Consider the following 56,398-nt stretch of genomic DNA (forward strand, 5'->3'; position numbering starts at 1 on the left):
AAGCAGTTGCCCTTCTCGCGGGTCTCGGCGCGCTCCAGCGCCGCCGCGAACGCGTCGGCGTCGGTCCAGTCAGTCATCCGCGACCACCCGAGACTGTCGGAGGTCGCGGCGAGCGAGCGCCCGCCGCATCTCGTTCGTGACTATCATGTACCCCTCGTCGAACCCCATGCCGGGCTTGGCCAGCACCTGCGCGGCGTCGGTGGCGAGCGCGACGTGGGCGCAGGTCCGGGCCGACTCTGCGGTCTCGTTGCACGTCCCGCCGAGGTACGCGCGGGTGTCGGTCCCCTCGCAGTACCGGACCGCCTCGCCGCTCCGGTGGACCCCGCCGAGGTCGGGCGTCTTGACCTGCACCACGTCGGCCGCGCCCGCGTCCACGAAGGCCTCCACGTCGGGGAGCGTATTGCACCACTCGTCGGCCACGAGGTCCACCGGGACGCCCGCGTCGGCGAGTCCGTCGCGGAGTTCGGCCATAGCGTGAATCTGCTCGGCCCGGCCGCCCGCGTCCATCGGCCCCTCGACTTGCAGGGGGTAGGGCGCGGCCGCCGCCCGGAGGTCCGCGAAGTAGTCGGCGACTTCCGGACGGTCGTAGGGCGGGCCGAACACCTCGCCGAGGACGCCGTACACGTCCACGTGGAATCGGGGCGAGTAGTCCGCGCCCGCCGGACCGATTTCGGCGGCGCGCGTAGAGAGCCAATCGAGGTACTCGACCAACCGCTCGCCCTCCTCGCCGACCTTCTCGACGCTGTTGAACAGGCCGTGAGGGAGGACGGGGACGCCCTTCAGCAGCATCTTCTCGGCGTTGTCCCGGCGGGCGTCGCCCGACTGGCCGAACACCGGGACCGGGTCGTCGGCCGGGTCGGTCCCGAGGGCGTCGGCCAGCGCGTCGGTCTTCGTCGCGCGGCGGGCCGTCGCGGCGGCGTCGAGGAGCGCCTGCGAGACCCCGTACCGGACGGCGGTGTGCAGGCGCTCGCCGTCGGGACCGTCGAGGTCCGCCAACAGGTCGGCGTTCTCCGCGAACGCCTCGGCGGGTCGGCCGACCAGCGCGTCTGCGACCGTCTCCTCGACGACCGGGACGAACTCCTCGGCGCGGAACAGCGGGTCGCGCCCGCCCGCCCCGGAGTACTGGACCGCGGCGCAGTCGCCGGTCGCAACCGTGCCGTCGTCGAGTTCGAGCAGGACGCTTATCGCCTCGCCCGCCTGTCGGACGCGGTCGAATCCGGGGGTGACCGGGTCGCCTCGGTAGGCGGCACCGTCGCGCTCGGCCCCGCGCTTGATGGCGCGCTGGTCGTCGAAGAAGAACCCCGACGCGCCGGGCACCGCCCGGACCCGCGCTATCGTCGTCACGCGCCCTCACCTCCCGGACGCCCGATGAGACGCCCCTCGCTGATGGCGTCCACGTCGTCGGCAACCATCTGGAACGAGCGGTCGCGGTTCTCCGCGCGCGCCCGCCGGTCGAGTCTGTCGGTGTGAACGTCCCGGAGGTCGGGGTCGAGCGCGAGGTCCCCGAACTGGAGGATGCGGACCCGACCGTCGTCGTCGCGGGCCGGGAGGACCGCGCTCTCGGCGCTCTCGCTCGGGGCGAAGGGAACGTCGAGTTTCCCCGTGTCGAAGGCCTTCACGACGCCCTGCGCGACGTCCTCGTCGCCCAGTTCGAGTATCGTGTCCATCAGCGACCGCGTGGACTTCTCGACGAACTCGCGTTCGCGCTCGACGCCGTCGAGCGCGATGTCCTGCTCGCGCATCATGTCGATGAGCTGTCTGGTGGTTCGCAGGCCCTCGGCGTTGGCCTCCTTGGTGGGGACGCCGCCGAACTCCTGCGGGGACTTGGTGATGACCTTGTCGGGTTCCGCGATGGCAGCGGTGGCCGCGCCGAGCGCGATGACGCCGCTGGCGCGGGCCTCGTCCGGCGGGAACCCGCCCATCCACTCGTGGAAGACGGTGGTGACGGTCACGTCGTCGGGGAGGTACTCCTCGCCGAGTTCGCGGAGCGCCCGCAGCGCCGCGATGTCCTGGACGAGGTTGCCGACCTGCCCGTAGCCGAGGGTGATGCTCCGGACCCCCTGCGTGGCCGCGAGCATCCCCTCGACCAGCATCACGGCGATGGCGATGCTCGGCGGGACGAGCGTCCCCGTCAGCGGCCCGAACGGTTCGCGGTTTATCGTGACGCCGCGCTCGGTGTAGGCCCCGGCGAGGCGGTCCACGTACTGCCAGTGTTCGATGGTCTGCGCGAGGTCGTGCTCCTTGGTGTAGGGGATGTTGTACGAGACGGGGCCGCCCTCGAAGCTCTGGAAGCCGCCGGCGAACGTGACGGCCGCGAGCAGGCGGGCGTCGGGCGTGCCGTGGCGCACCTCTATCGGCGCGTCCACGGACTCGATTAGGCTCCGACAGCCCTCGACGCCGTGGTTGACCGCGGGGAACCCGTTGAGGGTGTCCTCGCCGCTCTCGCGGGCCTCTTCGAGACCCTGCTGGGCCTTCTCGTACTCGTTGTCCCGGGTGTACGAGTCGATGGTCGTCGGGAGCAGGTCGGCGCGCCCGGCGTCTTCGAGGTGGCGCAGCAGCGTTATCTGGTCGTCGAGTCGCGGGACGCCAGCGCGAGGTTGGAGGAGCGGTCGGTCGGCGTCTTCGAGGACGCGGGCGAACTGCTTGCTCCGCGGGAGCGACTCGTGGTAGGCGACCGCCTCCTCGAAGTCGATTTCTTCCACCGACCAGCCGGCTCGAATCTGTTCGTCGATGCGTGAGAGGTCCTCTCCGGAGAGTCTCGTATCGCGTAACATGGTGAAAACGGGGGTTCAGGACGTGAGCCTCGCTCGTTCGGCCTCGGACTCCGCGATGTTCATGTCGGCCTTCAGCGCCGCGATGGCCTCCGCGGGCTTGGTCTCGGAGTCGAACACCCGGTCGAAACCCATCTCTCGGAAGCGGTCTCTGGTCCGGTCGAACTCCTCCTGACCGACCGAGAGGTTGCCGCCGATGTAGGTCAGGAGGTCGAGGTCCGCGGCTTCGATGGTTTCGTGGAAGCCGCGGCAGTCTTGCTCGGCGTGACCGTACAGCGAGGAGACGAGTACGGCGTCACCCTCGTGTGCCTCCGCCGCGCTGACGAACTCCGATTGGCTGGACTGGACGCCGAGGTTGACGACCTCGAAACCAGCCGCGGAGAGCGCCTGTTCGAGTATCGTGATGCCGACGGCGTGCGCGTCGGACCCGATAACGCCGAGGATGACTGTAGCAGACATCGAGTAGAACTTCAATGAACAATACTTAAAGATAATCATTGTTCATGATTAAATCCCTTTAAGGTCATTTGAGGGTGTATGTGTCCCTTCCATACAAACCACATTATTTATTGGGAAGGTTTTTGGTCCGGGTGGGCGATGGCCGGAACGATGCAAGCGCTCGACGACGTGCGCGTACTCGACCTGACGCAGGTTCTGGCCGGACCGTACTGCACCATGCTCCTCTCGGACCTCGGGGCCGACGTAGTGAAGATAGAGCGCCCCGGCGGCGACCTCATCCGCCCGAACCCGCCGTTCGTGAGCGACGACGACGCCTACGGCGGCTACTTCCAGAGCGTCAACCGCGGCAAGCGGAGTCTGGAGATGGACCTGACCGACGAGACCGACCGTGAAGACTTCCTCGGACTGGTCGAAGACGCGGACGTCGTCGTCGAGAACTTCCGGGCCGGGACGATGGAGGGGTTCGACCTCGCGTACGAGACCCTGCGCGAGCGCAACCCCGAACTCGTCTACGCCTCCATCCGCGGGTTCGGCGACCCCCGAACCGGCGAGACCCACCGACAGGGCCAACCCTCGTTCGACCTCATCGCGCAGGCGCTCGGCGGAGTCATGGAGATTACCGGACAGGAGGACGGCCCGCCGAGCAAGGTGGGACCGGGCATCGGCGACCTATTCACCGCGACGCTGAACGCGGTGGGCATCCTCGCGGCGCTGCGCCATCGCGACCGGACCGGTGAGGGCCAGTACGTCGATACCGCGATGTACGACGCCATGATTTCGATGTGCGAGCGCGCGGTCTACCAGCACTCCTACACCGGCGAGGTCCCGACCCGTCGAGGGAACTCCCACCCGACGCTGTTCCCCTACAACGCCTTCGAGGCCGAAGACGGCTACGTCGTCGTGGCCGCCTTCGGCGACAACCACTGGCGGGCGCTCTGCGAGGCGATGGACCGCCCGGACCTCGCGGTGGAGTATCCCGCGACCGCCGACCGACTGGAGAACCGGGAGTCGCTCCGCGCCGAAATCGCGGACTGGACTGCGACCCTCCCGGCCGACGACATCTGCGACCGCCTCGAAGGGTCGGTGCCCTGCGCGCCCGTGCAGGACGTGGCCGACGTGTTCGAGGACGACCACGTCCGCGCCCGCGACATGCTGGTCGAGGTCGAACAACCGGGTGCCGACGAGGAGGTGACCATCGCGGGGTCGCCCATCAAGTTGAGCGAGACGCCGCCGAAACCGGGCGAGCGCGCGCCATTGCTCGACGAACACCGCGAGGAACTGCTGGGCGAACGAGCGAGTCCGGCCGACGACGACTGAGACGCTATCGGAACGCGCTCGGCGTCTCCGACCGGGACAAACCGCTGAAAAGACCGGAAACAGCAGTACTCTCCCCTACTCGCTCCTCGTCTTGACTGCGGTCCCCGAGAGGTTGACCCAGAGCATGCCCTCGCCCATCTCCTCGTAGTCGAACGTCGCGCCGACCACAGCGTCGGCACCGCGTTCCTCCGCCTCGGCGCGGAGGTCCTCGATGGCCTCGGTCCGGCCCTTCTCGACCTTCTTCTCGTACGATTCGCTCCGACCGCCGACCACGTCCCTGATGCCGGCGGCGATGTCGCTCACGACGTTCGCGCCGAGTATCGCTTCCCCGGAGACGACGTCTAGGTACTCGGTCACTTCGCGGCCGTCGAGACTATCCGTCGTCGTGATGGTCACGTCTGCCATGGGTCTGCCTGCGTCCGGACGGCCCATAAATTCACGTTAGTCAATAGGTATCTCTCGACAAGGTGTCGAACGCGGCGGCGTCCCCGCGGACTGAGACCGTCCCTGCGAGTCGCTCGGACGAACGGTAAACTCTTTTTACGGCCCGTCCCACGTTCCGGGTATGGATTGGCCGCACGACCCCGACGGCGAGGAAGGGAGCGAAGGCGGACGCAAGTACGGCATGGCGATTCTCGCCAAGAAACTCGACGACGAGGAGGACTTCCCGCTCTCGAAGCGGGAGTTCGTCGAGGAACACGCCGACGAACCGGTTCGCATCAACTACAAGCGCGTCGTCAGCGTCGGCGACATCTTCGAACACGTCGAGGAAGAGGAGTTCGAGACAATCGTGGACTTCCACAAGGCCGTGGGCGCGGGGATGCGCCGCGGCGGATTCTGGGACTACCATCCGAAGGGCGAGAACCCCGAGAAGAAGAGCGCCTGAGTCCTGCTCTCGCTGTTTCTGCGTCGCCGCTCGACGGTCTCGGTTACTCGTTCGCGTCGTCGCGCCACTTCTGCTCGTGAGCGTCGGCGTTCGCGTCGTTGCGTTCCGCCTCACCGCGCTTTCCATCGCCGAACTCCGAGTCGTCTCGGGTCGCCTCGGCGGTTCCCGGCCCCGTGACCGCGAGGCGTTCGCCGTCGTCGCGTTCGACGCCCTCGTCGCTCAGCGTCCACGCCGACCCCGAGTCGGTGTAAGTCTCGGCGCGGACCTTCTCTTCGAGGAGGTTGACCGCGACGGCGTTCGCGCCCTCGGGGATGATGATGTCGGCACGCTTCTTCGTGGGCGCGACGAACTGCTCGTGCATCGGTTTGACCGTCGAGAGGTACTGGTCGATGACGCCCTCCAAGTCGCGCCCGCGGTCCACCACGTCGCGCTCGATTCGCCGGAGGATGCGCACGTCGGCGTCCGTCTCGACGTACACTTTGATGTCGAGCATCTCGTTCACGTCCTCGTCGTAGAGCGCGAAGATGCCCTCCAAGACGATGACGTCGGTCGGTTCGACCGTGTCGGTCTCCTCCTTCCGGTTGTGAATCGAGAAGTCGTACTGGGGCATCTCGATGGTCTGGCCCGACAGGAGGGCGTCCATGTGTTCGCGGAGCAACTCCCATTCGAACGCCGAGGGATGGTCGTAGTTGACCTCCTCGCGCTCCTCGAACGCCATGTGACTGAGGTCCTTATAGTAGTTGTCCATCGGGATGCGCGTCACGGCGTCTTCGACTTCCTCGGTAATCTCGCGGGCGACCGTCGTCTTCCCGGCCCCGGTGCCCCCCGCGATGCCGACGACGAACGACGGGATGGTCATTGGTGAGATGCAGGACTGACTCCCGTTTGAATCCCTCGGAATTGGTTTCTCCCTCTCGTCGCTAGAGGTGTCTGATTACCGCGAGATTTCCGCGCGCACGCTACGCCGGGGGACGCGTGCTGGCCACAGTCTCGTGCGATATGGAAAACCTGGCGGTGCTCCGCGGAACCGGGACCCCGGTCCAGCAGTCGCTCGCCGGAAGTAAGTGTACGGAAAAGCGCATTCACCCGCCGTGAGGCGGCCTGAAAGCGTAATTTAAAGGCGCGTCAGATTCGTGGCGCGCGGGCCTTTGGGGGCCTGATCGATGTCGAACTCTACCTCAGTTCCCTCTTCGAGGTCGGGGCCGCCGATGTCTTCCATGTGGAAGAACACGTCGTCGTCCGCGTCGTCCGTCGAGATGAAACCGTAGCCGCCGGTGTCGTTGAAGAAATCAACGTTTCCTTCTGCCATTGCAATTAGACATATGTTGGTTACGGGGATAAGTATTGTGATGTGCGTATAGTAATTCCGGCCGTGGATGGACGAGTATTTTCCGAAAACCCGGATATATCGAAGAAGTCCGACCGTACAGTCACTTCGTCCGGTAATCCCGGACGATTCCGCGACCGATTCGGTTCGTATCGAAACTCTCGGAACCCGTTGGCACCGCTCGGCGACCAGTTCGTTCTCACTTCTGGAACCTCTATCAGAAATAGGATAGCTTATAAGCCGCCGCCACAAATCTCCGCCCAACTGTGACGAACGCGCAGGTCACTCTGATTCAGATCGACAACTACGGACCGTGGACCGTGACGCCAGAACCGCGTCGGGAAGTGGACCTCCAGACCCTCCAGTCGCGTCTCTACGCCGACCTCTCCCAACTCGTCGGCAACCGCGAGGGGTACGTCTTCTTCACCCGATTCGACAACATGGTCGCCGTGACGAACGGGATGGACGAGACCGACCACGCCATGATACAGGAGTCGGTCGGGAACCGCTACCCGGTCACCGTCAGTTTCGGCGTCGGCGCGGACCCGAGTCCGGTCGAGGCGCTCTCCACGGCGACCGAACACATCCAAGACGCCGGAAGCGCACAGGAGGCCGACCGGACCGAGATTCTCCGTGGCACTTGTCTCGACCCGGACGAGCGGACGGACGACGACGTCCAGATAGCCCACTTCGACGTGAACGACGCCACCGGGAAGTACACCGACGAGATGAACGCGTTCGACTCGTTCATCCACATCGAACAGGGGTACGCCGAACTGATGCGGTACTTCCGGCGCGCCCACGGCGGTCTCTCGTTCTTCGTCGGCGGCGACAACGTCATCGCGGTCTCGCCAGACCTCGACGCGGCAGCCTACGAGGACACCGTCCGGCACGTCCAAGAGACCGTCGAGGTTGAACTGAAAGTCGGCGTCGGACAGGCGGCGACGCCCCAGTCCGCGGGAATGGCGGCCAAGCACGCGCTCGAAGACTGCCGCGACGACGGCGACCGCGTCGTCATCGACTGACCGGGCGAGCCATCGCGGTAGTCGTCTTTCGGCCAGCACTCGTCCTCCGGTACCGTGTCGACCGAGGGTAGGACCGGCGTTCGAGTCTCCGTTCGTTCTCGAAACCTACGCCTCGCTATTGGCCCGAACCGCTGCGTCTGTGGAAATGCTCGAAACCTCGCCGCATCGCGGTCGATGAAACGTCCTGTTACCGGGTTCCACTCCGACTAGTAGCACGCGGTGTCCCCGAGGTCGGGTTCGTCCCCTACGAGCGCGCAGTCCCCCGCATTTTCACCTGCTAACTATTACCATAGGTCGCTCGTAGGCTTAAAACTGCCGGGGATACTTTTTAGAGAACCAGTGTCAATCGTTCACACATGGAAGGCGAAGTGACCGTCCGGGACGTGATGTCCCGGGAGTACGTCGGGGTTAGCGAATCTGATACGGTCTTGGGCGCGGTCAGACTCATGCACGAGGAGGGCGTCGGGTGCGTCGTCGTCCTTCGGGGGAGCGAACCGGTCGGCATCGTGACCGAGTCTGACGTCATCGCGTTGGTCGCCGAGGAGGGCGACCCGGCCGAGACGGACGTATCGGCGGTGATGTCCGAACCGATAGTCTCGGTAGACGCCGACCTCGAACTCCCCGAAGCCGCGGGCACGATGTCGCGCGAAGACATCCGTCGTCTGCTGGTCACCAACGACGCCGAAGTCGTCGGCGTCCTCTCGGAACGCGACGTAATCTCGGCGTCGGCCTCGCTGTCGGGTGTCCCGTCGCTGCGCGAGGAGACCACCCTCGACGTGGGGACCCCTGCCGGTAGTGACAGGATGGGGAGAGAACCGACGAGCAACGAACCCGCCGACGCCGCGGCCGACGGCGACCACCGATACGAGTACTCCGACCGGAGCATCTGCGAGACGTGCGGAACGCTGAGTAGGGAACTCACCAACGTCAACGGTCAACTCATCTGCGTCAACTGCCGAAACGTGTAGCCTCAGAGTCGCTGTCGGTCATCGCCCCTCTCCTATCATTTCTGCCATTTAACGCGGAATGTGTGGTTGGGTACGCCCGTCTGACACGATAATTCAACTGTCACCCGCCTTCTATCTCGTATCCCCGTCTCTTCGGACTGTGAAAAAGCGCAAGACCCAAATAGGTCGGGCTTGCGAGATACGACATATGGTAGGTTGTGACAAGATGGCAAGAGAGGTGGTGGCACGTGCCACCTAGCACTGGGTTGGCGAACGCGGTCGTGACGGGACTAGTTACGGGCAGTATCGTCGCGCTCGGCGCTATCGGGTTGGCGCTGGTGTACAACATCGCGGAGGTCCCGAACTTCGCACACGGCGAACTCCTCATGCTCGGGGCGTACATGGCGCTGTTCGTCAACAAACCGGCGACGGTGCCGGTCTTCGAACTGCTGACGCAGGTGGACGCGCCCGCGAACTCACCGCGGTCGGATTCGCCGTCCTGTTCGTTCTCGCGGCCGGGTCGGCGCTCGCGTCCGTGTACTTACTCGGCGGAACGTCCGCGCTGAAGGGGTCGTGGTGGCCCGGCGACCCCAGTCCGGCGCTCGCGCTCGGCGTCCACGCGGTCGCGGCCGCGGCCCTCGGCGTCGTCGTGAGCCTCGGTTTCCCGTCCATCTGGGCCGGACTGTTGCTGTCGGCGCTGGTGCTGGCGTGGGTCGCTCCCTTCCTCGAGAAAGTCATCTTCCAGAAGTTCCGCGCGAAGGACGCCTCGCTCGCGACGATGCTCATCGTCACGCTGGGACTCTCGTTCGTGCTCCGGTTCGGCACGCAGGCGTTCTACGGCGGTGAAGTCCGGACCTACGTCGTCCCGCAGGTCGGCAGCGTGTTCGGCTACGACGTGGGCCTGTCGGCGGCGAAGTTCTTCGACCTGTACGTCACGGGAAGCGGTCTCACGATGCACGTCATCGACACCGGTCCGACTCCGGCCCAACCGATGTTCACCGCGGCCTACTCGTGGCTCGCGGTGGTCGCGCTCGTCGCGCTGACGCTCGGGGCCGCGTTCGCGGTCTACCGCTGGCGGAGCGGCGGGGACGAGGGGTACGGCACCGGCCACACCATTGGCCCGAAGATTAGCGCGGCCGTCGCGGGTATCGCGACGTTCGTCGCGCTGCTGTTCCTGCTGGCCGGCGGCGGGTCGGTTCCCGAATCGTCGTCGTTCTCGACCAGAATCCGCCTCTCGCTGATGCGAGCGTCGGTCATCTTCATCGCGGTCGGGATGATGGCGCTGCTCCACTTCCTGCTACAGGAGACCAAACTCGGCAAGGCGATGCGGGCGTCCAGCGACAACATCGACCTCGCCAAGATTACCGGCATCAACACCGACCGCGTGATGATGGCGACGTGGATAATCGCCGGGGCGTTCGCGGCGGTCGGCGGCGTGATGCTCGGGGTCCTGTTCAGCCAGTTGACGGTCAACATGGGGTTCTTCCTCCTGCTCCCGATGTTCGCCGGGGTCATCCTCGGCGGGCTTCAGTCGGTGTACGGCGCGATTCTCGGGAGCTACATCGTCGGCCTGTCGATGGACGTCGGCATCTACGCGATTCCGGGTATCGGTTCGACCTACCGAATCCCCATCGCGTTCGCCATCCTGTTCGTCGTCCTGCTGGTCAAACCCGAAGGAATCACGGGAGGCACCTAACATGGCACTGTCATCCAGCCTCGTCTCGCTCGGCATCATCGTGGGTATCTACGCGATACTCGCGCTCGGACTGAACATCAAGTTCGGCTACACGGGCCTGCTCGACATCGGGCACGTGGCGTTCTACCTGACCGGCGCGTACGTCACTGCGCTGTTGGTCCTGCCGCCGCCCAGCACGCAGCAGTTCGCCACGTACGTGCTCGGGTGGAACTGGCCGTGGCTCCCGGCCATCGCGGTCGGGACGCTCGCCGCCGGACTCCTCGGCATGCTGGTCGCGCTTCCGGCGATTCGGTTGCGGGAGGACTACCTCGCAATCGCGGTCCTCGGCATCTCGGTCATCCTGAAGCGCATCGTCCAGTCGGAGGGCTGGCTCGCGAACGGTCCGGGTTCGCTCCGCGGATTCAGCCAACCGTTCCGCACGTACTTCCCGCTGCCCGGCGACACGCTCGGGGCCGCCGCACTCCTCGGGTTCGTCGTCCTCGTCCTCTGGACGGTCGCGACGTATCTCCTCGCGCAGGTCGGCACCGAGCGCGGGACCGACGTCGCGGCCGACGGTGGAGAGGCCGAGGGTTCGCAGGCCGCGTCGGACGCGCGCTCCGACGGTGGCGTGACCCGGGACCGCACCATCTCGGGCACCCCCGGTATCGGCGGATGGGTCGTTGACGGTCTGCTCGCGCTGACGATGCTCGGCGTCGGCTACGTCGCGGCCCGACGCTCGCGGACCCGGACGAGCGACTCCGAACAGCGACTCCTGCTCGGTGCCGGCGCGCTGTTCGGTCTGGCCGCAGGCGCTGTCGCGTGGCAAGCGTTCGAGTGGTGGACGGCCTTCGGCGTGAACCTCGACTTCGTCTTCGGTCTCGTCGTCTTCGCCGCCGTCACCGCGGGTTTCTACGGCGCGAACCGGCGGTACGCTCCGCTCGCCGGTGCCGTCACCGCCACGGCGGCCTTCGGAGTCGCGTTCCTCGTGGGCGACTCGCCGATGGTCGCGTTCGTCTTCCTCGCGGCGGCGTCGCTGTTCACGTGGGTGTTCGGTGCCGTCGCGGTCGTCCGCCGATACAGCGACCTCTCGGGCCGCGACTTCGGCGTCGCGCTCGGTCTCGCGGTCGTGTTCGTCGCGTGTTTCGCTCCGCTCATCGTCCTCGGCGGCGGGTCGGGCGACGCGATGAGCAGCGTCGGACTGTTCGTCACGATGGGACTGCTCGCCGCGTTCCTCTACGGCGTCTACTACCTCGGGTCGAACTGGGACCGATTCGGTTCCGGCGTCGAGTTCGTCCGTATCGTCGGTGTCGGCGCGATATGGCTGTTCGTCATCCGGTACTTCGTGATGGCCAACATCGTCCCGTTCCAGCGCGCCGGGGCGAGCGCGGTCGTGCAGAACAGCGTTCAGAACCTGCTCTGGCTGTTGAAGTTCCAGGGCGGGACCGCCGCGTTCGACTACACCCGGTTCCTGCTGGTACTCACGCTGGCGTCGCTGGCGATGCTGTACTACCTCTCGGAGATTACGGTCGAGTCGCCGTTCGGCCGGGTGCTGAAGTCCATCCGGGAGGACGAGGACGTGGCGACCTCGCTCGGGAAGAACACGTTCGCCTACAAGGTCCAGAGCATGATGCTCGGGTCGGCGCTCGCCGGGTTCGCCGGCGGACTGACCGCCATCTACTTCCAGAGTCTGGTTCACACGATGTTCGCGCCGCGGGTGACGTTCATCGCGTTCCTCGCGCTCATCATCGGAGGAACCGCCAACAACAAGGGGATGATTCTGGGCGCGACCATCTACTGGGCGTTCCAGAAGGCGACCGCCGACATCGCCGCGTTCTTCCCGACAGCGGCGCGCTCGTCGGTGCAGGCGCTTCGACTCGCGTTCATCGGCGCGCTCCTCATCGTCATCCTCTACTACCGCCCCGAAGGGCTGTGGGGCGAGAAACGAACCGTCGCGGAGGTGGCAGAAGAATGAGCGAGACAGTCGAATCCGAACCCGAGACGCACGGAACTGGCGAAGCGATACTCGAAGTCGAAGGACTGCGAAAGACGTTCGGCGGCATCACCGCCGTGGACGGCGCGACCTTCGAAGTCGAGGAGGGCACCGTCACGGGTCTCATCGGTCCGAACGGTGCCGGGAAGACGACGACGTTCAACCTAATCAGCGGGTTCTACGAACCCGACAGCGGGGACATTCGGTATCGCGGCACCGACCTGCAGGACATCATGCGCCCGAGCGACACCGAGCAGGGTATCTGGATGGGTGCCTCGGGGATGACGTTCGGCGGCGTCGGCCTCGCGGCCGCGGCGACCGCCGGCGTCTCCACGCTCGGTCTCGGCGGCGCTGCGCTCGTGGGCGCTGGCGTCGGTGCCGGTCTCTATCAGGCCGAGGAGAAGGTCAAGAACGACTACCTCGACGTGAAGAACAAGCGTCCGTTCCGCGTCTCCCAAGAAGGTCTCTCCCGGACGTTCCAGCTCACGCGCGAGCTACAGGGCCTGACCGTGCTGGAGAACCTGATGCTCGCGCCACAGGACCAGCGCGGCGAGAGCCTCACCAACGCGTGGTTCCGGCGCGGTGCGGTCGCCGAGGAGGAAGCGGCGGTGCGCGAGCGCGCGGTGGAGATGCTGGAGTTCCTCGAAATCGACCACCTCACCAACGAGTACGCGGGCAACCTCTCGGGCGGCCAGCGCAAACTGCTGGAACTCGGACGAGTGTTGATGACCGACCCAGACCTCATCCTGCTGGACGAACCCGTCGCCGGGGTCAACCCCGCGTTGACCGACAAGTTACTGGAGCGAATCGAGAGTCTCCGCGAGCAGGGCTACACGTTCTGCATCGTCGAACACGACATGGAGGTCATCATGAACCTCTCGGACACCATCATCGTCATGGACCAAGGTAAGAAACTCATGCAAGGCACGCCCGAAGAGGTACAGAACGACCAGCGAGTTGTGGACGCCTATCTGGGGGGATAACCGATGGCACTACTCGAAGCCCGCGATATCGTGTCGGGGTACGGCGACGCCCAGATTCTCCACGGCGTCTCGATGGACGTCGCGGACGACGAAATCGTCTGCATCATCGGACCGAACGGCGCCGGGAAGTCCACGTTCATGAAGGCCGTGTTCGGTCTCATCGACTGCTGGGAGGGGTCGGTCACGTTCGACGGCGCGGCCATCACCGACCTCCGGCCGGACGAGATTACTCGCGAGGGGATGTGCTACGTCCCGCAGGTGGACAACGTGTTCCCGAATCTGACGGTGCGAGAGAACCTAGAGATGGGCGCGTACATCCTCGACGAACTGCCGGACGACGCCCTCGAAGAGGTGTTCGACCGGTTTCCGATTCTGGAGGAGCGACAGAACCAGAAGGCCGGAACCATGTCGGGCGGCCAGCAGCAGATGCTCGCCATGGGCCGCGGTCTGATGGTAGACCCGGACCTGATGCTGGTGGACGAACCCTCGGCGGGTCTCGCGCCGGACTTAGTGGACGAGGTGTTCCGGAAGATAATCGAGATAAACGAGTCGGGCACGGCCATCCTGATGGTCGAGCAGAACGCGCGGAAGGCCCTGCGGAACTCCGACCGGGGCTACGTGCTGGAGATGGGCGAGAACCGCTTCGAGGACACGGGCGACGCCCTCCTCGACAACGAGGAAGTGACCGAACTCTACCTCGGGGCCGGTGGCGGCGACGCCGGCGATACCGGCGAGACGGCGACCGACGACTAACAACCTCTCTTCTCGACCGCGGTTTCGGCGTTCCGTCTCGTAACCGGCGATAGGTCTCCACGTTCGGACACGACCAGGTAAGTATGGCTCAGCCCTCTCAGGTTAGTCGGACTGGCAGTTCCGGGACGGTCTCACTGACTCGTCCGCAACCGCGCGAGGCGTCCGGACGAGATTCGTTCCGTCATCCTACTTCAACCCTCGCGTCGGCGTTCGCCTCCCGCTCACCTACCGTCGCTGGACTCGCGGACCGAAAAATCAGCGTCGGTCGTCTAACCTCTCCTACGTCGTGGTCGTCGTGGACTGTCCGGAGTCGGAGAGTTTCCCTTCGAAGAACGACCGCGGAATCGTCTCCAGCACTTTGGTCGAACCGCTCTGGACTTGCATGATGGCGAACTGGTTGAGCGGTTCGAGTCGCTCGTTGAGGTTGACGGGACTCGACGCGCCCTGATAGTTGACGTCCGCGCCGTTGCCGAGCAGGTCCTTGGCCTTCTGGAACTCGTCGACCGTGACGACCTGCCCGCTGTCGCTTTCGGGCCGCGAGACCGACCGGATGTTCTTCGCGATGGCAGTTCCCGAGGCCTCGCCCGCGGCCTGAATCGCCAGCGCCTGCAGGAACAGGGCGTCGTAGGCGTGGGGCGCGAACAGCGTTCCCGCCTGTTCGCCCATCATCTCCTCGAACTTCGTGGCACCTTGGGTCTGCTCGGGGTTCGGCGATGCGAGGTACATCCCGTCGGTGATGGATTTCAGACTGTTGAAGAACTCCTTGGAGTTCAGGCCCTCGCTCAGGACCCACTCGCCGCCGTAGCCGCCGTTCGACCACTGCTTGAGGATGGTACGACCGTTGCCGGGGTAGCCGACGAACCCGACGGCGTCAGGATTCCCGTTGAACACCTTGTCGAGCGTCGAAGTGTAGTCGCTCGACCGCTTGCTGTAGCCGACCATCGCGGTCGTCTCGCCGTTAAACTGTGCGCTGGCTTTCTCGGCAAGTCCCTGTCCGTAGGGGTTGTCGACGTAGAGGAACGCGGCCTTGTCCGCCCCGATGTACTTGTCCTCGTTCATGATGCGGCCCATCACGATGCCCTGCTGGCCGTCGTTGGGCGCGGTCCGGCCGAAGTACTTCACGCTCTTGTCCTGATTGTACCCTATCTGGGCCAATGCGGGCGACGTGCTGGCGTTGCTGACCTGCATCACTTGGTCGGCCGCGACGTTCTGCGCCAACGGGACCGACACCCCGCTGGAGGCCGCGCCCACGAAGCCGATGATGCCCGCCTCGTTGACCAGCGAGTTGTACTTCTGAATCGCCCGCGCGGGCTTGGTCTCGCTGTCGGCGTTGTTCATGTTGATTTGTCGTCCGAGCGGTCCGCCCGCGTCGTTGACGTTCTGGGCCGCGAGATTCGCCGCCTTCTGCATCCCGCTCCCGTAGGCGCTGAGCGCACCCGTGATGGGGAGAATCGACCCCATCTGGATAGCGCCGCCCTGTGTGGCACCTGCGGACGTTGACAGTCCGGTCAACCCGGCCACCCCCGCGGCCGTCGCGCCCTTCAGATACACCCGTCGCGTCGTTCGGTAGTTCTCTGACATCTCCGACGTATCACACGACGCGGTACCAATAAACAATTGTGTATGCTTACCACGGTCCGTCGGGATAGTTCAATCGAGTCCGGCCAACGACGAAGAAGAGCTGGAAACGGTTCCGTAATTCGATGCCAAAACGAAGTGAAAGATGTCACCTCCGGTGGTGACGAGTACGCTACAGTTTGCCCTCGAACCACGACCGTTCGATGGTGTCGAGTTGCTTCCGCTTGCCCTGCTGAATCTGCATGATGGCGAACTTGTTGAGCGGTTCGAGCGACTCGTTCATGTCCACGGGACTCGACGCGCCCTGATAGTTGATATCCTCCCCGTCGTCGATGAGGTCTTTCGCCTTCTGGAACTGTCCGGCGTACACTTTCGTCCCCTCTCGGGACATCGACCGGATGTTCTTGGCGATGGCCTTACCGGACGCCTTCCCGGCCTTGTGCATGGCCAGCGCCTGGAGGAACAGTCCGTCGTAGGCGTGGGCCGCGAACAGCGTCCCGGACTTGTCGCCCATTCCCTCGTTGAACGCCGTCGTACTCTTCTTCGACGAATCTGGACTCGGCGACGCGAGATACATCCCGTCGGTGATGGACTTCAGACTGTTGAAGAACCCCTCGTCGTTCAGACCCTCGCTCAGGACCCACTCGCCGCCGTACCCGCCGTCGTCCCACTGCTTGAGGATGGTCTTCCCGTTGCCGGGGTAGCCGACGAACCCGATGGCGTCGGGGTCGTCCTCGAACAGTTTGTCGAGCGTCGAGGTGTAGTCGGAGGACTTCTTGTCGTACGGGACCACCGCGGTCGTCTCGCCGTCGAACGCCTCCTTCGCCTTCTTTGCCAATCCCTTGCCGTACGCGTTCGCGACGTGGAGGAACGCGGCCTTGTCCGCACCGATGTACTTGTCCTCGTTCATCGTACGGCCCATCACGAGACCCTGTTGGCCGTCGTTGGGCGCGGTCCGGCCGAAGTACTTGACCGTCTCGTCCTCGTTGTAGCCGATTTCGGCGAGCGCTGGCGTCGTGCTCGCGTGACTCACCTGCATCACGCCGTCGGCGGCGACGTTCTTGGCGAGGGGAACCGACACCCCGCTGGAGGCCGCGCCCACGAATCCGACGATGTTCTGCTCGTTGACCAGCGATTTGTACTTCTGCTGGGCCTTGCTCGGTTTGGTCTCGCTGTCCTTGTTGTGGACCTTCACCGTCCGACCGAGGGGGCCGCCCGCGTCGTTGACGTGTTCCTTCGCGAGGTTCACTGCCTTCTGCATGCCGCCTCCGTAGGCGCTCAGCGAACCCGTAATCGGGAGAATCGAACCCATGTGAATGGGACCGGCACCGCCCTCGCCGCTACCGCCGCCGGAGATGCTGCCGATGCACCCCGAGAGACCGGTGACGCCTGCAGCACCGAGCGCTGCCGTCGTCTTCAGATACGCGCGCCGCGACTTTTCCGTGCCTGTCATAGTCTACCAGAAGGTCTCAGACCGGGTATAAAAAAGTTTGCAACTTGTGAACTAAACACACCCTTTGGTGAAAGTTTACTCGGAGGCGAATTTTTATTTGTCAGCCAGCCCGACACATATATGACTCGGGCTATCGGAGTCACGTACATGCCGATAGAGACCCTGGACGACCTCGCCGTCCAAGGGACAACGCTCGGAGTGCGTATCGACATCAACAGCCCGCTGACCGACGACGGGGACCTCGCCGACGACGCCCGCCTGCGTGCCCACCTCGACACCCTCTCGGAACTCTTGGACCGGGGCGGCCGGGTGGCCGTCCTCGCCCATCAGGGGCGTCCCGGGGGAGACCAGTTCAGGGACCTCCGCCCGCACGCCGACCGCCTCGACGAACTACTCGACGCGCCCGTCGAGTACTCCGACGCCACCTTCTCGGCCGACGCCCGCCGCGCGGTCGAGAATCTGGGGGACGGTGAGGCCGTGGTGCTGGAGAACACCCGCTTCTACAGCGAGGAGTACATGCAGTTCCCGCCCGAACGCGCCGGGACGACCGAACTCGTGGACGGTCTCGTCCCCGTGCTAGACGCCTTCGTCAACGACGCCTTCGCCGCGGCACACCGCTCGCAACCCTCCATCGTCGGCTTCCCGACTCGGATTCCGAGCTACGCCGGCCGGGTGATGGAGCGGGAACTCGACGTTCTCGGCGACATCGAGAGCACGCCCGAACCGCGGACTTACGTCGTCGGCGGCGCGAAGGTCCCCGACTCGATGGCGGTGGTCGAGAGCGTCCTCGAACGGGGTCTCGCCGACGAAGTGCTGACGACCGGCGTCGTCGGCAACGTGTTCCTGCTGGCCGACGGGACCGACCTCGGTGACGCGAGCGCCGACTTCGTCTACGAACAGGGCTACTGGGACGAAATCGACCGCGCGGCCGACCTGCTCGAGGAGTACGGCGACCGCATCCGTCTCCCGGTGGACGTGGCGGTCGAACGCGACGGCGAACGCCACGAACTCTCGGTGGACTCGCTCCCCCCGAAGGAGGACGAGGCCGCGATGGACGTCGGCACGGAGACCATCGACGCTTACGCCGAGGTCGTCCGGAACTCGGGCACCGTCGTTCTCAACGGTCCCGCGGGGGTCTTCGAGGACGAGACCTTCGCTCGCGGCACCCGCGAACTCTTCGAGACCGCGACGGCGGCCGACTACAGCATCGTCGGCGGCGGCGACACGGCCGCGGCCATCCGGAAGTACGGTATCGACGGGTTCGACCACGTGAGTACGGGCGGGGGCGCGGCGCTCAACATGCTCACGGGCGAAGACCTGCCAGCGGTCGAAGCGCTACGCGACTGAATGGTCTCCGTCGAACTCGGGAGCACGGCTGACGCCGACGCGGTGGCCGACCGGTGGGTCGAACTGGCCGCCGAGCAGCGCGAGTTCGACTCGCACCTGTCGGCCGACGCGAACCGGTCGGCGATTCGAGAGGCCATCGCCCAGAGCGCGGTCGCCGACGAACTGCTGGTGGCCAGAACCGACGGCGGCGATATCGTCGGCTTCGTCACCTTCGGGACCGAGTCGAGCAACTACGAACAGGACGTGACTCGCGGCGTCGTCCAGAACATCTTCGTCGTGCCCGAGCGACGCGGCGAGGGAATCGGGTCGGAACTGCTTCGCGCGGCCGAACGACGACTCGCCGAGAGCGGCGCAGACGCCCTCGCGCTGGAGGTGATGGCCGCCAACGACGACGCCCGTCGGTTCTACCGACGCCACGGCTACGCTCCGCATCGAGTCGAGTTGGAAAAATCGGTCGAAAGCGATACGCTCACAAAGGAGTAGCGAGAACGACGCTGTACGCGCCAGGGGAGCTTGGGCGGTTCAAGCACCCGACTTGTAATCGGGAGTTCGTGGGTTCAAATCCCACCCCTGGCTTCGAATTTCCGGCTCGTCTTCTTCGTTGCGGTTCCCGTACAGGCGTCACGTCTCCGAAAAATCACAGCGTCGAGACGAAAAGCGGGTCGCGCTACGCGTAGAACTTCGTCAGTTGGTCGCCGAGGTCGATGGCGGTACTCGGTGTGTCGGGTCCCGACTCCTCCAACCACTCGACGGTGGCGTCCAGTTCGGGGGTCGGGGCGACCCGCTCGTCGTCGTAGGTCAGGACGCCGGCGTCGGCCAAGCGCGGTAAGTGGTTGTGGTGGAGCGCGATGCGTAGCCGTCGCCGGGTCGGTCGGTCCGAAGCGTCGGCCGGGCCGACGCCGCGGGCGAGGAGTCGCGTCGTCAGTTGCTGGCGGGAGACGGGACCGGTTTCGTCGAGGACGTCCACGATGGCGCGTCGGTACTCGTTACTCAGTAGGTCGAACGCGGTTTCGAAGTCCATTGGTGGAGTGGCTGGCACGCTACCGGAGGTACGTGCCGGTGATTAGTCCACTCTCACGGAGGCTTAAGAAACCTCTTGCCGGTTGCAGCAGTTTCGGGTTTTCGGGACACGGTCACTCTCCCCGTCTGATACTACGCACCGTGAAACGGTCGGGAGTCTGTCGTCGTTTTAAGTGATACACCGTCTTCCGTTCTGGCAGGCGGTGACCGACCGCCTCGACGCGGTTCCGACTGCCCGTCGGTCTCCGCGTCGAAACGCGAAGCGACCCTGCCCGACGACTCCCGAGACCTGTGACGCGACGGACCTCCGCCGGGCGCACTCTCCTCGCTCGGCGGCCCGCCGCACGTTTTCGCTCAGTTACTCGGTCCCGTTTTCGTACGACAGCGCCGCGACTCGACCGTCACCGTACATCGTCAGAATCTCGGGTGCCGGGTCGTCGTCCATGTCGGCCAGCGTCGGGTTGGTCCAGAGCGGCGTCTCACGCTCGTAGGACGCCAGTATCTCTCCCGAAGTCGGGTCCACGATGGAAACGCGCCCGTCGTTCGACGCCGCGACGAGTTCGTCGTCGCCGTCGTCGTCCACGTCGCCGAGGACCGGCGGCGGCGTCATCTGGGGGTTGACCGTGGTCAGACTCGTCGTCCACTCGACGTCGCCCGACGTCGCGTCGATGGCCCGGAGGTTCCCGTCGCGGGCGGTCGCGTACACCTCCGCGGTTCCGTCGCCGTCACCGTCCCCGACCGCATCGACCGCGGCGTACGCGCCGAAGGACTGTCGCCAGACCAGTTCTCCGTCGTCGCCGTCGAGGAGCGAGACGTTCCCGCCGGAGGTGGCCGTCACGAGTTCGGCCGGCGGGTCGTCGTCGGCCTGTCCGGTCGTGAACCACGTCACCGAGTCGCCAGCGCCGACCGAGCGATTCCACGCGATGCTCCCGTCGTTCTCGAGCATCACGAGTCGTCCGTTGCCGAGCGCGACCGCGAGTTCCGGTGCGCCGTCTCCGTCGAAGTCCTCGACGTACGGTTGTCCCCAGACGTAGTCGGCCGGAAGTTTCCGCGTCCAGACGGTCTCGGCGTCGGCCACGCCCTGCGAGTCGTTATCGGTCGAGTTGGCGTCCGGCCGGACGACGAAGACCGTCCCATGAACGTCCACGACGACGACTTCCGGTCGCGCGTCGCCCGTGAAATTCGCCACGACCGGCCGGGTGTAGCCGTAGGCCGAGAGGTTGCGTCGGAACTCGGTGTCGCCCGTCCGCGGGTCGAAGGCGGCCACCGTCTTCTCGGTCGACGTGGCGAGGACCTCCGTCACGCCGTCGCCGTCTATATCAGCCAACGTCGGGTCGGCGATGGAGTGGATGGTGCAGTTGGCCGGGGGAACCTCGTAGGCCCACCGGACGCCGCCACTCGTTCCGTTCAGCGCCACCAGTCCGCATCCCGCAGACTCGTTCGTCACGCCGTTTGCGTGGTCATGACGGTGGCCGTGGCTCTGCCCGCCGCCGGCCGTCTCGCCGCTGATTGGTGCGAAGACGAACGGTTGGTCGCCGACGGTGCCGCCGACCGCGACGTGGTGATTGCCGGTGATGTTCCTGCCGGTGTCGCTGACCCAGTTGGCGGTGAGCGTCGGGGTCGCTCCGGAGTCGGTCGTGTCGTCCTGCGCGACGAGCGAGACGGTCGCGCCGACGACCGCGACCGATGCGACGACTGCGAGCGCGACCAGAACCACATTGCGTTTCGCTGTAGGCATGATAGGGAAACCACCTGAACGAGGTGCTTCCCCGACACTCGGTGTGCGAGCGAGATAAGCGCCCGCATTCTAAGTCGAGCGCGGTCTCGAAAGTGGAGGGTCGTCCGCTCGACGTCGGCGTGACTCCCGAAGCCGAGGCGGGGTGACTCGACCGGCCGGGCTACTCGAACTTTCCGACGTTCGAGAAATCGTCGTCCTCGCAGGACGGGCACTGGTTCGGTTCGGTGATGAAGACGGTCCCGCAACCCTCGCACTCGTACAGGTCGGGGCTGTCGTCTCCGGCGCTCGCGTCACGTCCGGCGGTATCGGAAGCCGACGACCCCAGCAGGCGTTTGGCTCGGTCGACGGCTGCGGAGAGGAGTCGCTTCAATACGGGTGGATGCTGACCGGCGGTACAAAACGTTTGTTGCCGCCTACTGTAACTGACAAGTTACGGGTTTGAACAGTGTCGGCGGTCTTCGGGACTCGACGGAGTGGACGTCCGGCGGTCGCGGGGACGTTCGGTTACTCCTCCGGGCGCGGCAGCGCCACGAACGACAACTCGACGATGCTGAACGGGTCGTACACCGACTGGTGGCACTGGCAGTAGATTTCGTTGGCCGCGCCGAACTGCCGACTGTCGGCGAGCGCCTTGAATCCGGGGACGCAACAGAAGTGGGTACACTTGTTCATGTTGGCGAGGAACCCCTGTTCGGTGGCGGCCGCGAGCCACTGGTCGCCTTGGTCCACCATCTTCTCGATTCGCGTACTCCGGATTAGCTGGACCGGAATCGTGCCGCCGGGTGGCACGTCCTGCGAACGCCACGTCACGAGCGCGGGCTTACCGGCCCCGGCCTCGCCGATACCGTTCCCCCAGTCCACGTAGTTGCTGAAGTCCTCGACGTTGACCTTGTCGCCGGGTTCCACCTGCTCCTGTTGCCACTCGTACGGCGGCGACCCCGCGTACCGGAAGAAGTTGTCTTGGTCGGCGTCGGGTTTGACGCCGGGATAGGTCTGGACGCCGCAGTACTGGAACCACTCACTGGAGTAGGTAATACCGCCCAGTTCCATCTCGGCGACCGTCACCTCGCGACCCTGCTCGGTGACGGTCTCGGGTTCGGGCCACACTCCCTTGACGAATCCGTCGTCGTCTATCTCTATCGGAATCTGGGGCATCCCCCGCGGTGCGGGGCCGGCGACGTTCTCGACGCCGAAGTACTGGGTGATACCCCCGCCCGCCCCGGTCGGCGCAGTCGCCGCGTTGATGCTCGCTGCCGCCGCGGTGCCGACGCCCGTGAGCGCGGCGCTTCCCACGACGCCCTTCACGAACCGCCTGCGTCCCGACTCCTCGGGATACTTGTCGTCCTCTTCAGCCATACTGGACCCCTCTAACTGCGGTCGTATCGCTGTTAAACATGCTCCCCCACCTGTGTTTTCTGGCGTTCAGCGATAAAAGGGTTGTTGGGGTAGGCACTCGTTTCGACCGCGGCGACGTAGCGATTCGCGGTATAGCAGTCGGATTCACTGACAGTAGCCACTGTCTTTTTGGTGTTGCCGTGAGTCTCAACGCGTATGCCCCTGTCAGAAGAAGAACGCGAGCGCATCGAGCAGTTCGTCGCCACACCCCGCTACGAGCGCACCCCGGAGCAACTCTGTCCCGAAGAGGACGAAGAGTAACTACTCGTCTACCGCGAACTTCCCGTCCCGCTTCTCCACGAGATTTCGTTCTCTGAGCGTGCGAAGGATGCTGTACAGCGTAATCTTCTCGACGCCGAGGTCGGTCTGTAGTTCGTCTATCGACGCCGCGTCGGGGAGGAGGTAGAGGTACACCAGTTTCGCGCGCGGCGACTCCAGTTCCGTCGGCAGTTCTCTCGTCGATGTCGTCGGACGTTGAACGCTCATCTGAGTGTTCGATGCGAGTAGTTCGACGATAATAAATCCCTATTACAACAATCGTCGAAATCATCGAAGAGCCGTCCTCGTGCGGCAAATATTGTCGGTCCGTGTGCCGACGGAGGACCCAAAAGCCGCGACCGACGAGCAGGCCCCTCTCCTCGTCGTTCGAAGACCGTCGCCTCACGAGAGGACGGGAGTACGACTCGTCGGACGGTTCGCCGGTGTAGGCGGTGGGTTTATGTGAAATCGAACGGTACCGACCCACAATGAGTCCACCGCGGGACGACGGCCGGGACCCCGACGAACGCGCCTCACTGCGACCTGACGAGGCCACCAGTGCCAACGACGGGTCGGCGCTCTCGCCAGACGAACTCGACATCGAGGACGAGGAGCAGGTGGTCTCGCTGGACCAAGACAGATACGTCATCGGAACCGACGACCGGCCCGACGTTCCTGCGAACGATACCGGCACAGGTGCGGCGGACGACTCGGCTGCGGCGTCGGCCGAGTCCTCGGCGACGGAACGTCCAGCGGCAGACGACCAACACGGAAGCGCACCCGCGTCGGGCGGTAACGTGGACTCCGGCACGGTGAAGCAGTGGCTGGAGGACGACCTGCAGGGAGTCAGCGCCGAGTACGGCTTCCACGTCAGCGCGAAAGCCGACGACGCTATCTCCCATCAGCAGATGTTCTCCGACGACGTGGGCACCGTCTTCGACAGCCTCCTTCGATGGTACGCCCAGCAGTTGACCACCGAGACCGCGGTCGAAGACGTGTTGGGCATCCTGCTCACCGAATCGAACGTTCGAGTTCGCTACTCGCCGTCGTGTCTCCAGTCCATCCTCGAAGCCTACGACCTCGGCCCGGACGATACCATCGCGGACCTCTTCGAGGCGGTACAGGACGACCGCGGCATGGTGTTCCCGCCCGAGAACGTCTGAAACGACCCGAGACTGACGTCCACACCGTTTTCGTCCCAGACGATACTGACTTAGCTCCGCCGTTCTCGACCGAAATGCTGGAACCTACTTCGCGGACCCTCGGAAGCAAACCTACTCCGAGTTCGCTGGCGTCGGCGTTTCGGCAGTCGAGGAAGACGCCGCGAGCGACATCCCCGCGACGAGTAACGGTGTCCCGGCGAGGGCGACGACGACCGCGTACGTCGTCCCCAAGAGGGCGACGAACTGGCCGAACCGCGCGGTCGGCGAGACGAACGACGCGAACGGGAGTACCGAGAGCACGAGTCCGACCGTCGCGTCGCGACCGCGAGACGGCGGTTCCCGCGACCGAACGCGTATCCCGCGGGGAAGAGCGCAAACACGGGAATTAGTCCCGGAAGCCCGGTGAAAACCGAGCGAGTCACTCCGTGGCCGAACGCGAGGGCACCGGCGAGCGTCGCTCCGGCGGCGAGGAGGACTCCGAACGCGGCGCCCGCGACGAGTCGGCAGTAGGTCGCTCGGTCCCGGAGGGACTTCCGAGAGAGTGACGCGCCGAGCGCGGCGGCGATAAGACCCACGCCGAACGCGAATGGGGCCGCCCCGCCGAACAGCGAGAGACCGCCACCGAGGAGCGCGAGGCCTGCAACCAGCACGCCGAGGACGGCGAGGGTGAGACCGACGGTGTCGCCGACGAGCGGGCGTTCCGGCGGAACCGGGAGATTCCGGCCCCGAGGGCCGCGACGAGTAGACCGAACACCGAAGCGGGGAGGACCGCGTAGAGGAGGAGGTTCGTCCCCACGACCGGACCGAGCAGCGACCAGATAGCGAGCGCGCTCGACACCGGTTCGAGAGCGGTGTCGGCCGGGACGAACGTGACGAACCCGCCGTCGTCGAACTCCGTGAGCGTCGTCCGTCGGCCGTCGGCCGAAACGGTCGCGCCGGGCACCGTCCGACCGACGCGCATTCCGTCCGGAGCGACGACGACGAGGCGGTCCGCGCCGAGACCGTCGAGGTTCCGGTAGCCGTACGCCTCGGTGAACGCGCCCGAGCGCAGGACGCCCCCGACCGACCGCTCGGCGAAGTTGGGTTCGCGGTAGCGCGCGGTCAGGACGCCCGCCGACGAGACGCTCGCGCCGAGGAACTCGGTGTCCCACATCGCGCGGTCGGCCACGTCGGTCCGGAGACCGGCGTTTTCGCGCAGTCGCTCGACGCCCTCGGAGTCGGCGAGTCGGTTTCGGACGACCCACGTGGCGCTCCCGTTCCCGTGCACCGTGAGCGTCGCGGTGCTTCGTTCGACGGAGAGGGTGACGCCCTCCGAGGCGGCGGTCGCCTCGAACGACTCTCCGCAGGCGTCACAGAGCGGTCGAGGCGGCGGAGCAGCGGTCGACGGAACGACCGACCACGCCAGCGACGCGACGAGGAGACAACAGAGGGCGACGCGGATAGCGCGAACCATACGCTCGTCGTCACGTCGCGCCGACAAGTGCGTTTCCCCGGCGGTCCAATTATCATCTGCGAGAGGCGAGGGCGGGTTTTATAACCTCGGCTTCGATGTTCGAATCAGAGAGCGCCATGGAGGTTCAGGAGACCGACGTCGAATCCGACGACGGAACCGAACAGACCGACTCGCCGGAAGTCGAAGACGTCCCGACGAAACAGGTCGTGGAGTTCCGACTCGGCGAGGACTACTGCGCGGTAGATATCGACGAAGTGGACAGCATCGTAGAGATAAAGAAGGTGACGCGAATCCCCCGGACGCCCAACTCCATCGACGGCGTGATGGACCTCCGGGGCGAGACCACCGCCATCATCAACCCCCGGACGTTCCTCGGCATCGAGGGCGAACCGCCCGAGGGCGATGAACAGAACGTCCTCGTCCTCGACCGTCCGGACGACAAGCAGAAGATAGGCATCCGAGTGGACGAGGTGCTGGAGGTGACCGACCACCCCGAGAGCAAGATAGACACCGACGAGGACCTCTCGGACCTCGACACGCGGGGCATCGAGGAACAGATTTCGCGGGGCATCATCCGCAAGCAGAACGGCGACGGACTCGACCTCGTGGTCTGGTTAGACATCGACGCTATCATAGGACAGTTGAAATGACCCGGCACGTCAGTCCCGATTCGAGTCGCCTCGCACCGACCGACCGAGAACGGTGTGTCGTCGGGCGAGTTCGGACCAGCATCAGTCGTGATAATCGGAGGGGAGAATTTATTTCACCCCGTTTCAAACCAACCGGCAGGTGACTATCAGATGGCGAAAAACGTACTCATCGTAGACGATTCGGAATTTATGCGGAATCTACTGCGGGAGATTCTCGAAGAGGAGTTCGAAATCGCTGGCGAGGCCGAGAACGGCGTCGAGGCGGTCGAACTCTACGAGGAACACTCTCCCAACCTCGTGATGATGGACATCGTGATGCCGATTCGCGACGGCATCGAGGCCACCACCGAAATCAAGGAGGCCAACCCCGACTCGAACATCATCATGTGTACGAGTATCGGTCAGGAAGAGAAGATGAAGGCCGCTATCAAGGCGGGCGCGGACGGCTACATCACCAAACCCTTCCAGAAACCGAGCGTGATGGACGCAATCGAGGACGTAATCTCAGCATGACCAAAGCCGTCGTCGTCGATGACTCTCACTTCATGCGGACGGTCATCTCCGACATCCTCGAAGAGGGCGGCATCGATGTCGTCGCACAGGCCGGGGACGGCGAGGAGGGCGTCGAAGCCGTGACCGCCCACGACCCCGACGTGGTGACGATGGACGTCGAGATGCCCCGGATGGACGGCATCGAGGCCGTCGAGGAGATAATGGAGACGAACCCCGTCCCGATTCTGATGCTCTCGGCGCACACCGAGGACGGCGCAGACGCGACGTTCGAGGCGCTGGAGAAGGGCGCGGTGGACTTCCTCGCCAAGCCCGGCGGCGAAGTCTCAACGGAGATTTCGGCCCACGGCGACGCGCTGGTCGAGAAAGTCACGTCCGCGACGCGGGCGGACCCCGAGTCGGTCGACGACGTGAACACCCGGAGCAGTAGCACGCTCGAGACGGACCACGGCTACGTCGAGAGTCCGACGCTCGTCGTCGGGGCCTCGACGGGCGGCCCGCGAGTCGTCGAGCGCGTGCTGTCGAGTCTCCCGCTGGAGGCCGACCTCCGAGTGCTCGTCGTCCAGCACATGCCCGACGGCTTCACCGGCCGGTTCGCCGAGCGCCTCGACCGTCGGAGCGAGTACGACGTGCGCGAGGCCGAGGACGGGATGCGCATCGGCGGCGGCGAGGCGGTCGTGGCGAAGGGCGACTACCACATGGAGGTCGCGGGATACGGAAACGGTCGCCTCCGGATTCGCCTCCAGCAGGACGAGGCGCTCCACGGCGTGCGTCCGGCTATCGACGTGACGATGGAGACGGCCGCCGAGAAGATAGACGGGCCGCTGACCGGCGTCGTCCTCACCGGCATGGGTTCGGACGGCGCGGCGGGCATCGAAGCGATAAAGCGAGCGGGCGGTGCGACGGTCGCGCAGGACGAGGAGACCTGCTCGGTGTTCGGCATCCCGGCCCGCGCCATCGAGACCGGTTGCGTCGATAGCGTGCGCCCGGCCGACGAGGTGGGGAAGGCGATTCTGGACACGATTCGCGATAACGGGTGATAATACATGGACGACTACTTACAGGATTTCATACGCGAGAGTGAAGAGAACGTCACGGAGTTGAACAACTCCCTGCTCGAACTGGAGGACGACCCGTCCGACGAGGCCGCGATGGACTCAATCTTCCGGACGGCCCACACGCTGAAGGGCAACTTCGGCGCGATGGGCTTCCAAGACGAGAGCAACCTCGCACACGCCATCGAGGACCTGCTGGACGAGATTCGGCAGGGCCGGATGGAGGTCACGCCCGAGATTATGGACCTCGTGTTCGCGGGCGTGGACGAAATCGACCGCGCGCTCGGTCAGATAGAGGACGACGGCGAGTCCGACATCGACCCGGACGACACCATCGAGGAGATTCGGGGCGTCATCGAGCGCGGCGAGACGGTCTCGGACGACGCCGACGCGGAGTCCGCGACCCCGGATTCGGGCGACGACGCGAGTTCCGAATCGACCGGCGACGAGATTCCGGTGGACGAGTTCGAGGACCCCGCGGTGCTGGCCGACGCCGACGGCGACGTGTTCCACGTGGCCGTGGACATGGGCGACCCCCAGATGAAGGGCGTGGACGCGATGTTCGCGCTCGAAGGACTGGAACGGGACCTCGACCTCCTCGGGACGGTCCCCGGGGTCGAGGCCATCAACGACGGCGAGTACGACGACGGCTTCGACGCCTTCGTCGTCGGCGAGAGCGCTGGCGACGTGGAGGCCGTTGTCGGGTCGGTCGGCAAAATCGACGCCGGGACGGTGACCCCGCTCGACGCGGACGACATCGACGTCGAAAGTTCGACGGATGCGGGCGGCGACGAGACCGGTGCGGACGGCGAGGCGGCGACGGACGCCGCTGACGTGAGCGACGCGGACGTCAGCGATACCGACGACACCGACGCAGGCGCTGACGATGCTCCCGTCGACGCCACCGAGACCGACGCGGCCGACGAACCGACGGACGCAGACGACTTCACCGATGCCGACGTGGTCGAGACCGCCGATTCGGACGACCCCGACTCAGACGGCGGGTCCGACGACGCGTCCGCCGAGGAGATAGAGGAGATACAGTCGGTCCGCGTGGACGTGGACCAGTTGGACGACCTGCACGGGCAGGTCGAGCAGTTGGTCACCAGTCGCATCAAACTCCGGCGGTCGGTCGAACAGGCCCAACTCGACAGCGCGGAGGACCACCTCGACGAACTCGACAAGATAACGTCGAGTCTGCAGGACACCGTGATGGACATGCGGTTGGTCCCGCTGAAGAAGGTCGTCAACAAGTTCCCGCGACTGGTTCGGGACCTCGCGCGCGAGCAGGACAAGCAGATAGACTTCGAGATGGAGGGGACCGACATCGAGTTGGACCGCACCATCCTCGACGAGATAAGCGACCCGCTGATGCACCTCCTGCGAAACGCGGTGGACCACGGCATCGAACCGCCCGAGGAGCGCGAGGCGGCGGGCAAGCCTCGGGAGGGGACCATCCGACTCCGCGGCTTCCGCGAGCGCGACCGCGTGACCATCGAAGTCGAGGACGACGGTCACGGTATCGACCCCGACGGCATCCGGTCCAAGGCGGTCGAGAAGGGCGTCATGACCCGCGAGGAGGCCGAGAAGCTCGACACCGAGGAGGCCCAGAAACTCGTCTTCCACGCCGGGTTCTCGACCAACGACGAGGTGACCGACGTCAGCGGTCGAGGCGTCGGGATGGACGTGGTGCAGGACACCGTCTCGCGTCTCGACGGCGAGATTCGAGTCGATAGCGCGCCCGGCGAGGGCACGACCATCAGCCTCTCGCTGCCGGTCACCGTGGCCATCGTCAAGGTCCTGTTCGTCCAGTCGGGCGACGAGGAGTACGGCATCCCCATCAAGAACGTGGACGAGATTCGCCGGATGGAGGACGTCCAGACCGTCGAGGGCGAGGAAGTCGTCACCCACGACGACACGGTCTTCCCGCTCGTGCGACTCGGCGACGCGCTGAACGTCCCCGGCCAGACCAAGAACGGCGACGGGATGCTCGTCCGCATCAAGGAGTCCGAGCGAACTGTCGCCGTCCACTGTGACGCCGTGAGCCGTCAGGAAGAGGTCGTCGTCAAACCGTTCGAGGGAATCCTCTCGGGCATCCCCGGTCTGTCGGGTGCCGCGGTCCTCGGCGAAGGCGACGTGGTGACGATTCTAGACGTGGAGACGCTATGAGAGGAGACGAGCTATGAGCCGAGGTGACACTAGAAACTTGCAAGTGGACATACGAAAGCTGAACCTGTTCAACCAGATGGCCAAGGAGGGGGCGAACACGGTCGCCGACCACCTCACCCAGATGACGGGGATGGAGACCGAGATGGAGATTACCAAGATTAACTTCCTGGACATCGAGGACATCAAGACCCACGTCGGTCACAACAAGCAGGTCGGCACTCACATCGAACTCGTGGAACCGCCGTACGGCTACATCCTGTTCCTGTTCAGCGCGAGCAGTGCCAAGAAACTCGCGGCGGGGATGCTCGGTCAGGAGGCCGACTCCTCGTCGGGGTTCTCGGACATGGAACGGTCCGCAGTACAGGAAATCGGTAACATCATGACCAGCGGGTTCATCGACGGGTGGGCGAACGTGCTGAACACCACCATCGACATCTCGACGCCGAAGTTCACCTACGGTGCGGGTTCGAAGATGGTCGGCAACCTCGTGGGCACTCGCCCCGACGAGATGGCTTTGGTGTTCGACTCGCGCGTACACGCACGCGAGGCCGACGTGGAAGTGAAGGTGTACACGTTCCCCGAACTGGAGGAACTCGTCTCGCTGATGCAGAAGATAGAGATATAATGGTTGGCCAGATGAACGCGGAACCGAGGACGATTCCATGAACGTCGACGTCGAATCGCTGGGGTCGTTCAGCAGGACCGCCCAATCGGGTGCCGAACGCGCCGCCGAGAACCTGACCGGACTGACCGGTATCGAGACGGCGGTGGACGTGACGGAGGTGTCGCTAGCGTCCGCCGACGAACTCGACGGCGACGACGAACGCGTCGGCGTCGCCATCGACTTCGAGGGTGGTATCGACGGCACGACCTTGCTGACGTTCTCGGCCGACGGCGTCGAGACGATACTGGACACGCTCGTGCCCGACATCGGTACCGAGGAGGGCGCGGTAGAAGAGGTCGGCAACGTCGTCACCGGCGGTTTCATCGGCGGGTGGGCCGACCACCTCGAAACCATCATCGACATCTCGCCGCCGGAGTACGTCGAAGGCACGACCGCCGAACTGCTCGACGACGCGGAGTTCGACCGCGACAGAGCCTTCGTGTTCCGAAGTCGAGTCAGCGCGGTCGGCGAGGAGTTGGACGTCCAGTTCCACATGTTTCCCGACGACGACTCGATGCAGGAGATGCTCGCGGGCGGCGACGAGCAGATTCCCATCGAGAAACTCGCGACCCTCCGGCGGATGGCCGAGACCGGCGCGCGGACCGCCTCCGGGACCGTCTCGGCGATGACCGGCATCGACACCGGCGTCGATATCACCCAACTGAGTTTCGTCCCGGTCGAGGACGTGCCCGCGGAACTGCGCGACCAGAAGTACGTGGGCGTGGTCCTCCAGTTCGAGGGCGCGCTCGGGGGGTACGTGCTGATACTGTTCGACGAGGCGTCGGCCCGCGACGTCGTAGGAGCGCTCGTCTCGGACACGGAAGTCGGAGCGACGTTCGACGGCGAACAGCGGTCGGCGATGGAGGAGATTGGCAACGTGATGACGAGCAGTTTCATCGACGGGTGGGCGAACGTCCTCGACGCCACCATCGACATCTCACCGCCCCAGTTCGTTCACGACATGGGTCGGGCGGTCGCCCAGTCGGTCGTCGCGCGCCTCGGCCAGCGACAGGCGTTCGCGTTCCTGTTCGACGCGACGCTCCGGGCGGACGACCGGGAGTTCGACTGCGAAATCTACGCGCTGCCCGACGAGTCCGAACTCCACGCCGCGCTGGCGGAACTGGACCCGGACGCGACGGCAGAGCGTACCACGAGAGCAGGGTCACTATGAGTAAGCCAACCGAGTGCCGCTCGCTCACGGACGACGCGCCCGACCGCGTGCGAGTCGGCGTCGCCGAACTCGCCGTCGCCAGCGGCGACACCCGACTCACGACCAGCGGTCTGGGTTCCTGCGTCGGCGTCGCAGTGGCGGACCCGGCCGCGGGCGTCGCGGGACTGGCCCACGTCATGCTGCCGGACGCCACCGACGACGACCGGGCCAAGCCCGCCAAGTCGGTCGAACTCGGCGTCGAACGACTGCTCGACGCGGTCGAGACCGAGGGGGGGCGACCCCGACGCCGTGGAAGCGAAAATCGCCGGGGGAAGTCAGATGTTCGACTTCTCGGGCGTCAGCGAGGGCGTCGGCGAGCGGAACGTCGAACGGACGCGCGAGGCACTGGCCGACCGCGGCGTCTCGGTGGTCGCCGAAGACGTGGGCGGCGGTCACGGTCGGTCGCTGGAACTCGTTCCGGACACGTGGACGCTCAGAGTCACCAGCGCTCACCGGGGGGTCGAGGACCTGTGACGCCCGACGACGAGGCGTTCGAGGAGTTACTCGACTACGTGGAGTCCGAACTCGGGTTCGCCACGAGTTACTACGACGACGCGTATCTCGACCGCCGGGTCTCCTCGCGGATGCGCCGGTCGGACACCGACGACTACGCGGAGTACCACGACCTGCTCAGCGGGGACGAGCGCGAACAGGAGGCGCTGCTCGACGCCTTCTCGGTCAACGTCACGAGTTTCTTCCGGAACCCGGAGGTCTGGGAGGAGATGCGGTCGGTCATCCGGGCGCTCTCGGAGGAGCGCAGTCGAATCCGACTCTGGAGCGCGGCGTGTTCCGACGGCCGCGAACCGTACTCGATGTCGATGTTGGCCTTAGACGACCCGGAGGTGGACGACTCGCGTATCCGAATAACCGCGACCGACATCGACCGCGAGATACTCGCGGCGGCCCGACAGGGCGTCTACGAGAACACGCGCACGACCGACATCGGCGAGCAACTCGCGCCCCTCGACGAGTACGAGCGGTACGTCGAGCGCGACGGCGACCAGTTCGCCGTGGCCGACGCGGTCAAGGAGTTGGTGTCGTTCGAGCGCCACGACCTCATCAACGGCGACCCCAAGTCGAACTTCGACCTCGTCGTGTGCCGGAACCTCTTCATCTACATCGACACCGAACACAAACTCCCGATTCTGGAGACGGTGTCGAAGTCCCTGTCGGAGGGCGGGTATCTCGTCATCGGGAAGACCGAGACCCTTCCCGAACTGCTCAAACCGGCCTTCGAACCTATCGCCCGACGACTCCGTATATACAGGAAGATAGACAGCATTCCTGACAGGTCGTAGGTACCCCCGAACCGCATTTAGGCGCGCTCTACGTGGATTCTGGCCTCACAACGTCGGGAGTATCAGAGCTGATAACTCAGGGGGAAGATTAATGTGGCGGAAGTTCGCTGTTGACGACAATGAAACTTATCGGTCTCAGCGACCAGTTCGTTCACCTCCTCGGGACGGGCTTGGTCGGCATGGGAATCATGGATTTCATGGACGAAGAGGAGGGTGAGAGCGTCGAAGCCGACGGCGGCGGTGGCGGCGACGACGCCGAGGACGACCTCTTCGGCGACGGCATGGGCGGCGACGCGGGCGGTGAGATGGACGACTTCGGCGAGATGGACGACGGGATGGGGATGGACGGGGAGATGGACGACTGGGCCGACGGCGGTGGCGGCGACGACGAGTTCGCCATGGGCGGCGGGTCCGGTCCGACGCAGGAACTCGAAAACCGAATCGACGAACTCGAAAACGAGGTCGCGGAGATATCCTCGACGGTCGGCACGGTTCGGAGCGAGAACGAACAGATTAGCGCGAAAGTCGACGAGACAGAGGAGAACGTCCGCAAACTCCTCGAAATCTACGAGATGGTGACTCGGGGAGTCAACCCGTTCGTGGACGACGTGCAACAGGGCGGCATGGCCGGCGGCGACGCCCTCGACCAAGACGGCGGCGGCGGTAGTTTCGGTCTGTTCGACGAGGAGGAGGAACAAGAGGAAGAAGAAGACCTCGACTCCGACGTCGCCGACGCCGAGGCCGAGAGTTTCTTCGACGACGACTTCGACGAGGAGGAAGACGACTTCGAGGAGGAAGACGAGTTCGGCGAGGAAGACGACTTCGACGACGCCGCCGACGATCTCGGGTTCGACTCGCCCGAGGAAGCGCTGGACGACGAGGAGCCGACGATGGAGGCTCCAGAGGAAGACGACGCAGACGACGGCGACGGTGGACAGGCAGGCGGTTCGACCTTCGCGGAACTCAAAGAGGAGTACGAGTCGGGCGACGCCGACTGGGCCGAGGAGGGCGAGGAAGGCGCGCCCGAAGGCGGCCAACCCGACCCCGAACCCACGGTCGAAGTGGAGTCTACGGCCGACGAACCGTCCGACGGGGACTTCGAGTTCGAGGAACCGGCGGAGACCGAACCCGCACCCGAACCGACGGACCCGGCCACGTCCACCCCACAGAACTCGGGCCGAGGCGGCAAGCCGTACTTGGCCCAACTCCCGAACGGCTACGTCTCTGACCTAGTGGTGATGGAGTGGTTGGAGTTCCTCGTGAGCGAGTTCGGACCCGAGGACGCGGTTCGGACCATCGAGTACTACGGCGACATCGGATGGATTAGCGAGTCGGTCGAGGAAGAACTGCTGGCGTTCGTGGGCGGTTTCGCCGACGTGGAGTCGGTCGAGACCGAGGAGACCGGTCCCGCGACACTCGAAGTCGACGACCACGTCCAGAGCCTCACCTTCCTGAGCCAACTGACAGGCGACGCCGTCCAGCGCAAAATCGTCGAACACTGTTCGCAGATTAGAGGTGGGCGCGATGGGATTCAGCGTTAGCGGTGCGACGGTGATTCTGTTCCTCGGTATATTCATCAGCTTCGGAGTCGCCTATTCGGCCGCCAACGACGGCTTCGAGCGAGTGAACGGAGCGTTCGAGGACAACTCCGAGGACGAACTCACTCGTCAGAACACCGCCATCGCCATCGGCAACGCCTCGGTCGCGAACGAAGGCGGGCAGTCGTACCTGAACCTGACAGTCAACAACACCGGTTCGAGCACGCTGTCGGTGAACGACACCGACATTCTTATAGATGGAACCTACACGAACCACACGAGTGACAACATGGTGAGGCTGGAAGTCGGCGACGATAACGAGACGGACCTGTGGCTCCCCGGCGAGACACTTCACGCCAACGTCTCCGTCAACAACCCCGACCGGGTGAAAGTCGTGACCGGGCCGGGCGTGTCGGACTCCGAGGAGGTGAACTGAATGGCGAGCGTCTCCACGTCCCACCTCATCCTGTTCATCGCCAGTCTACTCATCGCCGCCAGCGTGGCGGGGACGTTCACGCAGGGCGTCCAGCGCCTCTCGTCGGCACTCGGCGACAGGAGTGTGGACGTGAGCAGTGACATCCGTAGCGACATCACGCTCATCAGCGACCCCGGCAGCGGTGCGGTGTACGACGACTCGGGAGACGGGAACGTCACGGTATTAGCCAAGAATACAGGGTCACGCGACCTCGAAGCGTCGAGTGACCAAATCGAGGTGTTGTTGAACGGACGGTATCAGACGAACGTCTCCGTGACAGTCGTGGACGGTTCGGCGTGGACCGTCGGAAACGTCCTCCGGATTACCATTCGTCTCGACCAGCCACTCGACACGGGCAGCGACCATCGCGTGAAGATAATCGTAAACGGTGACGAAGAGGTGCTTCAGTTCCGAACATGACACGAGACAATCTCTACTCGCTCGGCCTAGAAGACCACGACCGACTGAACCACGAACTCGGGGGCGGCGTCCCCCGCGGGTCCATCGTCCTCATCGAGGGCGACTACGGGGCCGGGAAGTCGGCTATCAGCCAGCGGTTCAGTTACGGACTCTGCGAGACGGGCCACTCGGTTACCCTGCTCTCGACCGAACTCACCATCGGCGGGTTCATCGACCAGATGCACTCGCTGTCGTACGGCGTCGAGGACCACCTGCTCGACGAGCGACTCCTCTTCCTCCACGCCGACGTGGACACCGGCGGCGGTCGCCTGACCGCGCCCGCCGAGGACGAGGAGGGCAACCGCAAGGAACTGCTCAACCGACTCATGAACGCCGAGGCGATGTGGCAGGCCGACGTCATCGTCATCGACACGTTCGACGCCATCCTCCGGAACGACCCCAAATTCGAGGCGCTGATTCGACAGAATGAGGAGCGCCAAGCCGCCCTCGAAATCATCTCGTTCTTCCGCGACTTGGTCTCGCAGGGGCAGGTCATCGTCCTCACAGTGGACCCCTCCACGGTGGACGAGGAAGCCATCGGCCCGTTCCGGGCCATCGCCGACGTGTTCATGGAACTCCAGATGGTCGAGGTCGGCAACGACGTGCGACGGAACATCTCCGTCAAGCGGTTCGCCGGGATGGGTGAACAGGTCGGTGACACCATCGGGTTCTCGGTCCGGGCCGACGCCGGAATCGTCATCGAGAGTCGGAGCGTCGCCTAACGACCCCTCACATTATGACCGAACACGGGACCGCACAGATTCAGGACGACCTTCGGGAAGTGGCCATGCGACGGCCACACCTGCGGGACTACCTGAAACGGTTCAAGCAGTTCACCGGGGAGTTCCCGCGGCTTATAGACGAACCGAACGACGAGTGGGAGACGGACAAGCCCAACGTCATCTACCCGGTCGGCGGTCCTATCTACTGCCACGTCTACGGCGACGTGGGTCAGGACACCGAGTACTACGCGGTCGAACCTGAACTCTCGGGGACCGAACAGGAGCTGTTCGGCAAGGTTCGCGGCGAGATTCTCGAAAAGAGCGTGAAGAAGCCCGCGCCTCAGGACGAGGGCGAGTACGACGACCGCATCGAGGAACTGCTCGACGACACGGTGCTGGTCAACGACGGCGATACTGGCGGTGGCGGTCGCGCCAACCTCCGGAACCTCTCGGCCGACCAGATTCTGAACTGGATAAAGAACGTCTCGTACAACGACTTCAAGCACAACGTCCGGACGTTCTCGACCGAAGACATCGTTCGGGTCGTCAAGGACTACACCAACATCGGCACCTACGAGGTGTCCGAGCAGACCTACGAGAACATCCGGTACCGGCTGAACCGCGACATCGTCGGGTTCGGCCCGCTGGAACCCATCATGCGCGACCCGGCCAACGAGGACATTCACGTCATCGGTCCGCACGAGACGTACGTGGACCACGGCACGTTCGGCATGCTCGGGACCAGCGTAGACTTCGGGACGCCCGACAGGTTCGACAACTGGCTGCGGAACATGGGCGAGCGAATCGGCGACCCCGTGAGCGACAGCGACCCAATCGTGGACTCCACTCTCCCCGACGGGTCGCGTATCAACATCATCTACTCCGACGACGTGAGCCTGAAGGGACCGAGCCTCACTATCCGTCAGGGCGAGGGGACGCCGCTGTCGGTGGCCCAGATTACCAAGTGGGGCACGCTGTCGCCGAAACTGGCGGCGTACCTCTGGCTCTGTCTGGAGAACGAGCAGACGGTGTTCGTGGTCGGAGAGACGGCGTCCGGGAAGACCACGACCCTGAACTGCATCATGTCGTTCATCCCCCGCGACTCGAAGATTTACACCGCGGAGGACACTGCGGAGGTCCTGCCGCCCCACGACACGTGGCAGCAGCTCTTGACCCGCGAGGGCGGCGGCGAGGACTCCACGGACGTGGACATGTTCGACCTCGTCGCGGCCGCGCTGCGTTCGCGCCCCGACTACATCGTCGTCGGGGAGGTTCGTGGCGAAGAGGGTCGGATGGCGTTCCAAGCGGCCCAGACCGGCCACCCCGTGATGCTGACGTTCCACGCGAGCGACATCGTCTCGATGATTCAGCGTTTCACCGGGGACCCCATCAACATCCCCGAGACGTTCATGGACAACGCCGACGTGGCGCTGTTCCAGAACCGGGTCAAGCAGGGCGACGACGTGCTCCGTCGCGTGACCTCCGTCCAAGAGATAGAGGGCTACTCGAAGGAGATGGGCGGCGTCGTCACCCGGCAGGCGTTCTACTGGGACCCCGTGGAAGACGAAATCGTCTTCCAAGGGATGAACAACTCCTTCGTCCTCGAAGAGCAGATTGCGACCCTGCTCGGGTACGAGAACACTCGCGACATCTACAACGAACTCGACTTCCGGGCCGAGATGATGGAGCGCATGATAGAGGAGAACATCCTCGGCTACCACGAGGTCAACGAGACCATCGAGGCGTTCCAGCGCGACGGCGTGGACGGGTTGCCGTTCAACATCCACCGTTCCATCGACTGACAGGCGGCTTTTGACGGCGACCCGTTCGGTTCGGTAGCCTCACTCTGCGATGTGGTCGACCAACTCGACGAGGAGATAGACCGGGATACCGTATATGAGACCGAGGGCGACGAACGCCATGACAACCAGTGCCGGGTTCGAGTTTCCGGACCCGCTTCGGAGGAACGTCGCTGCGACGAACCACAGAGTCAACACCTGAAAGAATTCTATCCTGTTCATGTGGCGTGTCTGTAATTGCGCACGCCCTTCAAGTTGTTTTCGTTACACGTGTCGGTATATTCCGCCGATTTCCCCCACTACGGCCTCCGAGACGGGGTACTCTCGCAGTTGGGCCACGCGCACCGAGTATCAGTACAGATATTCCGAGGGAAAAAGAGATGAAGGTGGGACGAAAACCCCGCGAACACCTGCCGCCCGACGACGACCATGGCGACGAACGAACAGTCCGGTGAGAACCCGAAGGACGCCAAAGACCTTCTGGCTAGCTTCGCGTCCTCGACCATCGAGTCCTACCAGCACATGGAGACGCCGGTCGCCCGGTACCTCGGACTCGTCGTCGCTCCCTCCGTCGTCTTCCTCGTGCTGACGGTGATGATATTCGTACTCACCGACTTCCCGCTGCTCATCAGCCTGCCGATTCCGCTGCTCGGCGTGCTGTCGCTCGTGGTCGCGGTCATCTACCCCAAGATTCTGCGCGACCAGAAGCGCAAGGAGATAGAGGACCGCCTCCACCTGTTCATCACGCACATGACCATCCTCTCGACCGCCAACATCGACCGCGTGCAGGTGTTCCGCACGCTCGGCGAGGAGGAGGAGTACGGCGCGCTGGCCGAGGAGATGCGCCGCATCACCCAGTTGGTGGACACGTGGAATCAGAGTCTCGACGACGCGCTGCGAATCCGGGCGAACAAGTCGCCGAGCAAGCCCTTCGCCGACTTCCTCGACAGACTCGCCTACACCATCAACGCTGGTCAGGAGATTCAGGACTTCCTGCTGTCCGAACAGGACGTGGTCATCCAGAACTACGTCACCATCTACGAGGGGTCGTTGGAGAACCTCGAAGTGATGAAGGACCTCTACCTCTCGATGGTGCTGTCCGTGACGTTCGCGCTCGTGTTCGCGACCGTCCTGCCGATTCTGACGGGGACGAACCCGACGATGACGGTCAGCGCCGTCGTCGTGATGTTCGCGTTCGTCCAGACCGGGTTCCTCGTCATGATTCGGAACACGGCACCGTACGACCCCGTCTGGTACCACCCGGACGGTCACACCACTGACGCCGAGTGGCGCATTCGCATCTCGGTCGCGGTCGGTCTCCTGTTGACCTTCCTCCTCATGGGTGGCTGTCTGCTGGTGTTGCTAGGCCGGACGAGTCTCGACCCGAACGCGATACCACTGCCGTTCTACGCGGCGATTCCGTCCACGCCGCTGTTGATACCCGGCATCGTCGCCCGCAAGGAGGAAGAGCGGATAAAGGAGCGCGACGAGGAGTTCACCAGTTTCATCCGGGCGCTGGGCGCGACCGAGAGCGCCAAACAGAGTACGACCACGAAGGTCTTAGAGAGCCTGCGGGGCAAGAACTTCGGGGCGCTCAGCGAGAACGTCAGCGACCTCTACAAACGGCTCAACATGCGCATCGAACCCGCGATGGCGTGGCGACACTTCACCGCCGACTCGCGGTCGTACCTCATCCAGAAGTTCAGCGAGATGTTCCTCGTCGGCAGACAGATGGGTGGCGACCCGAAGAAACTCGGCGAACTCATCTCCGCCAACATGAACGAGGTCATCCAGTTACGCGAGCGCCGCGCCCAGTCCACCGTGACTCTCATCGGCGTCCTCTACGGGATTACCGCGGCCTCCACCTTCGCGTTCTTCATCGGTCTGGAGATTGTGCAAGTGCTGGCGAGCATGTCCGTCGGTCTCAACAACAGCCAACTCGACATCACGACCATCATCCACACCAACGTGTACGACATCCCGACCATCGAGTACCTGCTCGTCATCATCATCCTGCTCAACTCCCTGCTGTCCTCGCTGATTATCCGCATCGCCGACGGCGGGCACAAGGTCAACTCCTACATGCACTTCGTCTTCCTGACGTGGGGGTCCAGTTCCATCGCGGTGTTCACTCGAATCGTGGTCGGGTCGTTCCTGAACGTCTAAGTCCGGTGGATGACCGAGAAGGCCGCGAGTCCGCCGACGGCCAGCGCGAACCAGTAACTCGCCACTCGATAGACCAGCGCCACGCTCGCGGCGAGGTCGGTCTGGAGCGCGGTCAGCGCGACCAGCAGGCCGACCAGCGCGAACTCGACGCCGCCGACGCCGCCCGGCGTCGGGACGATACCCGCGATGGAACTCGCCGGAACTACGAACAACACCAGCACCGGACTCAGGTGGACGCCGAGCGTCCGCCCTGCGAGGTAGAGCGGCGCAGCGAAGAACAGCCACCCAACGTAAGCAAATACGAGCGTGTAGGCGAGTTGTCGCCTGCTCGCCGCGATGCGGTCGACGAGGTCGTAGAACTCGTCGATGCGGTTCCGGATGCTTTCGGCGTCGATTCTATCGACGCGTCGGGCGATTGGCGAGGACACTTTCACGACGAGACCTTCGACGAAATTCCGGTGTCGGTAGGACCCGTAGATGGCCAGCGGGAGCAGAACGGCCATCCCGCCGAGTCCGGCGACGAGGACCTCGGCCTGCTTCGGAACTTCGCCCTGTATCAGGAGCGCGAGCGTCCCGAGACCCGCGAACGTGAAGAAGGGGAGCAGGTTCAGCAGGTCGGCGGTGACGACGCTGGCGAGACTGTCCTGATAGTTGGCCTCGGTGTCGGCCGCCAGTACGTAGGCGATGAAAGGACCGCCGCCGGCCTTCCCGAACGGCGTGGCGTAGTCGGCGAAGGTGGCCGCGAAGTAGGTCACGACGATTTTCCGGAAGGGGACGTCGATGCCGACCGTACAGAGGATGACGTCCCACGACTTGGCCCAGACGACGAGCGAGACCAGCGTCGAGACGAAGGCGAACCCAATCCAGACCGGTTTCGCGTTCCGAAAGGTGCGTAGGATTTCCGGCCACCCGATGACCCGACCGAAGAGGTAGAGGAGGACCGCCGCCACGGCGAACCCGGCGATAACTTTGATGGTGGTGCGCCGGTCGAACACCTCGCCGGAGGTTTCGGTGGACATCTACGCCACGAAACGCGCGAGAGACAGTTAGGTTTCTCGGCCCGACTCGCGTGACGCTCGTCCGGTTCTAGCTGGCCCGGACGGACCGAAAAAATATTTACCCTCACTGAGAATTGCTTTTCAAAGAGGAGCACGCCGAAACGGGCGTCTCTCGCCAATCCATGTCCGAAAAGGTCATCGCCGACTTCGTCGCACGCTTCACTCTCGACACGTTCGATTCGCCCGAACCCGTCAAGGGCCGAATCGTCCTCAGTCGGAAGCGTCTCGTGTTAGCCACCGACGAGTCGAAGACAACCGTGCCGCTCTCGGCCATCTTCGACATCAACGTCGGTCACGTTCCCGGCGAACTGGAGTCGTTCTTCCAAGACACCATCACCATCGCCTACCGCGAGGACGACCGCCGCAGAGTCGCCGTCGTGGAGGCCGGGAGCGAGGAGGTCTCTCGGTTCAAGACCGTGCTGTTCAAGGCAGAACTCAACGGGGCCGACGCGAGAATCAAGCACCCGACCCGAATCGGCGGTCGGGTGACCGACGCGTCGTTCCGGCCGGCGAAACTCAAGATACAGTCCGGCGCGGTTCAGTTCGCCGGGGACGAGTCGGTGACCGTGGAACTCGCCAACGTCACCTACTTCAAGAAAGAGAGTCGCGAGACGGGGCCGGTCCTGCTCGTCCGTCACGCCGACGAGGGTCAGTCGGTGACCTCGGAGTTCGCCATCGAGAGCGACCGTAAACTCAACCTACTGGGTCGCTATCTGCGACTCGAATACTCCGAGATAGCCAAAGAAGTCGAGGACGTGACGACCTCAGAAGCGGAGATGGAGGCGCTGGTCGCCATCTACTCGGGTGCCCGAAGCGGGGACCTCGCCGGAACGCTCGGCGTCGATTCGAGTCGGGTCACGATGCTGCTCAACGACCTCCGCGAGAAGGGTCTGGTCGACGAGGGCAAGAAGGGACTCTCGCTGACCGCGCAGGGGCAACTCCTCGTCAGCGACCGCATCGAGACGGTGAACACGTGACCTCCTCGTCATCTCCGGGTTTGGGGGATTTATTCCGAAGTATAAAACACTGCATTTCTCCTGTGGATTTTTATACCGCACCTTGGTAAATATAAACATAGTATGGGGAACGCCATCCGCGTCCTGTTGGTGGACGACGATTCGGCCATCGCGGACCTGACCGCGACGTACTTAGAGCGGGCGAGCGACCGCATCGAGACGGTCGTCGAGACGTCCCCGACCGACGCGCTGGCCCACGTAACCGAGGGCGCGGTGGACTGCGTGGTTAGCGACTACGAGATGCCCGAGATGGACGGCCTGACGTTCTTGGACGAGGTGCGCGAGACCGCTCCGTCGCTCCCCTTCATCCTGTTCACGGGAAAGGGGAGCGAGGAGATAGCGAGCGAAGCCATCTCCGCGGGCGTGACCGACTACCTCCAGAAGGAGACCGGAACCGACCAGTACGCGGTGCTGGCCAACCGGGTCGGCAACGCGGTCGCCCAGTACCGCGCCGAACGCGAGGCCGAGGAGGCCGACGAGCAGATTCGGCGCATCTTCGAGCGTATCACGGACGCGTTCTTCGCACTGGACGACGAGTGGCGGTTTCGCTACGTCAACGAGCGCGCCGCCGACTTCTTCGACTGCGACCCCGACGACGTCCTCGGCGAGGACATACGAGACGCGTTCTCGGTCGGTCTCGGCGACGAGTTCCGCGACGCCTACCGCGAGGCCCTCGAAACGCAGGAGCCGGTGACAATCGAAGCTGAGTCGGTGTTCCGTCCCGGTACGTGGCTGGAGGTGCGAATCTACCCCGCCGAGGACGGTCTGTCGGTGTACTTCCGGAACGTGACCGAGCGCCGTCAGGCCCAGTTGGAACTGCGCGACACCAAGCAGAAGATAGAGGCGCTCCACGACGTGGCCGCGAGGGCGGTGGCCTGCGAGACCGAACAGGCCATCTACGACCTCGCCATCGAGACGGCCGAGGAGATACTCGCCTTCGACCTCTGCACCGTGGACGCCCACGACGACGGCGTGCTCGTGACCAAGACAGTCTCGAAGGTCGTCTCCACGGACGGCTACTACGAGGAGACGCCCGTCGAGGCCGAGGGGAACCTCGCCGCCCGGGCGTACCGTGAAGGGGAGTCGTCGCTGGTCGGCGACCTGCGCGAGACCGACGTGGTGCCCGCCGAGAGCGAGTACCGCTCGGCGCTCAGTGTTCCCATCGGCGACTTCGCGGTCTTTCAAGCGGTCTCGAAGGAACCGAACGGGTTCGACGAGGACGACCGCGAACTGGCCGAACTCCTCGCGGCCCACATCTCGGAGGCGCTGACCCGCGTCCGGACCGAGACCGAACTTCGGGCCGAGCGCGACCGATTCGCCGCGCTGTTCGAGAACGTGCCCAACTCGGTCGTTCGCTACGAGATAGACGGCGTCGACGCCATCTGTAAGTCGGTGAACCCGGCGTTCGAGGACGTGTTCGGGTGGCCCGAGGACCTGATAATCGGCGACGAGGTGGACGACTACATCCTGCCCGCCGACCAGCACCATCAGGGGGAGTCGCTCAACGAACGGGTGAAACGCGGCGACAGAATCGAGGGCGAGGAGGTCAATCGCCGGACTCGCGACGGGTGTCGGGACTTTCTGCTCCACACGGCCCCGGCGGGCAACGGCGAGGCCGAGGCGTTCGCCATCTACGTCGATATCACCGAGCAGAAGGAACGCGAGCGCCAACTCGCGCGCCAGAACGAGCGACTGGAGGAGTTCGCCAGCGTGGTCTCCCACGACCTACGCAACCCACTCAACGTCGCTCTCGGCCGGTTCGACTTCCTCGCAGAGGAGTGTGAGAGCGAACACCTCGCGCCCATCGGTCGGTCGCTCGACCGGATGGACTCGCTGGTCGAGGACCTGCTCACGCTGGCCCGACAGGGACAGGTCGTGGACGCCACCGACCCCGTCTCGCTGTCGTCGGTCGCGGAGGCGGCGTGGGAGACCGTCGATACGAAGGATGCCGGTCTCCGTCTCACCGAAGACGTCGTGGTCGAGGCCGACGACGCGCGGTTCCGCGAACTACTGGAGAACGTCTTCCGCAACGCGGTGGAGCACGGGACCACCGGCAGTCCGCCGTCGGACTCCGACTCGGCGGAACGCACCGCCCGGGTCGAAGTCGGCCCCCTCGACGACCGCGACGGCTTCTACGTCGCCGACGACGGGCCGGGTGTCCCGGAGGACCTGCGCGACCGCGTCTTCGACCACGGGTTCACGACCGAGGACGAAGGGACCGGGTTCGGGCTCGCCATCGTGGAGTCCATCGCCGACGCCCACGGTTGGACGGTCGAAATCGCCGACGAGGACCGGCCCAACTCGACCGGCACCCGTTTCGAGTTCTCGCGAGTGTCGGTCCACGAAGACGAGTCTGCACAACGTTGATGGCGCTCCACATCTGAGAGTCAGATTGTGGCCGCTCACGACGACCACAACGAGGCCGGACGCGGCCGAACTTCGGACGTGGAAGGGTAGCTCAGTGGTAGAGTACCACCGGTTTCCCCGGTGGCAGCCTTACAGGCTTCGCGTGGTTCGACTCCCGCCCCTTCCGCTTTTGCGACGAACATCACGGCGAGCGCTTCGTGCGCTCGCTACTTCGTGAGTCGCAAACAGAGTTCGGAAGGGCGTCGAGCAGACGAGTCGCAGGCCCGGACCGGCGCTTTGCGCCGCACGCCCGGAACGTCTCGTCGGGTTCGACTCCCGCCCCTTCCGCTCACGCTACTTCTCTGCGAGACGGTTCGTCGTCGAGCGTCGGCAATGGCGGGAGCGGTGAGCAATTCCCCTGTTGGCTTCCTCGTGAACCGTACAGCAGATTTCCGAGTATCAGCGTTTCACTGTTCAACGCAGACGCGGACGCCGACCAGAAGCTAGCTACTGCTTGAGCCGAGGAGTCGCCGCGACCGCACAGCCACCGCCCTGCACCGCGACCGCGCCCCGTGCCTCCCCGCTTGCGAGCGCACGAACGCGCTCGCGGCGCGTCCCATGGTCGTGTCGGGGAACGCCTCCGGCGGACGGTCCACCCGTCGATTTTGGCTGTCTTCGAACGTCTGTACAGGTATTAGTGGTCGCTGGCGGGGTCGAATCGAGTGAAAACGAAAGCGCCCGCCTCGCCCGGAAACCCGGCCGCGTCGATTCCCCCGTTAGCGCGGCCCGATGGGTTCGCGCGGGAGCGGTTCGTCGTCCTTGATGTCGGCCGCGACCGAATCCATCGTCTCGACCGACAGCGGGGTGGTCTCTCGGACCGCCGCGAGATGTTCGAGGATGGCCTCCATGCGCTCGAAGTCCCGCTCCTCGGTCAGGTTGTTCGGGTGGAGCCACATGTGGAACACGCCGTCTTCGGTGCTTGCGCGGTCGATACCTCGCTTGGCCATGCTGACTATCGGGTCGTCGCCGACTCGTTCGGCGGCCGCCCGCGCGCGGCCCTCGAAGCAGAACAGGTAGAGCGACGCCGGGACGTTGACCAGTCCGTACTCGTCCTCCTCGGGCGTGACCAGCGTCGGCGATACCGCCTTGCTCGGCCAGCCCAGAAGCTTCGCCGCGGACCCCAGAACGCCGCGGTCGTACCACCGCCGGGGCTGTGTTCCCCGGTAGCACTTGACGCCGTAGGCCGCCAGCACGTCGCGGTGGCCCACGTAGTTCCGCGGAAAGACGACCGAATCGACCGAGAGACCCCGCTCCTCGGAGCGTTCGACGCACTCGCGCATCTCGGCCGACGCTACCTCCCGCGAGACCGACCGCATCTCGACGTGCGAGAAGGTGTGGCAGCCGACCTCGTGGTCGGCGTCGGCGTTCTCTATCGCGTCGACGAGTTTTGACCCGTACCACTGTTCGTCCCGTCCCTCCCACGTGCCGGGGTCGCGCTCGAACCAGTCGTCTGCGACCGGGTGGTCGGCGTGGTCGCCGTCGCAGGAGTCGAGCAGGAGGTGGCCGACGACCGCCCACGTCGCCGGAACATCGTAGTCGTCGAACAGTTCGAGCAGACGGAGCCACGACTCGCGGGCCGTGGCGACCCTGTCCGCTGGCATCCTCTCGCGGTCGTGGAACCCCCACGCGAGTTCGGCGTCGAGGGAGAGTACGACAGAACCCATCGTATCGTAGCTATCGGAGGGTCGGCGAGTAAATCGGACCGACCGTTCAGGAGCGTTCTGCACGGTAATCGGGGGTTTCTACTCGACGGTCACGCTCTTTGCGAGATTTCTCGGCTTGTCGATTGCTCGTTCGAGCAGGTCTGCCGCGTGGTACGACACCAACTGCAACTGGACGTTCGCCAACACGCCCGCGACGTCGGGGTGGGTATCGGGAATCGTCAGCACCTCGTCGGCGTACTGGTGGACCGAGTCCTGTCCGTCGCTGGCGACCGCGACCACGGGTGCGCCCCGTGCCTCGGCCTCCTTGACGTTACCGAGGGTCTTCTCGTCGTTACGTCCGGTGAACACCGCGAACACCGGCGTGTCGGACGTGACGAGCGCGAGCGGTCCGTGTTTGAGTTCGCCCGCGGCGAACCCCTCGGCGTGTTCGTAGGATATCTCCTTGAACTTCAGCGCGCCCTCCAGCGCGACCGGTCGGACCGACCCCCGGCCGATGAAGAAGTACGCGTCGCTGTCGCGGTACTGCTCGGCGACTCGCCGGGCGCTGCTGTAGTCGAGAATCTGCTGGACGTGGCCCGGCAGGTCCGCGAGGGCACCGAGTCGCTCGCGGGTATCGTCGGTCCACGTTCCGGTCACGTCGCGGACGAGACGCTCGGCGAGCAGCGCGAGCGAGACGACCTGCGAGGAGAACGTCTTGGTCGCCGCGACGCCGATTTCGGGTCCGGCCCGGATGAACAGCGCGTCGTCGCACTCGCGGGCCGCGGTCGAACCCACGACGTTCGTCACCGCGAGCGTGGTCGCACCCGAGGCGTTGGCCTGCCGGAGGGCGGACAGAGTGTCGGCGGTCTCGCCGCTCTGCGTGACGCCGACGACCAGCGTGTTCTCGTCCACGGGTGGCTGACCGGTCGCGTACTCGCTGGCGAGGAACGTCTGGGCGGGGACGCCGCCCGCCGAGAGGTACTGCGCGCCGACCAGCCCGGCGTGGTACGAGGTGCCGCAGGCGACGAACTGGACCCGGTCCACGTCCGCGAAGGTCCCGGCGGGGAAGTCTTCGAGGTCGATGTCGCCGGTGGCGGGGTCGGCCCGCCCGCGGAGGGTCTGACGGAGCGCGGCGGGTTGCTCGTGAATCTCCTTGAGCATGTAGTGGTCGTATCCGCCCTTCCCGGCGTCTTCCGGGTCCCAATCGACCGTCTGGACCGACCGCTCTACCGTCTCGCCCTCGGCGGCCGTGATGCGGTGGTCGTCGGACTCCACGACGACGACGTCACCGTCGTCGAGATATATCACGTCGTCGGTGAAGTCGAGGAACGCGGGCACGTCGCTGGCGAGGAAGTACTCGCCGTCGCTCACGCCCAGCACCAGCGGCGACCCCCGTCGCGTGGCGTACACCGCGTGGTCGCGCTCGGTTATCATCGCCACGGCGTAACTTCCCGACAGTTCGTCGAGCGTCGCTCGGAACGCGGTCTCGGGGTCGGCACCCCTCGCGAGTTCCTCCTCCACGAGGTGCGGGATGACCTCGGTGTCGGTGTCGCTCTCGAACTCGTGACCGCGGGCCTGTAGCTCGGACTTGAGTTCGTCGTAGTTCTCGATGATACCGTTGTGGACCACGGCCACGTCGCCCGTGCAGTCGGTGTGGGGGTGAGCGTTGGCGTCGCTCGGCGGGCCGTGAGTGCTCCATCGGGTGTGCCCGATGCCGAGACCGCCGTCCGGTACCTCGTCGGCGAGCGCCTCCTTCAGGTGCGAAATCTCGCCCTCGCGCTTGAACACCTCGGGACCGCCACCGTTCTTGATGGCGACTCCGGCCGAATCGTACCCCCGGTACTCCAGATTCTCGAGTCCCGTGAGCAGTTCGTCGACGGCGTCGTCGTCACCGCCGATTCGGGCGATGATGCCACACATCAGCGGCACACCCCCGTCGTCTCGGTCGCTTGCGTCGTATTGGTAGCTATCATGATTAGAGCATCGTAGTGCGATAGTCGTTCGGGACGGTGTCGTACGGTCCGTCACGTAACCTCCGCCTATCGTTCGCGCCGTCCAATCCATCGCGCATTGTACCGTCCTGACCGCCCTCACGTGCGAGGCGGGTGCTGTTCGACAGATTGCCACCGGACCCCTTTGTTATACGCTCGCTGACCGCAGGGTAGGGCAAAATACGTCGGGCGTAGGGCCGACTTATCGCCGTTCGTCGGTCCGTTCTCGCCGAGCGTACCGCGGTTCGGTCCCCCGTTCGGGCACCGCGTTATTCGAGGGAAGTGGTCACTATCGGTACGGTACCTCACACTTACCCGCGTACAAGGAGGTGGTAACAAAGGTCTCGCCCCGAGTCGTTCCCACGATGACAGCCGAGAGCATTCAGGCGGTCGTTCTCGCGGCGGGCGAGGGAACGCGAATTCGGCCACTGTCGGCGTCGCTCCCCAAACCGATGCTGCCGGTTGCGGACCGACCGCTGGCCGCCCACGCGGCCGACGCCGCCGTGGACGCGGGCGCGGACGAACTCGTGGTCGTCGTCGGTTACGAGGCCGACGCCGTCCGTGACTACTTCGGCGAGGAGTACGCGGGTATCCCGGTGCGTTACGCCGTGCAGGAGTCCCAGTCGGGCACCGCCGACGCGGTGCGTGCGGCCCGCGACCTGTTAGACGGTCCCTTCGCGGTCCTCAACGGCGACAACCTCTACGACTCCGAGAATATCGAAGCGCTGTTCGAGGCGGGACCGGCGGTCGGCGCGATGCGGGTCGAAGACCCCTCGAACTACGGCGTCCTCTCGACGGACGGCGACACCGTCACCGACATCGTCGAGAAACCAACCGACCCACCCACCGACCTCGCCAACACGGGGGCGTACCTGTTTCCCGAGGCGGCCCGCGATTGGCTCGACGTGCCCGAGAGCGAGCGCGGCGAACGCGAGATAACCGACGTTCTCGCGCGCGCCGTCGAGGAGTACGACGTCTCGGCGGTCGAACTCGACAAGTGGCTCGACGTGGGGCGTCCGTGGGAACTGCTGGAAGCCAACGAGTGGAAACTCGGCGAGTTGGACCGCGACCTCCGGGGAACCGTCCACGAGGACGCCGACATCCGGGGCGACGTGGTGGTCGAGGAAGGAGCGACCGTGGACGCGGGAGTGGTAATCGAGGGTCCGGCGCTGGTGCGCTCGGGCGCGAGCGTCGGGCCAAACGCGTACGTCCGCGGCGCGACGCTCGTCGATGAAGACGCCAAAATCGGCCACAGCGTCGAGGTCAAGAACAGCGTCCTCGGCCGAGGCACGCACGTCGCACACCTCAGTTACGTCGGCGATAGCGTGCTGGGTCGCGACGTGAACTTCGGCGCGGGCACGAACGTCGCCAACCTCCGCCACGACGACAAGCCGGTAACGTTCACAGTGAAGGGAGAGCGCGTCTCGACCGGCCGCCGGAAGTTCGGCGTCGTCGCCGGAGACGGCGCGAAAACCGGCATCAACGCGAGTCTGAACGTCGGGACGAAGCTCTCGCCGGGCGTGGGCGTTCCGCCGGGCGAGACGGTCACGCGGGACCGATAGTGGAGGCGAGGTCGGCTATCGGCGTCGGCCGGTCAGTTGTTTATCTCTTCGGGCTTGACCCAGACCACGAAGTCGTCGTCCTGTCGGACGATACCGCGGACCGACTCGCTCTCGACGCTCTCGTCTACCTCGCCGCTGTCGATGCTGACGACCTGATTCACCGCGTCGATGAGCCAACCGACGTTCTCGCCATCGCCGTCGCCTTCGAGGACGACGACGCGCTGGCCGGTTTCGGTCGTCTCCAAGTCCAGCACTTGTTTGGGATTGATGATGGTGGTCGTCGTTCCGCGGAGGTCCATCACACCTTCGACACGAGGCTCGGAGTTCGGGAGGGGTGTCAGTTCCTCCTTGTCGACAATTTCGTCCACGTGCGCGATGTCGATGCAATACTTCCGGTCCTCGAGCCTGAATTCGAGGACCTGAACGTCGCCGACGGTCTCTGGCATGTTCGATGCGACCCGCGGGGACCACTTTACTGTTCCGGCGCCGACTACTCGGTCCCGGCTGACGAATCGGCTACGGTACCTTTTTAACCCACGTTTTCAAACGCGATAACTGATGGAGGCCGTCGAACTCCTCCGAGTACTCGGCAACAAGTACAACGCCGAGATACTCCGGGCCACGAACGAACCCAAGTCGGCCCAGGAGCTGAGCGACGAACTCGAAATCCCGATAGCGACCAGCTACCGCCGAATCGAGGAACTCACCGAGGCCGAACTCCTCGAACTGTCGGGCCGGGAGTTCTCGGACGAAGGGAGACGCACGAAAGTCTACCGACGCAACGTCGATGCACTCGAAATTTCGTTCGAGGACGGAGCTATCGACGTGTCGGCCGAGGACCGGCCCGAAGTGGACAACGCGCTCGCGGACGTGTGGCGCGACCTCAAGGCGGAGTGAGTGCAATCGCTCTCCGGGACGGTAGCTTGCGCACGCTCCCGGCCCGACCACGTCGCGCAGGTCGGCGGTCTCTCAAACAGAGAACCCATGCAAACGATAGAACTGCTGTATACGGTGTTCAGTCTGACCCTGGCAGTCGCCGGTCTCTCCATGGTCGGATTCGCGGTTCGCGCGTACAATCGAACGTCGCGGCAGGCGATGTTCCATCTGTCGGTCGGTTTCACACTCATCGTCGCGGCGGCGATAGCGACGACGGTCAGTGCGTTTGCGACTAACTTCGAACAGACTCGGATGCTACTCTCGGTCAACTACCTCATCACGACCGTCGGTTACCTCTTCGTCATCTACAGTATCACTGCGCACAGATGAGTCGGGTCGGCCGAAATTCCACCGCTCGGAGTGTTTTGCCGGAGTATACGCTATCTGTCTGGTTCCGGACCCGTCGCATCGACCAATATCACGTCTGATAATCGTGGCCGTAGATTTATTACGGAGGTTTGTATCGTTCCGGATAGAGTCCGTGGTCAATGTCACATTGACGTTCGGACAGGACGTGAGAAAATGAAAGAAAAAATCAAAGAGCGGTTAACTGACAGAGGTCAAGTGGGTATCGGTACACTCATCGTGTTCATCGCGATGGTGCTGGTCGCCGCAATCGCGGCGGGCGTTCTCATCAACACGGCGGGATTCCTCCAGACGAAGTCCGAGCAGACTGGTCAGGAGTCCAGCGCGCAGGTCTCGAACCGCGTGCAGGTCGTGAGTGCGTTCGGTAGTGTCGCAAACGAACAGGTCACCGACATCAGCCTGACGGTCATGCGCGGGTCCGGGTCCGACGATATCAATCTCTCGGCCGCCACGATAGAGTGGATTGGTCCGGAGAAAGCCCAGACTCTCGTGTACGGTGACAGCGCGAACGATACGCAGTTCACCGTCAACACCATCAAAGACCCTGACGGCTCCAAGCCCGTCCTCAACACGCAGGACGACCGCCTCGAAATCAAGATGACTCCCAAGCAGATTTCGAGTCCGCTCGGTGAGGGCGAAGAGGTCAAACTGAAGCTCACCACGCAGTACGGGGCAGTGACGCTCTACCGCGCCAACGTCCCGCAGTCGCTCTCGCAGGAGAGCGCAGTCACGGTCTAACGCGCACAGTTCGCTAACCGACCTTCCTCTCGACGTTCAGTCGAGTACCACCACGTTTTTTCTCGGACCGATTCGATTGGACAGTCGTGACTTCGCTGTTCGAACTGGAAAAGACGGGGGACGTAGACAAACTCACCACGCTGTTGACCAACAGCAACAGCGAACCGGTCCGTCAGCGCGCGGCCGACATCCTCGGCGAGGTGGACGCCGAGGACCGCAACGTGCTGGACCCGCTGGTGACTGCGGCCCAGAGCGACGACAGCGAAGTGGTTCGCGCCGCGGCCATCGACGCTCTCGACCAGCGTCACGCCGTCGAACGGTTGGTCTCCGCGCTGACCGGCGAGGAGGTTCCGACCGAAGGAGCCGAGTGGGCGCGCGCGGAGGCGCTGGTCGAGACCCTCTCGGCGGACCAACCGGAACTCCGGATGGCCTCGGCCAACGCGCTGGGTCGCATCGGCAACAAAGCCGGGACGAAGGCGCTCGTGGGCCGTCTCGGCGACCCCGACCAGCGAGTCCGAGCGCGGGCGGCCCGCGCGCTCGGCCGCATCGAGGACCCGCGGGCCGTCTCGGCGCTTCGGAAGCGACTGGGCGACGAGAGCGTCGAGGTCCGACGCGAGGCCGCCGACTCGCTCGGTCGCATCGGCGGCGAGGAGTCGCTCGAAGCGCTGCTGGACCTGCTCGATGACGAGAGCGAGACCGTCCGGCGCATCGCGGCCAACTCGCTCGGTAACTTCGGCAGCGCGAAACCGCTGGACGCGCTGGTCTCGTTACTGTCGGACGAGGTCGAGGCGGTCCGGCGAGCGGCGGTGTTCTCGCTCATCGAACTCCTCTCGAACGCGCCCGGCCAGCAGAGCCACCAGTTGCGCGAACGGATGGTCGAGAAACTGAGCGCGACCGACCACCGGAGCGTCGTGGACTCGCTGGTGGACATCCTTGACCAAGGGACCCAACCCCACCAGCGTCGGAACGCGGCGTGGTTGCTCGGCAGAGTGACCGGCGAGCGCAACCGGGAGGCAGCCATCGAGGCGCTGGCGTCGGTGTTGGACGACAAGGACGGGATGACCGCGCAGTTCGCCGCGACCAGCATCGCCAACGTCGGGGGCGAGAGCGCCGAGGACGCCCTGCTGGACGTGTTGGACGACCCCGAGGCGAGTAGCGACGCTCGGTCCAAGGCGGCGTTCACGCTCGGAAAGGTCGGCGGCGAACGCGCTCGCCGGCGACTCGACGCCATCATCGACGACACCGACGACGAGGAGGTCCGGGAACGGGCGTTCTCCGCGCTCTCGAAACTCGGTGGGAGAGGGTAGGGGTGTCGGCGATACAGCGCCGGATAGCGGACGCCTGCGCCGGAACTGAGGCGGAATCGTGACGGCGCCCGACTTGCGCACGCCACCGGGTTATCGCGCGTGAAATTTGCGTAAAACTTTATATCCGGTTGGTGTCTCTTTCAGGCATAAGATGGTCAGGGACAGATTATTGAAAATTCTCCGGAATTTACGCGGCGGTGATAGCCCCGCCGAACGACAGCGAAACGTGACCTTCGACGGGGGGACCCAGACCGGTGAGGTCTCCGTCTCCGGCGGCCGAACCGTCACGCGTTCGCAACTCGACGAGGCGTATCGGAACACCGACGCGAGCGACGACCTCCGCCAGGCGCAGGCGGTCCACCTCGGGCAGGTTCTCGACGACCCCGGGTCTGCGGCCGGGGACGCGACCGACCTCGGCCGCCGACACGTCGACGCCGGGGTGTCGGCCGCGGCGTTCGCCGGGACCTACGAAGTCGGCGTCGAGGAACTGGTTTCGGAGGCGTTCGAGCAGCTCGGACACCGACTCGGTGCGAACAACGAGGCGGTCGCCGAGGAACTCCAGCGCGCCGAGGAGGACCTTCAGTCTGCGCTCTCGGCGACGCTAGCCGACATGCGGACCGGACTCGACGCCTACGGGTCGTCGGGGACGGTCGAATCGGCCGACGACGAGGAACTCAACGTGGACGACGACGACCTGCTCGACGGTATCGGCGTTCCCGTGTTCATGCTCGACACCAAACGCGACGAGGTCGCGGCGTGGAACTCCGCGCTGGCAGACCTCACCGGCGTCCCGGCCGAGCAGGCGCTCGGGACCGAAAACGTCAGCGAGGCGTTCTACCCCGACGGGCGGCGCGTGAAGACGCTGGCCGACAAGGTAGCCGAGGCCCCGGAGTCGGCGAACGTCGAGTTCGACGTCGGGAGGGCCGACACCGAACGGACGCTGTACACCGACGAAAGTACGATGGTGGACCGCGAGGGCGTCGAGCGGAGTATCGAGTTCTCGGCCATGCCGCTGTACGACGACGGCGAACTCATCGCAGTCGTGGAGACGGTCCGCGACCGGACGGAGGACGTCCGACGTCAGGAAGGCGTCACTTCGCTGGTCGAGGAACTCATCGGGACCCTGACCGCGATGGAGATGGGCGACCTCTCGGCCCGCGCGTCGTTCGAGGACGAACACGGCGTCGTGGACGACTCGCTGGTCGAAGTCGTGGGACAGGTCAACGCCATGGCCGAGCGATTCGAGACGCTGACCGAACGCGTCGGCGAGAAGGCCGACGACCTCGAAAGCTCGGTCGAACAGGCCTCCCAGTCGGCCCGCGCCATCGACGAACGCGTCGGCGAGCAGACCGAACAGCTCTCGGAGGTCGCCACACAGATGGAGAACTTCTCGGCCAGCATGGAGGAGGTCGCCGCGAGTTCCGACGAGGTCGCGTCGGCGGCCGAACAGGCCAAAGCGTCGGCCGATAGCGGTCTCGAATCCAGCGAGGGCGCTCGCGAGGCCACCGACGAGGTCATCGAGATGAGCGAGGAACTCGTGGGTACCGTGACCGAACTCGAATCCCAGATGAACGAAATCGAAGACGTGGTCGAGGTCATCGCCGAGGTGGCCGACCAGACCAACCTGCTCGCGCTGAACGCCAACATCGAGGCCGCACGCGCGGGCGAGGCCGGAAGCGGGTTCGAGGTCGTCGCCGACGAGGTCAAGGAACTGGCCAACGAGACCCGCGAACACACCGAGGAGATAGCCGGGCGTATCGAGGAGATTCAGTCGCAGGCCAACGAGACCGTCGTCGCGGTCGAGGAGTCTAACGAACAGGTCAAGTACGCCGGACAGGAAATCGAAGACGCACTGGTGGCGCTCGAAGAAATCGCCGACGCGGTCGAGGAGGCCGCGACCGGCGTGACCGAGGTCGCGGAGGCCAACGACGAGCAAGCCGCCAACGTCGAGCAGGTGATGGCGACGGTCGAAGACGTGCGCGACCAGACCCGCGAGGTCGAGGGCGCGACCGACGACATCGTGTCGGCGACCCGCGAACAGACCGAAGCCATCGAGGAACTCGCCGCGCGAGTAGACGACATGCGAAGCGAGTCCTGACCATCAATCCGTCCCTGTGATGACCGTATCGAATCCCGACAGACCACATCCCTCCGGGAACCCATCAGGCGACGGGTCGCCGACGCGAGCGACCGCGCCGAGAACGTAGACACGACTCATGAGCAAGGAAGGCGAGCACAAGATTACAGATACGCAGGGGAAGTTCTTGCAGGTCGTGAAGAGCGGCCGCAAACTCAACGACCCCGACTGGACCAGCGGCCGCGTTCTGCTGTCGAACAAGCGAATCGTGTTGGCCGGCAATCAGGGCAAGCGGTCGATTCCGCTGTCCGACGTGAAGGGCCTGAAAGGCCGCTACGACGTCAATCAGGCGGTCGCTTCGGTTTCTGACTACCTCAGCGTCGAGTTCGACGACAACGTCATCCTGATTGGCACGAACGTGGACATCGAGGAGTTCGAGACCGACCTCTACGGTGCCCTGCTGAACCAGAAGATGATTCTGACCAAGCACCCCGCCGTCGAAGGGGGCGTGGTGCAGGACACCAACTGGGAGAAGGCCCGCGTCAAGATTACCGACGGCATGGTCAACGTCGCCATCGCCTCGGGCACCTTCGTCGGCATCGAACTCGACGACATCGGGTCGGTCGAACGCGCGACCCGGACGGTCAAAGGCGAACAGCGGACGGTGCTGGAGGTCGAACACACGCAGGGCGACACCAGCGTCCAGACGTACGTCTCGGGACAGACCCGCCGCTGTGCGCTTCTGGAGTCGCTGTTTCAGAAAGGCGAACGCAAGAACGAGGGCGGAGTCGAACTCGACGAGGTCGAAAAGGAGGTACTGATGGCGCTCTACTCCGGCGTCTCGCCGTTCGAGATTCCCGGGTTCCTCGGCATGGAAGTGGACGAAGTCGAGAGTATCTTCGAGCGACTCATCGAGGTGGACGTACTCGAAGAGGTCCGCAAACGGCGAGAGGTGAGTCTGAAGACTCGCGGCCGCAACATCGCCAGCGAGTCCATCAACGAGAAGTGACGCGAACCTGATTTTGAATCGGCGTACCGTCGTTCG

The 56,398-nt window shown here is 64.7% G+C and carries 55 protein-coding genes, 2 tRNA genes and 1 pseudogene (1 of these 58 cut by a window edge); 37 read left to right on the forward strand and 21 right to left on the reverse strand.

Going from position 1 to position 56,398, the window contains the following annotated elements; all coding sequences use genetic code 11:
- The 4 genes in view from mch to glmS (FXF75_RS06655) are tightly spaced (at most 15 nt apart) and all read right to left on the reverse strand, a layout consistent with a single transcriptional unit that may run on beyond the window.
- On the reverse strand, window positions 1-77 hold the 5' end (the start) of the coding sequence (mch, locus tag FXF75_RS06640; RefSeq protein ID WP_163520873.1) for a 2-methylfumaryl-CoA hydratase. 1,024 nt of this gene lie to the left of the window's left edge; the window shows 77 of its 1,101 coding nt (coding positions 1-77); the start codon lies at window positions 75-77; the stop codon falls past the left edge of the window.
- Entirely contained in the window at window positions 70-1,344 is a 1,275-nt protein-coding gene (locus tag FXF75_RS06645) for a methylaspartate ammonia-lyase (protein WP_163520875.1), read from the reverse strand. The genes mch and FXF75_RS06645 overlap by 8 nt, the downstream gene beginning before the upstream one ends.
- A complete protein-coding gene (locus FXF75_RS06650; protein ID WP_163520877.1) occupies window positions 1,341-2,774 on the reverse strand; it encodes a methylaspartate mutase subunit E in 1,434 nt (477 codons plus the stop codon). Before FXF75_RS06650 ends, FXF75_RS06645 begins: the two co-directional genes overlap by 4 nt.
- Window positions 2,775-2,789: 15 nt before the next feature.
- Window positions 2,790-3,230, reverse strand: a complete 441-nt coding sequence (gene glmS / locus FXF75_RS06655) for a methylaspartate mutase subunit S (protein ID WP_163520878.1) — start codon at window positions 3,228-3,230, stop codon at window positions 2,790-2,792.
- 150 nt (window positions 3,231-3,380) lie between these two features.
- Between glmS (FXF75_RS06655) and mct the strand changes: the two genes are divergently transcribed.
- Entirely contained in the window at window positions 3,381-4,547 is a 1,167-nt protein-coding gene (mct, locus tag FXF75_RS06660; protein WP_163520880.1) for a succinyl-CoA:mesaconate CoA-transferase, read from the forward strand.
- A 75-nt stretch (window positions 4,548-4,622) separates the two neighbouring features.
- Here mct and FXF75_RS06665 read toward each other — a convergent pair whose 3' ends face one another.
- A complete protein-coding gene (locus FXF75_RS06665) occupies window positions 4,623-4,952 on the reverse strand; it encodes a YbjQ family protein (RefSeq protein ID WP_163520882.1) in 330 nt (109 codons plus the stop codon).
- Between the two features lie 160 nt (window positions 4,953-5,112).
- Between FXF75_RS06665 and FXF75_RS06670 the strand changes: the two genes are divergently transcribed.
- The gene (locus tag FXF75_RS06670) at window positions 5,113-5,433 is read left to right on the forward strand and encodes a DUF5785 family protein (RefSeq protein WP_163520884.1); all 321 of its coding nucleotides are present in this window, start codon (window positions 5,113-5,115) and stop codon (window positions 5,431-5,433) included.
- Window positions 5,434-5,476: 43 nt separating this feature from the next.
- On the opposite strand, the gene udk is transcribed toward FXF75_RS06670, so the two are convergent.
- A complete protein-coding gene (udk, locus tag FXF75_RS06675) occupies window positions 5,477-6,292 on the reverse strand; it encodes a uridine kinase (protein WP_240334506.1) in 816 nt (271 codons plus the stop codon).
- A 255-nt stretch (window positions 6,293-6,547) separates the two neighbouring features.
- Window positions 6,548-6,742 carry a cold-shock protein gene (locus FXF75_RS06680; protein WP_163520885.1) on the reverse strand — a complete coding sequence of 65 codons (195 nt, stop codon included), beginning with the start codon at window positions 6,740-6,742 and terminating at the stop codon, window positions 6,548-6,550.
- 284 nt (window positions 6,743-7,026) lie between these two features.
- On the opposite strand from FXF75_RS06680, the gene FXF75_RS06685 reads away from it, so the two are divergent.
- The 7 genes from FXF75_RS06685 (at window position 7,027) to FXF75_RS06715 (ending at window position 14,133) form a co-directional block, all read left to right on the forward strand.
- Entirely contained in the window at window positions 7,027-7,785 is a 759-nt protein-coding gene (locus tag FXF75_RS06685; protein ID WP_163520887.1) for a GTP cyclohydrolase IIa, read from the forward strand.
- Between the two features lie 356 nt (window positions 7,786-8,141).
- Complete coding sequence (locus FXF75_RS06690; RefSeq protein ID WP_163520888.1) at window positions 8,142-8,753, forward strand: cyclic nucleotide-binding/CBS domain-containing protein; 612 nt, start codon at window positions 8,142-8,144, stop codon at window positions 8,751-8,753.
- A gap of 227 nt (window positions 8,754-8,980) precedes the next feature.
- Window positions 8,981-9,298, forward strand: a complete 318-nt coding sequence (locus FXF75_RS06695; RefSeq protein WP_309221761.1) for a hypothetical protein — start codon at window positions 8,981-8,983, stop codon at window positions 9,296-9,298.
- Window positions 9,268-10,428, forward strand: coding sequence for a branched-chain amino acid ABC transporter permease (locus FXF75_RS23290; protein ID WP_163520890.1), 1,161 nt, complete (start codon window positions 9,268-9,270; stop codon window positions 10,426-10,428). Before FXF75_RS06695 ends, FXF75_RS23290 begins: the two co-directional genes overlap by 31 nt.
- A 1-nt stretch (window position 10,429) precedes the next feature.
- Entirely contained in the window at window positions 10,430-12,379 is a 1,950-nt protein-coding gene (locus FXF75_RS06705) for a branched-chain amino acid ABC transporter permease (protein ID WP_163520891.1), read from the forward strand.
- Window positions 12,376-13,380, forward strand: a complete 1,005-nt coding sequence (locus FXF75_RS06710) for an ABC transporter ATP-binding protein (RefSeq protein WP_163520893.1) — start codon at window positions 12,376-12,378, stop codon at window positions 13,378-13,380. Before FXF75_RS06705 ends, FXF75_RS06710 begins: the two co-directional genes overlap by 4 nt.
- 3 nt (window positions 13,381-13,383) lie before the next feature.
- A complete protein-coding gene (locus tag FXF75_RS06715; RefSeq protein ID WP_163520895.1) occupies window positions 13,384-14,133 on the forward strand; it encodes an ABC transporter ATP-binding protein in 750 nt (249 codons plus the stop codon).
- 279 nt (window positions 14,134-14,412) lie between these two features.
- Here FXF75_RS06715 and FXF75_RS06720 read toward each other — a convergent pair whose 3' ends face one another.
- Window positions 14,413-15,714, reverse strand: coding sequence for an ABC transporter substrate-binding protein (locus FXF75_RS06720; protein ID WP_163520898.1), 1,302 nt, complete (start codon window positions 15,712-15,714; stop codon window positions 14,413-14,415).
- A gap of 169 nt (window positions 15,715-15,883) precedes the next feature.
- Window positions 15,884-17,164, reverse strand: a complete 1,281-nt coding sequence (locus FXF75_RS06725) for an ABC transporter substrate-binding protein (RefSeq protein ID WP_163520899.1) — start codon at window positions 17,162-17,164, stop codon at window positions 15,884-15,886.
- Window positions 17,165-17,311: 147 nt separating this feature from the next.
- Here FXF75_RS06725 and FXF75_RS06730 point away from each other — a divergent pair, with 147 nt between their 5' ends.
- The 3 genes from FXF75_RS06730 (at window position 17,312) to FXF75_RS06740 (ending at window position 19,087) form a co-directional block, all read left to right on the forward strand.
- A complete protein-coding gene (locus FXF75_RS06730; RefSeq protein WP_163520901.1) occupies window positions 17,312-18,511 on the forward strand; it encodes a phosphoglycerate kinase in 1,200 nt (399 codons plus the stop codon).
- Entirely contained in the window at window positions 18,512-18,994 is a 483-nt protein-coding gene (locus tag FXF75_RS06735; RefSeq protein WP_163520903.1) for an N-acetyltransferase, read from the forward strand.
- A 19-nt stretch (window positions 18,995-19,013) separates the two neighbouring features.
- Window positions 19,014-19,087, forward strand: a tRNA-Thr gene (locus FXF75_RS06740).
- A 91-nt stretch (window positions 19,088-19,178) separates the two neighbouring features.
- Here FXF75_RS06740 and FXF75_RS06745 read toward each other — a convergent pair.
- The 5 genes from FXF75_RS06745 to FXF75_RS06765 all read right to left on the reverse strand — a co-directional run bounded on the left by FXF75_RS06745 (window position 19,179) and on the right by FXF75_RS06765 (window position 23,150).
- Window positions 19,179-19,532: a hypothetical protein gene (locus FXF75_RS06745; RefSeq protein WP_163520905.1), complete on the reverse strand. Its 354-nt coding sequence runs from the start codon at window positions 19,530-19,532 to the stop codon at window positions 19,179-19,181.
- Window positions 19,533-19,889: 357 nt separating this feature from the next.
- Window positions 19,890-21,269, reverse strand: coding sequence for a PQQ-binding-like beta-propeller repeat protein (locus FXF75_RS06750; protein WP_163520906.1), 1,380 nt, complete (start codon window positions 21,267-21,269; stop codon window positions 19,890-19,892).
- A gap of 160 nt (window positions 21,270-21,429) precedes the next feature.
- Window positions 21,430-21,639, reverse strand: coding sequence for a hypothetical protein (locus tag FXF75_RS06755; protein ID WP_163519533.1), 210 nt, complete (start codon window positions 21,637-21,639; stop codon window positions 21,430-21,432).
- Window positions 21,640-21,773: 134 nt separating this feature from the next.
- On the reverse strand, window positions 21,774-22,625 hold the full coding sequence (locus FXF75_RS06760) for a ubiquinol-cytochrome c reductase iron-sulfur subunit (RefSeq protein ID WP_163520908.1): 852 nt from the start codon (window positions 22,623-22,625) through the stop codon (window positions 21,774-21,776).
- A 300-nt stretch (window positions 22,626-22,925) separates the two neighbouring features.
- The gene (locus FXF75_RS06765; protein WP_163520910.1) at window positions 22,926-23,150 is read right to left on the reverse strand and encodes a helix-turn-helix domain-containing protein; all 225 of its coding nucleotides are present in this window, start codon (window positions 23,148-23,150) and stop codon (window positions 22,926-22,928) included.
- Between the two features lie 260 nt (window positions 23,151-23,410).
- Between FXF75_RS06765 and FXF75_RS06770 the strand changes: the two genes are divergently transcribed.
- Window positions 23,411-24,085 carry a hypothetical protein gene (locus tag FXF75_RS06770; protein WP_163520912.1) on the forward strand — a complete coding sequence of 225 codons (675 nt, stop codon included), beginning with the start codon at window positions 23,411-23,413 and terminating at the stop codon, window positions 24,083-24,085.
- Window positions 24,086-24,196: 111 nt separating this feature from the next.
- On the opposite strand, the gene FXF75_RS22475 is transcribed toward FXF75_RS06770, so the two are convergent.
- Together FXF75_RS22475 and FXF75_RS06775 are read right to left on the reverse strand one after the other, a co-directional pair.
- Window positions 24,197-24,385 carry a hypothetical protein gene (locus tag FXF75_RS22475; RefSeq protein ID WP_240334507.1) on the reverse strand — a complete coding sequence of 63 codons (189 nt, stop codon included), beginning with the start codon at window positions 24,383-24,385 and terminating at the stop codon, window positions 24,197-24,199.
- Between the two features lie 118 nt (window positions 24,386-24,503).
- Window positions 24,504-25,538: a hypothetical protein gene (locus FXF75_RS06775; RefSeq protein ID WP_240334508.1), complete on the reverse strand. Its 1,035-nt coding sequence runs from the start codon at window positions 25,536-25,538 to the stop codon at window positions 24,504-24,506.
- A gap of 95 nt (window positions 25,539-25,633) precedes the next feature.
- Here FXF75_RS06775 and FXF75_RS06780 point away from each other — a divergent pair, with 95 nt between their 5' ends.
- The 13 genes and pseudogenes from FXF75_RS06780 (at window position 25,634) to FXF75_RS06840 (ending at window position 38,090) form a co-directional block, all read left to right on the forward strand.
- Window positions 25,634-26,188, forward strand: coding sequence for a chemotaxis protein CheW (locus FXF75_RS06780; protein WP_240334509.1), 555 nt, complete (start codon window positions 25,634-25,636; stop codon window positions 26,186-26,188).
- Window positions 26,189-26,338: 150 nt separating this feature from the next.
- The gene (gene cheY / locus FXF75_RS06785) at window positions 26,339-26,701 is read left to right on the forward strand and encodes a chemotaxis protein CheY (protein WP_163520913.1); all 363 of its coding nucleotides are present in this window, start codon (window positions 26,339-26,341) and stop codon (window positions 26,699-26,701) included.
- On the forward strand, window positions 26,698-27,738 hold the full coding sequence (cheB, locus tag FXF75_RS06790) for a chemotaxis-specific protein-glutamate methyltransferase CheB (protein ID WP_163520915.1): 1,041 nt from the start codon (window positions 26,698-26,700) through the stop codon (window positions 27,736-27,738). Before cheY ends, cheB begins: the two co-directional genes overlap by 4 nt.
- Window positions 27,739-27,744: 6 nt before the next feature.
- The gene (locus FXF75_RS06795) at window positions 27,745-29,922 is read left to right on the forward strand and encodes a chemotaxis protein CheA (RefSeq protein ID WP_163520917.1); all 2,178 of its coding nucleotides are present in this window, start codon (window positions 27,745-27,747) and stop codon (window positions 29,920-29,922) included.
- Window positions 29,923-29,935: 13 nt separating this feature from the next.
- The gene (locus tag FXF75_RS06800; protein ID WP_163520919.1) at window positions 29,936-30,547 is read left to right on the forward strand and encodes a chemotaxis protein CheC; all 612 of its coding nucleotides are present in this window, start codon (window positions 29,936-29,938) and stop codon (window positions 30,545-30,547) included.
- Between the two features lie 37 nt (window positions 30,548-30,584).
- Window positions 30,585-31,757: a chemotaxis protein CheC gene (locus tag FXF75_RS06805; protein WP_163520921.1), complete on the forward strand. Its 1,173-nt coding sequence runs from the start codon at window positions 30,585-30,587 to the stop codon at window positions 31,755-31,757.
- Window positions 31,754-32,270: pseudogene (locus FXF75_RS23455) on the forward strand (chemotaxis protein CheD). Before FXF75_RS06805 ends, FXF75_RS23455 begins: the two are co-directional and overlap by 4 nt.
- Window positions 32,267-33,094, forward strand: coding sequence for a protein-glutamate O-methyltransferase CheR (locus tag FXF75_RS06815; RefSeq protein WP_163520922.1), 828 nt, complete (start codon window positions 32,267-32,269; stop codon window positions 33,092-33,094). Before FXF75_RS23455 ends, FXF75_RS06815 begins: the two are co-directional and overlap by 4 nt.
- A 119-nt stretch (window positions 33,095-33,213) precedes the next feature.
- Entirely contained in the window at window positions 33,214-34,635 is a 1,422-nt protein-coding gene (locus FXF75_RS06820) for a FlaD/FlaE family flagellar protein (RefSeq protein ID WP_163520924.1), read from the forward strand.
- Window positions 34,619-35,068 carry a fla cluster protein FlaF gene (locus FXF75_RS06825; protein ID WP_163520926.1) on the forward strand — a complete coding sequence of 150 codons (450 nt, stop codon included), beginning with the start codon at window positions 34,619-34,621 and terminating at the stop codon, window positions 35,066-35,068. The genes FXF75_RS06820 and FXF75_RS06825 overlap by 17 nt, the downstream gene beginning before the upstream one ends.
- On the forward strand, window positions 35,069-35,527 hold the full coding sequence (locus FXF75_RS06830) for a flagellar protein G (RefSeq protein WP_163520928.1): 459 nt from the start codon (window positions 35,069-35,071) through the stop codon (window positions 35,525-35,527). It abuts the gene before it with no gap.
- Window positions 35,524-36,288, forward strand: a complete 765-nt coding sequence (locus FXF75_RS06835; protein ID WP_163520929.1) for an ATPase domain-containing protein — start codon at window positions 35,524-35,526, stop codon at window positions 36,286-36,288. Before FXF75_RS06830 ends, FXF75_RS06835 begins: the two co-directional genes overlap by 4 nt.
- A 14-nt stretch (window positions 36,289-36,302) precedes the next feature.
- The gene (locus tag FXF75_RS06840; RefSeq protein WP_163520931.1) at window positions 36,303-38,090 is read left to right on the forward strand and encodes a type II/IV secretion system ATPase subunit; all 1,788 of its coding nucleotides are present in this window, start codon (window positions 36,303-36,305) and stop codon (window positions 38,088-38,090) included.
- Between the two features lie 39 nt (window positions 38,091-38,129).
- On the opposite strand, the gene FXF75_RS06845 is transcribed toward FXF75_RS06840, so the two are convergent.
- On the reverse strand, window positions 38,130-38,309 hold the full coding sequence (locus FXF75_RS06845; RefSeq protein WP_163520932.1) for a hypothetical protein: 180 nt from the start codon (window positions 38,307-38,309) through the stop codon (window positions 38,130-38,132).
- A gap of 207 nt (window positions 38,310-38,516) precedes the next feature.
- Here FXF75_RS06845 and flaJ point away from each other — a divergent pair, with 207 nt between their 5' ends.
- Window positions 38,517-40,253 carry an archaellar assembly protein FlaJ gene (flaJ, locus tag FXF75_RS06850; protein ID WP_163520934.1) on the forward strand — a complete coding sequence of 579 codons (1,737 nt, stop codon included), beginning with the start codon at window positions 38,517-38,519 and terminating at the stop codon, window positions 40,251-40,253.
- Here the strand turns inward: flaJ and FXF75_RS06855 are convergent.
- Window positions 40,250-41,272, reverse strand: a complete 1,023-nt coding sequence (locus FXF75_RS06855; RefSeq protein ID WP_163520936.1) for a lysylphosphatidylglycerol synthase transmembrane domain-containing protein — start codon at window positions 41,270-41,272, stop codon at window positions 40,250-40,252. The genes flaJ and FXF75_RS06855 overlap by 4 nt on opposite strands.
- Window positions 41,273-41,433: 161 nt before the next feature.
- Here FXF75_RS06855 and FXF75_RS06860 point away from each other — a divergent pair, with 161 nt between their 5' ends.
- The 3 genes from FXF75_RS06860 to FXF75_RS06870 all read left to right on the forward strand — a co-directional run bounded on the left by FXF75_RS06860 (window position 41,434) and on the right by FXF75_RS06870 (window position 44,860).
- Entirely contained in the window at window positions 41,434-42,288 is an 855-nt protein-coding gene (locus FXF75_RS06860; RefSeq protein WP_163520938.1) for a CheF family chemotaxis protein, read from the forward strand.
- A 102-nt stretch (window positions 42,289-42,390) separates the two neighbouring features.
- Complete coding sequence (locus FXF75_RS06865; protein WP_163520939.1) at window positions 42,391-44,694, forward strand: PAS domain-containing protein; 2,304 nt, start codon at window positions 42,391-42,393, stop codon at window positions 44,692-44,694.
- An 80-nt stretch (window positions 44,695-44,774) separates the two neighbouring features.
- Window positions 44,775-44,860, forward strand: a tRNA-OTHER gene (locus FXF75_RS06870).
- Window positions 44,861-45,449: 589 nt separating this feature from the next.
- Here FXF75_RS06870 and FXF75_RS06875 read toward each other — a convergent pair.
- Together FXF75_RS06875 and glmS (FXF75_RS06880) are read right to left on the reverse strand one after the other, a co-directional pair.
- Entirely contained in the window at window positions 45,450-46,397 is a 948-nt protein-coding gene (locus FXF75_RS06875) for a polysaccharide deacetylase family protein (RefSeq protein ID WP_163520941.1), read from the reverse strand.
- A gap of 78 nt (window positions 46,398-46,475) precedes the next feature.
- Window positions 46,476-48,296 (reverse strand): glutamine--fructose-6-phosphate transaminase (isomerizing), encoded by a 1,821-nt coding sequence (gene glmS, locus FXF75_RS06880; protein ID WP_163520942.1) that lies wholly within the window; start codon window positions 48,294-48,296, stop codon window positions 46,476-46,478.
- Window positions 48,297-48,747: 451 nt separating this feature from the next.
- Between glmS (FXF75_RS06880) and glmU the strand changes: the two genes are divergently transcribed.
- Window positions 48,748-49,929 carry a bifunctional sugar-1-phosphate nucleotidylyltransferase/acetyltransferase gene (glmU, locus tag FXF75_RS06885; RefSeq protein WP_163521145.1) on the forward strand — a complete coding sequence of 394 codons (1,182 nt, stop codon included), beginning with the start codon at window positions 48,748-48,750 and terminating at the stop codon, window positions 49,927-49,929.
- Window positions 49,930-49,961: 32 nt separating this feature from the next.
- Here the strand turns inward: glmU and FXF75_RS06890 are convergent, their stop codons facing one another.
- A complete protein-coding gene (locus FXF75_RS06890; RefSeq protein WP_163520944.1) occupies window positions 49,962-50,375 on the reverse strand; it encodes a chemotaxis protein CheW in 414 nt (137 codons plus the stop codon).
- A 112-nt stretch (window positions 50,376-50,487) separates the two neighbouring features.
- Here FXF75_RS06890 and FXF75_RS06895 point away from each other — a divergent pair, with 112 nt between their 5' ends.
- The 6 genes from FXF75_RS06895 to FXF75_RS06920 all read left to right on the forward strand — a co-directional run bounded on the left by FXF75_RS06895 (window position 50,488) and on the right by FXF75_RS06920 (window position 56,362).
- The gene (locus FXF75_RS06895) at window positions 50,488-50,826 is read left to right on the forward strand and encodes a helix-turn-helix domain-containing protein (protein WP_163520945.1); all 339 of its coding nucleotides are present in this window, start codon (window positions 50,488-50,490) and stop codon (window positions 50,824-50,826) included.
- Window positions 50,827-50,913: 87 nt separating this feature from the next.
- Window positions 50,914-51,195 carry a hypothetical protein gene (locus tag FXF75_RS06900; RefSeq protein WP_163520946.1) on the forward strand — a complete coding sequence of 94 codons (282 nt, stop codon included), beginning with the start codon at window positions 50,914-50,916 and terminating at the stop codon, window positions 51,193-51,195.
- Window positions 51,196-51,387: 192 nt separating this feature from the next.
- The gene (locus FXF75_RS06905) at window positions 51,388-51,969 is read left to right on the forward strand and encodes an archaellin/type IV pilin N-terminal domain-containing protein (protein WP_163520948.1); all 582 of its coding nucleotides are present in this window, start codon (window positions 51,388-51,390) and stop codon (window positions 51,967-51,969) included.
- A gap of 86 nt (window positions 51,970-52,055) precedes the next feature.
- Complete coding sequence (locus tag FXF75_RS06910; protein WP_163520950.1) at window positions 52,056-53,276, forward strand: HEAT repeat domain-containing protein; 1,221 nt, start codon at window positions 52,056-52,058, stop codon at window positions 53,274-53,276.
- A 226-nt stretch (window positions 53,277-53,502) separates the two neighbouring features.
- A complete protein-coding gene (locus FXF75_RS06915) occupies window positions 53,503-55,374 on the forward strand; it encodes a methyl-accepting chemotaxis protein (RefSeq protein ID WP_309221763.1) in 1,872 nt (623 codons plus the stop codon).
- A gap of 118 nt (window positions 55,375-55,492) precedes the next feature.
- Entirely contained in the window at window positions 55,493-56,362 is an 870-nt protein-coding gene (locus tag FXF75_RS06920; RefSeq protein WP_163520953.1) for a CheF family chemotaxis protein, read from the forward strand.
- The last annotated feature ends 36 nt before the right edge of the window (window positions 56,363-56,398 follow it).

The organism is Halorussus sp. MSC15.2 (genome assembly GCF_010747475.1).
Classification (GTDB): Archaea; Halobacteriota; Halobacteria; order Halobacteriales; family Haladaptataceae; genus Halorussus.

Excerpts from the sequence above, each read along its gene's own strand:
- FXF75_RS06770 (WP_163520912.1), top strand. The coding sequence starts at position 23,411 with ATGAGTCCACCGCGGGACGACGGCCGGGACCCCGACGAACGCGCCTCA.
- FXF75_RS06890 (WP_163520944.1), bottom strand. The coding sequence starts at position 50,375 with ATGCCAGAGACCGTCGGCGACGTTCAGGTCCTCGAATTCAGGCTCGAG.
- FXF75_RS06800 (WP_163520919.1), top strand. The coding sequence starts at position 29,936 with ATGAGCCGAGGTGACACTAGAAACTTGCAAGTGGACATACGAAAGCTG.
- FXF75_RS06795 (WP_163520917.1), top strand. The coding sequence starts at position 27,745 with ATGGACGACTACTTACAGGATTTCATACGCGAGAGTGAAGAGAACGTC.
- FXF75_RS06860 (WP_163520938.1), top strand. The coding sequence starts at position 41,434 with ATGTCCGAAAAGGTCATCGCCGACTTCGTCGCACGCTTCACTCTCGAC.
- FXF75_RS06895 (WP_163520945.1), top strand. The coding sequence starts at position 50,488 with ATGGAGGCCGTCGAACTCCTCCGAGTACTCGGCAACAAGTACAACGCC.
- FXF75_RS06665 (WP_163520882.1), bottom strand. The coding sequence starts at position 4,952 with ATGGCAGACGTGACCATCACGACGACGGATAGTCTCGACGGCCGCGAA.
- FXF75_RS06775 (WP_240334508.1), bottom strand. The coding sequence starts at position 25,538 with ATGGTTCGCGCTATCCGCGTCGCCCTCTGTTGTCTCCTCGTCGCGTCG.
- FXF75_RS06835 (WP_163520929.1), top strand. The coding sequence starts at position 35,524 with ATGACACGAGACAATCTCTACTCGCTCGGCCTAGAAGACCACGACCGA.
- cheB (WP_163520915.1), top strand. The coding sequence starts at position 26,698 with ATGACCAAAGCCGTCGTCGTCGATGACTCTCACTTCATGCGGACGGTC.
- FXF75_RS06690 (WP_163520888.1), top strand. The coding sequence starts at position 8,142 with ATGGAAGGCGAAGTGACCGTCCGGGACGTGATGTCCCGGGAGTACGTC.
- FXF75_RS06730 (WP_163520901.1), top strand. The coding sequence starts at position 17,312 with ATGCCGATAGAGACCCTGGACGACCTCGCCGTCCAAGGGACAACGCTC.
- FXF75_RS06735 (WP_163520903.1), top strand. The coding sequence starts at position 18,512 with ATGGTCTCCGTCGAACTCGGGAGCACGGCTGACGCCGACGCGGTGGCC.
- udk (WP_240334506.1), bottom strand. The coding sequence starts at position 6,292 with ATGACCATCCCGTCGTTCGTCGTCGGCATCGCGGGGGGCACCGGGGCC.
- FXF75_RS06830 (WP_163520928.1), top strand. The coding sequence starts at position 35,069 with ATGGCGAGCGTCTCCACGTCCCACCTCATCCTGTTCATCGCCAGTCTA.
- flaJ (WP_163520934.1), top strand. The coding sequence starts at position 38,517 with ATGGCGACGAACGAACAGTCCGGTGAGAACCCGAAGGACGCCAAAGAC.
- FXF75_RS06780 (WP_240334509.1), top strand. The coding sequence starts at position 25,634 with ATGTTCGAATCAGAGAGCGCCATGGAGGTTCAGGAGACCGACGTCGAA.
- glmS (WP_163520942.1), bottom strand. The coding sequence starts at position 48,296 with ATGTGTGGCATCATCGCCCGAATCGGCGGTGACGACGACGCCGTCGAC.
- FXF75_RS06840 (WP_163520931.1), top strand. The coding sequence starts at position 36,303 with ATGACCGAACACGGGACCGCACAGATTCAGGACGACCTTCGGGAAGTG.
- FXF75_RS06705 (WP_163520891.1), top strand. The coding sequence starts at position 10,430 with ATGGCACTGTCATCCAGCCTCGTCTCGCTCGGCATCATCGTGGGTATC.
- FXF75_RS06820 (WP_163520924.1), top strand. The coding sequence starts at position 33,214 with ATGAAACTTATCGGTCTCAGCGACCAGTTCGTTCACCTCCTCGGGACG.
- FXF75_RS06715 (WP_163520895.1), top strand. The coding sequence starts at position 13,384 with ATGGCACTACTCGAAGCCCGCGATATCGTGTCGGGGTACGGCGACGCC.
- FXF75_RS06650 (WP_163520877.1), bottom strand. The coding sequence starts at position 2,774 with ATGTTACGCGATACGAGACTCTCCGGAGAGGACCTCTCACGCATCGAC.
- FXF75_RS06905 (WP_163520948.1), top strand. The coding sequence starts at position 51,388 with ATGAAAGAAAAAATCAAAGAGCGGTTAACTGACAGAGGTCAAGTGGGT.
- FXF75_RS06805 (WP_163520921.1), top strand. The coding sequence starts at position 30,585 with ATGAACGTCGACGTCGAATCGCTGGGGTCGTTCAGCAGGACCGCCCAA.
- FXF75_RS06825 (WP_163520926.1), top strand. The coding sequence starts at position 34,619 with ATGGGATTCAGCGTTAGCGGTGCGACGGTGATTCTGTTCCTCGGTATA.
- FXF75_RS06710 (WP_163520893.1), top strand. The coding sequence starts at position 12,376 with ATGAGCGAGACAGTCGAATCCGAACCCGAGACGCACGGAACTGGCGAA.
- FXF75_RS06920 (WP_163520953.1), top strand. The coding sequence starts at position 55,493 with ATGAGCAAGGAAGGCGAGCACAAGATTACAGATACGCAGGGGAAGTTC.
- FXF75_RS06865 (WP_163520939.1), top strand. The coding sequence starts at position 42,391 with ATGGGGAACGCCATCCGCGTCCTGTTGGTGGACGACGATTCGGCCATC.
- FXF75_RS06855 (WP_163520936.1), bottom strand. The coding sequence starts at position 41,272 with ATGTCCACCGAAACCTCCGGCGAGGTGTTCGACCGGCGCACCACCATC.
- FXF75_RS06725 (WP_163520899.1), bottom strand. The coding sequence starts at position 17,164 with ATGACAGGCACGGAAAAGTCGCGGCGCGCGTATCTGAAGACGACGGCA.
- mct (WP_163520880.1), top strand. The coding sequence starts at position 3,381 with ATGCAAGCGCTCGACGACGTGCGCGTACTCGACCTGACGCAGGTTCTG.
- FXF75_RS06875 (WP_163520941.1), bottom strand. The coding sequence starts at position 46,397 with ATGGGTTCTGTCGTACTCTCCCTCGACGCCGAACTCGCGTGGGGGTTC.
- FXF75_RS06670 (WP_163520884.1), top strand. The coding sequence starts at position 5,113 with ATGGATTGGCCGCACGACCCCGACGGCGAGGAAGGGAGCGAAGGCGGA.
- FXF75_RS06680 (WP_163520885.1), bottom strand. The coding sequence starts at position 6,742 with ATGGCAGAAGGAAACGTTGATTTCTTCAACGACACCGGCGGCTACGGT.
- FXF75_RS06745 (WP_163520905.1), bottom strand. The coding sequence starts at position 19,532 with ATGGACTTCGAAACCGCGTTCGACCTACTGAGTAACGAGTACCGACGC.
- FXF75_RS06760 (WP_163520908.1), bottom strand. The coding sequence starts at position 22,625 with ATGGCTGAAGAGGACGACAAGTATCCCGAGGAGTCGGGACGCAGGCGG.
- FXF75_RS06750 (WP_163520906.1), bottom strand. The coding sequence starts at position 21,269 with ATGCCTACAGCGAAACGCAATGTGGTTCTGGTCGCGCTCGCAGTCGTC.
- FXF75_RS06720 (WP_163520898.1), bottom strand. The coding sequence starts at position 15,714 with ATGTCAGAGAACTACCGAACGACGCGACGGGTGTATCTGAAGGGCGCG.
- glmS (WP_163520878.1), bottom strand. The coding sequence starts at position 3,230 with ATGTCTGCTACAGTCATCCTCGGCGTTATCGGGTCCGACGCGCACGCC.
- FXF75_RS06900 (WP_163520946.1), top strand. The coding sequence starts at position 50,914 with ATGCAAACGATAGAACTGCTGTATACGGTGTTCAGTCTGACCCTGGCA.
- cheY (WP_163520913.1), top strand. The coding sequence starts at position 26,339 with ATGGCGAAAAACGTACTCATCGTAGACGATTCGGAATTTATGCGGAAT.
- FXF75_RS06845 (WP_163520932.1), bottom strand. The coding sequence starts at position 38,309 with ATGAACAGGATAGAATTCTTTCAGGTGTTGACTCTGTGGTTCGTCGCA.
- FXF75_RS06765 (WP_163520910.1), bottom strand. The coding sequence starts at position 23,150 with ATGAGCGTTCAACGTCCGACGACATCGACGAGAGAACTGCCGACGGAA.